General features: G+C 32.5%; 53 protein-coding genes and 2 tRNA genes (2 of these 55 running past the window's edge). 21 read left to right on the top strand and 34 right to left on the bottom strand.

Translation table 11 applies throughout. The features are described 5' to 3' along the window. From ACKTTZ_RS12430 to ACKTTZ_RS12395, 8 genes are all read right to left on the bottom strand, one after another. Nucleotides 1-223 carry the 5' end (the start) of a hypothetical protein gene (locus tag ACKTTZ_RS12430; protein ID WP_407849075.1) on the bottom strand. Its footprint begins 806 nt before the window's first position, so the window shows 223 of its 1,029 coding nt (coding positions 1-223); it begins with the start codon at nucleotides 221-223; the stop codon falls past the left edge of the window. Further along, nucleotides 210-1,904 (bottom strand): hypothetical protein, encoded by a 1,695-nt coding sequence (locus ACKTTZ_RS12425; protein WP_034693519.1) that lies wholly within the window; start codon nucleotides 1,902-1,904, stop codon nucleotides 210-212. Before ACKTTZ_RS12425 ends, ACKTTZ_RS12430 begins: the two co-directional genes overlap by 14 nt. Then, nucleotides 1,894-4,272, bottom strand: a complete 2,379-nt coding sequence (locus ACKTTZ_RS12420) for a hypothetical protein (protein ID WP_407849073.1) — start codon at nucleotides 4,270-4,272, stop codon at nucleotides 1,894-1,896. Before ACKTTZ_RS12420 ends, ACKTTZ_RS12425 begins: the two co-directional genes overlap by 11 nt. Further along, a complete protein-coding gene (locus ACKTTZ_RS12415; protein WP_253316247.1) occupies nucleotides 4,263-5,006 on the bottom strand; it encodes a hypothetical protein in 744 nt (247 codons plus the stop codon). The genes ACKTTZ_RS12420 and ACKTTZ_RS12415 overlap by 10 nt, the downstream gene beginning before the upstream one ends. After that, on the bottom strand, nucleotides 4,979-6,112 hold the full coding sequence (locus ACKTTZ_RS12410; protein ID WP_034693513.1) for an AAA family ATPase: 1,134 nt from the start codon (nucleotides 6,110-6,112) through the stop codon (nucleotides 4,979-4,981). Before ACKTTZ_RS12410 ends, ACKTTZ_RS12415 begins: the two co-directional genes overlap by 28 nt. A gap of 12 nt (nucleotides 6,113-6,124) precedes the next feature. After that, the gene (locus ACKTTZ_RS12405; RefSeq protein ID WP_034693511.1) at nucleotides 6,125-6,706 is read right to left on the bottom strand and encodes a DUF4919 domain-containing protein; all 582 of its coding nucleotides are present in this window, start codon (nucleotides 6,704-6,706) and stop codon (nucleotides 6,125-6,127) included. After that, a complete protein-coding gene (locus ACKTTZ_RS12400) occupies nucleotides 6,693-7,349 on the bottom strand; it encodes a hypothetical protein (protein ID WP_407849070.1) in 657 nt (218 codons plus the stop codon). The genes ACKTTZ_RS12405 and ACKTTZ_RS12400 overlap by 14 nt, the downstream gene beginning before the upstream one ends. Nucleotides 7,350-7,633: 284 nt before the next feature. Then, a complete protein-coding gene (locus ACKTTZ_RS12395; RefSeq protein WP_034693508.1) occupies nucleotides 7,634-8,026 on the bottom strand; it encodes a VOC family protein in 393 nt (130 codons plus the stop codon). Nucleotides 8,027-8,288: 262 nt separating this feature from the next. Here ACKTTZ_RS12395 and deoD point away from each other — a divergent pair, with 262 nt between their 5' ends. Continuing rightward, complete coding sequence (gene deoD, locus ACKTTZ_RS12390) at nucleotides 8,289-8,999, top strand: purine-nucleoside phosphorylase (RefSeq protein ID WP_407849068.1); 711 nt, start codon at nucleotides 8,289-8,291, stop codon at nucleotides 8,997-8,999. Nucleotides 9,000-9,051: 52 nt separating this feature from the next. On the opposite strand, the gene ACKTTZ_RS12385 is transcribed toward deoD, so the two are convergent. From ACKTTZ_RS12385 to ACKTTZ_RS12375, 3 genes are all read right to left on the bottom strand, one after another. Further along, nucleotides 9,052-9,837, bottom strand: coding sequence for a TatD family hydrolase (locus tag ACKTTZ_RS12385; RefSeq protein ID WP_407849066.1), 786 nt, complete (start codon nucleotides 9,835-9,837; stop codon nucleotides 9,052-9,054). 264 nt (nucleotides 9,838-10,101) lie between these two features. After that, entirely contained in the window at nucleotides 10,102-10,752 is a 651-nt protein-coding gene (locus tag ACKTTZ_RS12380; protein ID WP_407849064.1) for a hypothetical protein, read from the bottom strand. Between the two features lie 3 nt (nucleotides 10,753-10,755). Continuing rightward, nucleotides 10,756-11,469 carry a DUF434 domain-containing protein gene (locus ACKTTZ_RS12375; RefSeq protein WP_407849062.1) on the bottom strand — a complete coding sequence of 238 codons (714 nt, stop codon included), beginning with the start codon at nucleotides 11,467-11,469 and terminating at the stop codon, nucleotides 10,756-10,758. Nucleotides 11,470-11,706: 237 nt separating this feature from the next. Between ACKTTZ_RS12375 and ACKTTZ_RS12370 the strand changes: the two genes are divergently transcribed. Next, a complete protein-coding gene (locus tag ACKTTZ_RS12370) occupies nucleotides 11,707-12,546 on the top strand; it encodes a DUF4822 domain-containing protein (RefSeq protein ID WP_407849060.1) in 840 nt (279 codons plus the stop codon). Nucleotides 12,547-12,639: 93 nt separating this feature from the next. On the opposite strand, the gene ACKTTZ_RS12365 is transcribed toward ACKTTZ_RS12370, so the two are convergent. The 10 genes from ACKTTZ_RS12365 to ACKTTZ_RS12320 all read right to left on the bottom strand — a co-directional run bounded on the left by ACKTTZ_RS12365 (nucleotide 12,640) and on the right by ACKTTZ_RS12320 (nucleotide 24,818). Next, nucleotides 12,640-13,689, bottom strand: coding sequence for an MBL fold metallo-hydrolase (locus ACKTTZ_RS12365; protein ID WP_407849058.1), 1,050 nt, complete (start codon nucleotides 13,687-13,689; stop codon nucleotides 12,640-12,642). A gap of 162 nt (nucleotides 13,690-13,851) precedes the next feature. Then, nucleotides 13,852-14,547: a hypothetical protein gene (locus ACKTTZ_RS12360; RefSeq protein ID WP_407849056.1), complete on the bottom strand. Its 696-nt coding sequence runs from the start codon at nucleotides 14,545-14,547 to the stop codon at nucleotides 13,852-13,854. 275 nt (nucleotides 14,548-14,822) lie between these two features. Continuing rightward, nucleotides 14,823-16,574, bottom strand: a complete 1,752-nt coding sequence (locus tag ACKTTZ_RS12355; RefSeq protein WP_051934250.1) for an alkaline phosphatase — start codon at nucleotides 16,572-16,574, stop codon at nucleotides 14,823-14,825. A 235-nt stretch (nucleotides 16,575-16,809) separates the two neighbouring features. Next, a complete protein-coding gene (locus tag ACKTTZ_RS12350; RefSeq protein ID WP_051934249.1) occupies nucleotides 16,810-18,957 on the bottom strand; it encodes a peptidase domain-containing ABC transporter in 2,148 nt (715 codons plus the stop codon). Nucleotides 18,958-19,005: 48 nt separating this feature from the next. Further along, nucleotides 19,006-19,923 (bottom strand): hypothetical protein, encoded by a 918-nt coding sequence (locus tag ACKTTZ_RS12345; RefSeq protein ID WP_034693486.1) that lies wholly within the window; start codon nucleotides 19,921-19,923, stop codon nucleotides 19,006-19,008. A gap of 10 nt (nucleotides 19,924-19,933) precedes the next feature. After that, nucleotides 19,934-21,289, bottom strand: a complete 1,356-nt coding sequence (locus ACKTTZ_RS12340) for a radical SAM/SPASM domain-containing protein (RefSeq protein WP_034693484.1) — start codon at nucleotides 21,287-21,289, stop codon at nucleotides 19,934-19,936. A 56-nt stretch (nucleotides 21,290-21,345) separates the two neighbouring features. Continuing rightward, nucleotides 21,346-21,522 carry an ecotin gene (locus ACKTTZ_RS12335; RefSeq protein WP_253316255.1) on the bottom strand — a complete coding sequence of 59 codons (177 nt, stop codon included), beginning with the start codon at nucleotides 21,520-21,522 and terminating at the stop codon, nucleotides 21,346-21,348. A 115-nt stretch (nucleotides 21,523-21,637) separates the two neighbouring features. Further along, on the bottom strand, nucleotides 21,638-21,838 hold the full coding sequence (locus ACKTTZ_RS12330) for a hypothetical protein (protein WP_034693478.1): 201 nt from the start codon (nucleotides 21,836-21,838) through the stop codon (nucleotides 21,638-21,640). Between the two features lie 329 nt (nucleotides 21,839-22,167). Next, on the bottom strand, nucleotides 22,168-22,371 hold the full coding sequence (locus ACKTTZ_RS12325) for a hypothetical protein (RefSeq protein ID WP_034693474.1): 204 nt from the start codon (nucleotides 22,369-22,371) through the stop codon (nucleotides 22,168-22,170). 320 nt (nucleotides 22,372-22,691) lie between these two features. Continuing rightward, nucleotides 22,692-24,818 (bottom strand): outer membrane beta-barrel family protein, encoded by a 2,127-nt coding sequence (locus ACKTTZ_RS12320; RefSeq protein WP_407849053.1) that lies wholly within the window; start codon nucleotides 24,816-24,818, stop codon nucleotides 22,692-22,694. A 210-nt stretch (nucleotides 24,819-25,028) separates the two neighbouring features. Here ACKTTZ_RS12320 and ACKTTZ_RS12315 point away from each other — a divergent pair, with 210 nt between their 5' ends. From ACKTTZ_RS12315 to ACKTTZ_RS12295, 5 genes are all read left to right on the top strand, one after another. Further along, entirely contained in the window at nucleotides 25,029-26,759 is a 1,731-nt protein-coding gene (locus tag ACKTTZ_RS12315; RefSeq protein WP_034693469.1) for a helix-turn-helix transcriptional regulator, read from the top strand. 148 nt (nucleotides 26,760-26,907) lie between these two features. Beyond that, the gene (locus tag ACKTTZ_RS12310; RefSeq protein ID WP_156106395.1) at nucleotides 26,908-27,078 is read left to right on the top strand and encodes a hypothetical protein; all 171 of its coding nucleotides are present in this window, start codon (nucleotides 26,908-26,910) and stop codon (nucleotides 27,076-27,078) included. 56 nt (nucleotides 27,079-27,134) lie between these two features. After that, nucleotides 27,135-29,360 carry a CocE/NonD family hydrolase gene (locus ACKTTZ_RS12305; RefSeq protein ID WP_407849050.1) on the top strand — a complete coding sequence of 742 codons (2,226 nt, stop codon included), beginning with the start codon at nucleotides 27,135-27,137 and terminating at the stop codon, nucleotides 29,358-29,360. After that, the gene (locus ACKTTZ_RS12300; RefSeq protein WP_407849048.1) at nucleotides 29,360-31,543 is read left to right on the top strand and encodes a lantibiotic dehydratase family protein; all 2,184 of its coding nucleotides are present in this window, start codon (nucleotides 29,360-29,362) and stop codon (nucleotides 31,541-31,543) included. The genes ACKTTZ_RS12305 and ACKTTZ_RS12300 overlap by 1 nt, the downstream gene beginning before the upstream one ends. A 5-nt stretch (nucleotides 31,544-31,548) precedes the next feature. Continuing rightward, nucleotides 31,549-32,400 (top strand): thiopeptide-type bacteriocin biosynthesis protein, encoded by an 852-nt coding sequence (locus tag ACKTTZ_RS12295; protein WP_034693460.1) that lies wholly within the window; start codon nucleotides 31,549-31,551, stop codon nucleotides 32,398-32,400. Between the two features lie 59 nt (nucleotides 32,401-32,459). Here the strand turns inward: ACKTTZ_RS12295 and ACKTTZ_RS12290 are convergent. The 6 genes from ACKTTZ_RS12290 to ACKTTZ_RS12265 form a co-directional block, all read right to left on the bottom strand. Continuing rightward, a tRNA-Ile gene (locus tag ACKTTZ_RS12290) sits at nucleotides 32,460-32,525 on the bottom strand. Between the two features lie 79 nt (nucleotides 32,526-32,604). Then, the gene (locus tag ACKTTZ_RS12285) at nucleotides 32,605-33,054 is read right to left on the bottom strand and encodes a JAB domain-containing protein (RefSeq protein ID WP_407849046.1); all 450 of its coding nucleotides are present in this window, start codon (nucleotides 33,052-33,054) and stop codon (nucleotides 32,605-32,607) included. Between the two features lie 4 nt (nucleotides 33,055-33,058). Further along, nucleotides 33,059-33,433 (bottom strand): hypothetical protein, encoded by a 375-nt coding sequence (locus tag ACKTTZ_RS12280; RefSeq protein ID WP_294307943.1) that lies wholly within the window; start codon nucleotides 33,431-33,433, stop codon nucleotides 33,059-33,061. A 39-nt stretch (nucleotides 33,434-33,472) separates the two neighbouring features. After that, nucleotides 33,473-34,111, bottom strand: a complete 639-nt coding sequence (locus tag ACKTTZ_RS12275; RefSeq protein WP_407849044.1) for a hypothetical protein — start codon at nucleotides 34,109-34,111, stop codon at nucleotides 33,473-33,475. After that, nucleotides 34,112-34,525 (bottom strand): hypothetical protein, encoded by a 414-nt coding sequence (locus ACKTTZ_RS12270; protein WP_407849042.1) that lies wholly within the window; start codon nucleotides 34,523-34,525, stop codon nucleotides 34,112-34,114. Between the two features lie 11 nt (nucleotides 34,526-34,536). Then, a complete protein-coding gene (locus tag ACKTTZ_RS12265; protein WP_407849040.1) occupies nucleotides 34,537-34,968 on the bottom strand; it encodes a hypothetical protein in 432 nt (143 codons plus the stop codon). 183 nt (nucleotides 34,969-35,151) lie between these two features. Between ACKTTZ_RS12265 and ACKTTZ_RS12260 the strand changes: the two genes are divergently transcribed. Continuing rightward, nucleotides 35,152-35,382 carry a helix-turn-helix domain-containing protein gene (locus ACKTTZ_RS12260; protein WP_072958016.1) on the top strand — a complete coding sequence of 77 codons (231 nt, stop codon included), beginning with the start codon at nucleotides 35,152-35,154 and terminating at the stop codon, nucleotides 35,380-35,382. A 399-nt stretch (nucleotides 35,383-35,781) separates the two neighbouring features. Here the strand turns inward: ACKTTZ_RS12260 and ACKTTZ_RS12255 are convergent, their stop codons facing one another. Continuing rightward, a complete protein-coding gene (locus tag ACKTTZ_RS12255; RefSeq protein WP_407849037.1) occupies nucleotides 35,782-36,129 on the bottom strand; it encodes a hypothetical protein in 348 nt (115 codons plus the stop codon). Nucleotides 36,130-36,372: 243 nt separating this feature from the next. Between ACKTTZ_RS12255 and ACKTTZ_RS12250 the strand changes: the two genes are divergently transcribed. The 8 genes from ACKTTZ_RS12250 to ACKTTZ_RS12215 all read left to right on the top strand — a co-directional run bounded on the left by ACKTTZ_RS12250 (nucleotide 36,373) and on the right by ACKTTZ_RS12215 (nucleotide 44,894). Beyond that, entirely contained in the window at nucleotides 36,373-37,734 is a 1,362-nt protein-coding gene (locus ACKTTZ_RS12250; protein WP_407849035.1) for a DUF4365 domain-containing protein, read from the top strand. Continuing rightward, nucleotides 37,734-39,293 (top strand): argonaute/piwi family protein, encoded by a 1,560-nt coding sequence (locus ACKTTZ_RS12245; RefSeq protein WP_407849033.1) that lies wholly within the window; start codon nucleotides 37,734-37,736, stop codon nucleotides 39,291-39,293. Before ACKTTZ_RS12250 ends, ACKTTZ_RS12245 begins: the two co-directional genes overlap by 1 nt. Nucleotides 39,294-39,296: 3 nt before the next feature. Beyond that, nucleotides 39,297-40,016 carry a hypothetical protein gene (locus ACKTTZ_RS12240; RefSeq protein WP_407849032.1) on the top strand — a complete coding sequence of 240 codons (720 nt, stop codon included), beginning with the start codon at nucleotides 39,297-39,299 and terminating at the stop codon, nucleotides 40,014-40,016. Nucleotides 40,017-40,094: 78 nt separating this feature from the next. Further along, nucleotides 40,095-41,033, top strand: a complete 939-nt coding sequence (locus ACKTTZ_RS12235) for a hypothetical protein (RefSeq protein WP_407849030.1) — start codon at nucleotides 40,095-40,097, stop codon at nucleotides 41,031-41,033. Between the two features lies 1 nt (nucleotide 41,034). Further along, nucleotides 41,035-42,141, top strand: coding sequence for a hypothetical protein (locus ACKTTZ_RS12230; RefSeq protein WP_407849028.1), 1,107 nt, complete (start codon nucleotides 41,035-41,037; stop codon nucleotides 42,139-42,141). An 8-nt stretch (nucleotides 42,142-42,149) separates the two neighbouring features. Then, nucleotides 42,150-43,445 carry a hypothetical protein gene (locus tag ACKTTZ_RS12225; protein WP_407849026.1) on the top strand — a complete coding sequence of 432 codons (1,296 nt, stop codon included), beginning with the start codon at nucleotides 42,150-42,152 and terminating at the stop codon, nucleotides 43,443-43,445. 11 nt (nucleotides 43,446-43,456) lie between these two features. Further along, entirely contained in the window at nucleotides 43,457-44,359 is a 903-nt protein-coding gene (locus ACKTTZ_RS12220) for a hypothetical protein (RefSeq protein WP_407849024.1), read from the top strand. A 1-nt stretch (nucleotide 44,360) separates the two neighbouring features. Next, the gene (locus tag ACKTTZ_RS12215; RefSeq protein ID WP_407849022.1) at nucleotides 44,361-44,894 is read left to right on the top strand and encodes a restriction endonuclease; all 534 of its coding nucleotides are present in this window, start codon (nucleotides 44,361-44,363) and stop codon (nucleotides 44,892-44,894) included. 33 nt (nucleotides 44,895-44,927) lie between these two features. Here the strand turns inward: ACKTTZ_RS12215 and ACKTTZ_RS12210 are convergent, their stop codons facing one another. The 6 genes from ACKTTZ_RS12210 to mce form a co-directional block, all read right to left on the bottom strand. Further along, nucleotides 44,928-46,010 carry a DUF3871 family protein gene (locus ACKTTZ_RS12210; protein ID WP_407849020.1) on the bottom strand — a complete coding sequence of 361 codons (1,083 nt, stop codon included), beginning with the start codon at nucleotides 46,008-46,010 and terminating at the stop codon, nucleotides 44,928-44,930. Further along, entirely contained in the window at nucleotides 45,988-46,866 is an 879-nt protein-coding gene (locus ACKTTZ_RS12205; RefSeq protein ID WP_407849018.1) for an ATP-binding protein, read from the bottom strand. The genes ACKTTZ_RS12210 and ACKTTZ_RS12205 overlap by 23 nt, the downstream gene beginning before the upstream one ends. A gap of 182 nt (nucleotides 46,867-47,048) precedes the next feature. Beyond that, the gene (locus ACKTTZ_RS12200; protein ID WP_407849016.1) at nucleotides 47,049-49,526 is read right to left on the bottom strand and encodes a DEAD/DEAH box helicase family protein; all 2,478 of its coding nucleotides are present in this window, start codon (nucleotides 49,524-49,526) and stop codon (nucleotides 47,049-47,051) included. 60 nt (nucleotides 49,527-49,586) lie between these two features. Then, the gene (locus ACKTTZ_RS12195; RefSeq protein WP_407849014.1) at nucleotides 49,587-50,798 is read right to left on the bottom strand and encodes a site-specific integrase; all 1,212 of its coding nucleotides are present in this window, start codon (nucleotides 50,796-50,798) and stop codon (nucleotides 49,587-49,589) included. Between the two features lie 213 nt (nucleotides 50,799-51,011). Beyond that, a tRNA-Ile gene (locus ACKTTZ_RS12190) sits at nucleotides 51,012-51,085 on the bottom strand. Nucleotides 51,086-51,147: 62 nt separating this feature from the next. Beyond that, nucleotides 51,148-51,546, bottom strand: a complete 399-nt coding sequence (gene mce, locus ACKTTZ_RS12185) for a methylmalonyl-CoA epimerase (protein ID WP_062675576.1) — start codon at nucleotides 51,544-51,546, stop codon at nucleotides 51,148-51,150. A 94-nt stretch (nucleotides 51,547-51,640) separates the two neighbouring features. On the opposite strand from mce, the gene rbfA reads away from it, so the two are divergent. From rbfA to ACKTTZ_RS12160, 5 genes are all read left to right on the top strand, one after another. After that, entirely contained in the window at nucleotides 51,641-52,000 is a 360-nt protein-coding gene (gene rbfA, locus ACKTTZ_RS12180; protein WP_209785966.1) for a 30S ribosome-binding factor RbfA, read from the top strand. A 3-nt stretch (nucleotides 52,001-52,003) separates the two neighbouring features. Further along, nucleotides 52,004-53,209, top strand: coding sequence for an ABC transporter permease (locus ACKTTZ_RS12175; RefSeq protein ID WP_407849011.1), 1,206 nt, complete (start codon nucleotides 52,004-52,006; stop codon nucleotides 53,207-53,209). Nucleotides 53,210-53,288: 79 nt separating this feature from the next. Then, nucleotides 53,289-55,082, top strand: a complete 1,794-nt coding sequence (locus ACKTTZ_RS12170) for an endonuclease (RefSeq protein ID WP_253316259.1) — start codon at nucleotides 53,289-53,291, stop codon at nucleotides 55,080-55,082. A gap of 61 nt (nucleotides 55,083-55,143) precedes the next feature. Then, complete coding sequence (locus ACKTTZ_RS12165; RefSeq protein WP_253316260.1) at nucleotides 55,144-55,881, top strand: shikimate dehydrogenase; 738 nt, start codon at nucleotides 55,144-55,146, stop codon at nucleotides 55,879-55,881. A gap of 74 nt (nucleotides 55,882-55,955) precedes the next feature. Then, nucleotides 55,956-57,671, top strand: partial view of a DUF349 domain-containing protein gene (locus tag ACKTTZ_RS12160; protein ID WP_407849008.1) — the 5' portion only. 84 nt of this gene lie beyond the right edge of the window; the window shows 1,716 of its 1,800 coding nt (coding positions 1-1,716); its start codon is at nucleotides 55,956-55,958; the stop codon falls past the right edge of the window.

The raw sequence follows: 57,671 nt of genomic DNA, 5'->3' as shown, positions 1-57,671 counted from the left end.
CTTTTCTTCCTGATGAATTCCTGTTGTTTTGCTCCTTATCTTTTAAAGAAGTGATCACAAGAAGAATGATGAAGGCTACAATTAAGAAAATTCCCAATGTTCCCAGTACGCTCCAGAAACTTTCATGGAATAACTGAGCTACAATTCCGACAACCTTGAACATGGCCAGCAGCACGAATGCTGCTATAAATTTGTCTATAAATTTCTGTCTATTCATCATCATCGGAGTTTAAAATGGTTTTATCTTCTCTAAACAGACGGTAAAGGAGTAACAACACGCAAATTACCAGAACCCATACAAACCAGTTGTATCCAAACATTTTTACCAACGGGTAAAATAAATACACCAGCATGGCTACAAGAATTGCTATTAAAACAAACTTTACCCAGCCGGGTACATTGTCTCCACCAAGGTTTAACGATTTATTTTTAAACAGGAATGAGTACAATCCTACTCCGGCAATCATCAGGATTACCATATACAGAATATCTGAAACGGGAGCTTCTTTTTCTAAAGGAGTTCCTTCTGAACCCACTCCTTTTACTTTAGATTTGTCGATTGAAGCAGAAGAAGGATCTACGATATCCAGTGTACCGTAAAGTTTCCCTAATGAATCAGCCATCAATGCCTTTTTCTTTTTCAGAAGATATTTTACAACATCACCATTCACCGGTTTTCCTTTGGTGTATTGCTTTAGAGAATCTGAAATTTTACGTTTCAGGTTTTCAGTTTTTTGTTCAAGATGTTTTGTAATTTTTTGGGTGTAAATGGTTTTGAGGGAATCTCTGCTTTGTTTTTCATTATTAACAAGCTTTTCGATATCTCTTCCTATTTCACTTACATCTCTTCCACCGCCTTTCTTATAATTTTCTTTGTCTTCTTTCGTTTTTGATTCTATAATTCCTGCATGAATAAGCTCTTTGGATAATCCCTTTCTCTGCTGGTGATACATTGAATCTATTTTAAGATCAATTTCCGAAGTTCCGGACTGGAAAGCAATCATATCTGAAGGTGCTTTTACCGCATTGTTTGCTATCTTTCCTGAAGAAGGAGTGTCTTCTTTCTGTTCAGCATTATTTTTATCTGAAGGTAATGCAATCTTTAAAACGATCGCTGCAATAATAACTGCCCAAAATACTCTGCGAAAATTTCGGGTTCCTGCACTCTCCTTTTTACCTCCTGCACCACCAAATAATCCTTCCAGCCAGGTAAATTTACCAAATCCATCTCCTCTCGAAGTTCCCATAACATCGAGAGAAACGCCCAATTCTACAGCTCTTTCAGGATATTTCTCAATATATTTTAAATATTTCTCTATTTCTTTTTTATTTCCGGCCATTACTTTTTTAAGATCAAATGGCAGGTCGTTCATCCATTCTTCTTCGGTTTGTTTGGGCTGTAATGCTTCCATTACTTTTTCATCATCCATTTCAACCGTGTAGCTTTCAATCTTTTGAGGGATTGAAACTCCGTTCAGTGGTTTTCTGATGGTTTCATTTATGGTTTCCGGCTGTTGAATTAATGAAATCCAGTCGATTTCTTCTGAGAGTTTTACCAATCCGAATTCGGGATGCATAATCAGAAAACGAGAATCAAGCTGTACCCAATCTTCAGGATTTATTTTGGGATAAAAGGTTGTATTTTCAGGGATGAAAAGTCTGTCATCCACCTTTTGAAAGTAGCTATTTCGTCCTATTTCCTGTGGAACATGGTCATCAAAAATAAGAAAACATCCATACAGCACATTGGGGCTGTCTGCCGGAATAGCATAAGATTTAACCTGGTGTAAATTAATTCCAAGGACTTCCATTTCCTGAAGCCATACCACAGGCGAAGAACCTTTGATCAAAAGTCCTTTTTTGGGATAGTTATTTTTCGGGAAAGGTTTTATTCTAAGCTCCATAATCCAAAATCTGTTCTATAAACGGTTTTAAAAACCTGTCGCACATATCATCCATTGTTCTTACTTTCAACAAGGCATGTTCCGGAAGATAATATTCTGACCCTCCGAATTCGGTATAGGTAGCCAATGAAAGAAAACCACCCAGTGTAGAAGGAATAAAGAATTCTTCAATACTTTTGTTACTGCTTCGGAAAGTCAGCATTCCCCGGGAATCGGTAATGATTTCACTTCCGTCAGGGAATGTAAATTTATTTTTATTCTGTTCTGCAAAAATTTTGATATCAAATTTATTTTTGGAAAAGTCCAGTGTATTTTCCGAGGCACTGTATAATTCATTTCCGGAAATAACGAGGTTTTCATACTTGTTGATTCCTATTTTATTGAAATTATTGATCACCTTCAATCCACTTCCCTTCAGTTTAGCAACTTCCGCTTCTGCTTTTATATTATTTTTTTCAAATTCTTTATCCTTTCCGGTAATAGGCTCTACCGAAATGTTCCCATCAATATTTATTTTATAATGAGTAACGTTATCCGGATGATGGAGATAAAAATTCCGTCCAAAATAAATCAATCTGTAAGATTCCGGAATATTCATCCCGGTAAGGTTCTGGTCAGAATATTCTCCGGTATTAAGATTAAGTTTTAAAATAAGTTTCTGCTCAGGATGGTACTGACACAGAATAAAGTGCTGCTGTTTGTTTTTTGCTAAGGCAAACTGTCCTTTTGGTTTTATAGAAATTTTATCAAACAAAACTTCACAGCCATGATATGTTTTATAATAATCGTAGGAATGTCTGTCGTAATAATTATCAGAAAGGTAAGTTTTCAGTAATTGCTTTTTTGAACTCAAGATGAAAAATTCCCCTTCATATAAGAACTTAGCGATCTTATTAACAGGCGTTGGAAATAGAATCGGATAGTTTTGTGGAAGATCCGTTTTCTTTCCGTTGAAGTTCTGGGTGGATTGTTTTTGCTGCGGCGGATTGGCCCACAGCTCCTGCAATGGAAGTTTTATTTTCTGGATATGCTTTCTTGCTCCTTTGTGATGTTTGTAAAAATTAATTTCACCATCTGAAGCGGTTGTTACCAAAAACTTCAATTTATCCCTATTCTGATGTACAACCCGCTGAATTTCCTCATCAGCCATATTATCCTGATGGGTAATGAAGAAAACTTCAATATCTTTTTCTGAATGATGTTCGTTAAAAAACTTCTCCAATGCTTCCGAAACTTCCAGAACCGGACTTACCTGGTTAAGGTTTTCCACCACTTCTTCCACTTTATTCAGCGAAATCGGAATTGCTGCCTGCCCTAAAGCAAGAACTTTACATTCAGAATGGGCTTTGGGATGTTTAATAACAGCTATTGCAGAGGCATAAGCCAATACCTTTGGTGTTCCCCAGTTTCTAAGGGAAGTATCAATCAGGATAATTCTTTCAAAAATATTTTCTTCGGGTGGAATTTCTCTTTGAATATAAAGTGCTTCGTTATTGGCAACACGATTCATAAAGACATCATCTTCATTGGCAAATTCGGAAAGAAGCATCCTGTGAAAATCGCCTTTGTTGGTCATATCAGAAATGCCTCCGATAGGCTGCTCTCCAGGAGAAAGATGACGCATTGGAATTTTCAAACCACTCCAGATTCTCTTGATAAGGCTTCCCACCTGAAAAGTCTTTGGTTCATCAATTAATTCTTTGATAAAATCTTTACCGGAATCTGCAGTTGTCTCTTCTTCTACCACCTCATCATCCAGTTCCGGCTCATGAATCAGTCCTTTCATGGCATCAATGATGGATTGTACCGTAGGAAATTTTTCGTTCAGATTCAAAGCACTTAAATCTTTGTTTAAAGCTGATGAACCTTCATCATGTTTTTCTGCACTGGAAGCAAGTTCATGTGGTCTTTTATAATAAAATCTTAAAAAACCATCGGAAAGACTTGGAGACAATCTGTTGTGTCCGTTTTCAAAAAGAGTCTGCAGCAGTACAATTCTGTTCTGTCTTTGTTTATAAGTTTTGGGAAGTGATTTTATTTTTTCAAGAAATTCAATTTGTTTTTCCACACTGAATTCAAAATCCTCTCCGCTATAAAACTCTGCTGTGCGTCTTAATGGACCTGCAAAATCTGTATAGCCATCCTGCATTGCATATAAAACCATAAGCAATGCTCCGAACGGAGGCCATCCCACGGGCTGAAGATAATTCAAAATCTCCATTACATAAGGTCTGTAAGCAATGGCTCCCACTCCCGGTACCGAGAGGAGATTGTTGTCATGATAACCGGAATCTCTGGGAACATCTTCATCTGTTTTCCATTCCCAAAAGTAATTTTCGTAGGACTGGAAATACGTTTTTAATTCCATTCTCTTGATTTTTCAGTAAGACGGAATGAGCTCACGGACAATGGACGGAAATCGGCATCTTTTATTAAAATACAGTCCCCATTTTCATCCCATAAAAGCCATCCTTCCTGCTCTTTATTATATTTCTGCTGCAACAATGGGCTTACATTTTTAAATTCAAAATCCAGACCGGCTGGCAGTAAATGTCTGTCTTTGGTCCAATAGGTTTTTCCGGGAAAGCTGAGTAAAGGAATTCCTACAAACAGGGCTTTATCTCCCAGCAAAGTCCATTGTATTTTTTCAAGTTTAAATTTTGGCAATGCTACCATACGGTCTTTAATATCAGCAATATTACAGAGTAAAGCGATGGCCGGCTGTTCTTCATTACTTTCTTTTAGTTGTATCTGAACCTGTTCATGAATCCCAAAATAGTTTTGGTTCGAAGGGGGAAGACTAAGCTGCAATGCTTTATCTATAGGAATCCAAAGCAGTGCTGTTCTCATCTTTTTACTGGGAACCAAAGCCTCTTTTCTGAATAAAAGCCCATCACGAAGTTCATATAAAATAAAGTCTGGCAATTGTTGTATTTCTGAGGCTGTCGCCTGTTCTTCGGTAAAACCTTTCAGCCAGATCGTTTCATCCTCTACAGCAATCTGAATATTCTTCCAGTCTCTGATTGAGCCCAGAAAATCTTCATCAGCACGGGGAATTTCCGCCCAGAATTCTTTTAAACGCTTTGAAGAATCTTCTGCCATAAGCTTTCAATTTCTTGCTGGATATACTGCTTCTGTTCCGGATTTCTGATCCAGTCACAACGGGTCTGTAAATATCTCAGTTTATCTTTTATTACATTCTGTTCTTCAAAACTCAATGTTCCTCCATTCCATTTTTCTACAAGAATTTTCACATCTTTCATGACTTCCTCAGGATTGGGAGTTTTGTTTTGCATGGCCTGTGGATGGGAATCCGGATGATCATCTTTCTCAATGGTCCTGTTGATAATTCCTTCCAGAATTTCGATCTGTTCTTCGGTATCCCAGATATGCTTCAACACCCACAAATCAGAAAGTACGGCTTCTTTTCTTCCACAGATCAGGGCGCTTGCGGCAATCAGATTCTGAAGTTTCACCGCTCTACGGTCTGAAATGGCAATCCCTGTATTTCTGAGGCTCATGATTGTGTTCAGATAGACTTCATAAATGGGTTTAAGATCTATGGTTCTACACAGTTTTTGTAATTGTCTGATTTCGTCAGCATGAATTTCCGGAACTTCCGTTTCTTCTTCGTTTTCCAGTTTTCTTCCGGCCAAAAGTACCTGTTGTAAGAGTTCGGGATTGACATAGTCTACGTTAATTCTTACCAGAAAACGGTCAAATAATGCATTCAATGCTTCATCTTCCGGAAGAACGTTACTTGCTCCTACAAACATCAGTGCAGGAAGGTGTTTGGTTTCTTTTCCTCTTTTAAATATTTTTTCGTTGAGTGCCGTCAGAAGGGAATTCAAAATTGCCGAGTTCGCATTGAAAATCTCATCCAGGAAAACCATGGAAGCTTCGGGCATCATTCCTTCTGTATTGGTCAGAAGCTCTCCTTCCTTCAGTTTTCTGATATCAAAAGGTCCGAAAATCTCGTTCGGTTCTGTAAAACGGGTAAGTAAATATTCAAAGTTTTTTCCGTCTTTCACTGTTTTGGCCAATGTTCTGACAATCGCAGATTTTGCTGTACCCGGAGGTCCGTATAAAAATGCATTTTCTCTTGCCAACAGGCATATTCCCAACAGATCTACGACATCATTTTTACCTACAAAAGTATCTTTTACGTAGTTAAGGACTGTATTAAGCTGATTTATATTCTGGTTCATTGATTTTAAAAATTAAAATTTCCACCACTTTTTCTTCGGGTTTTTCTCTTCGTCTTTATTTTCTGCCTGTTCATTTCTTTTACTGAATGAAAAAGCCAGTCTCTGATAAGGCACTTTGATATCGAAATACAGCTGTGTTCCGTCATCCAGTGTAAGGGCATCCATGATTTTATCTCCATCCTTGACCAGACTTTGTGAAACATCCTGTTTATTGAGGTGATGCCTGATCAGATCTCTTTCGTCGGAAATTCTTGTGATCATATAAGGAGAATCTTGGGTTCCGTCTCCTGTTTTTTCAAGGCATTCAAAAATAAGCTGTGCTATGGTCATTTCAATATTCCTTCCTTTTTCATCACCCAGCTCTTTGTAAGCAAAATATTTACAGATATGCGCTCTTGGACTCAGTAAAATATTGACGTTGACATATTGTATAACCTCTTCAAATTTACTTTCATTCAGTAAATCCTGCATGTTTTCAATATCTTCGGAATAGGGATCATATTCCGGATTATTGATCACCAGTTCACGGCATTTCAGGAATGTTTCTTTTGTAGGATCGGTTAAAAATTCAAATACTTTCTCATACGTTTTCATTGTGGTCTTCGGTTGTAGTTTTTAGTTCTCGCCAGAATGCATCTTTGTGCATTCCGAATTCGGCTATTAGTTGTTTATTAATGAACGGAATTTCCGCCAGTTTATAATCTCTTTTTTCAACAATTCTTTCCAGATAGAGTTTTCTGTATGTATTGTCTTTCAGTTCTTCTGTCCAGTTCACGTTCTTCAGATCAAGATCATACCCAATTCCGGAATAATGAAACTGTGTCAGAATATTTTCAAGTAGGACAATCAGTGGATCTTCAGGATCAACTGTATTTAAGGCAACTATTACCTGTGGCAAAAATCTCAGGGATAAATCTGCAGATAAGATAGAAGGAATATCCCGTGTTCCTTTGAATTGGGGAATAAGCTTGTCAATGTTTTTTTCTGTATTTTCTCTAATGAGATAAAGCTGTACACTATGGTAGAACAATTTGGCAGCCCAAACAGCGGTTTCTTTATTGCAGGTTAATCGATCTGACAAAAACTCAAGTCTTTCTTTTTCGAATTCAGTTTCAAAATAATCTCCAGCTTCCGCCTCTTCCTGAGGGGAAATTTGCTGTAAGTTTGAAAAAAGAGTAATACATTCTTCTTTACGAAGCAAAAAGATCGTGTCTAAAAACGGTGACTTGGTTTCCATGATCTAACAAAAATAAAATTATTTCGTTGAGAATAAAATTTTTATGAAGAAGATTCTTGTTAAATATGGATTCTTTGGATTAATTATAAGGTTGGAAGGCGCAAAGGTTTATTAGTATTTTGTTGTTTTTAAGGCATGAGAACATTTCGACTTCGCTCAATGTGAGATTTTCAGCAAAATAAATCTTACAATCTAAACCTTATAGGTTTTAAAACCTATAAGGTTTGAAATTACGTATTCATTACTATAAAGATTGCTTCGTTGCTAAAGCTTCTCGCAATGACTTACTGTGATACAATTTCAATGATATTATTTTCGGGATCAAGGATCACGCTTTCGTAATATCCGTCTCCAGTTGTACGTGGTTCTCCTGCCACTTTATATCCATCTTTTCTCAGTATTTCTGTAAGTTCGTCTACTTTTTGTTTATTGTCTACAGAAAATGCAAGATGAATAATTCCATACTGCTGGGATTCGTAAGAATTTTCACTTTCTTTGATATCCGGTCTGGTCATGATTTCAAGACGGCAGCCATTCTCAAAGCTTAAAAAATAGGATTGAAAATTTTTAACAGGATTATGATATTTTTCATTGGAAACCGCTCCGAAATATCTCTGATAAAATGCTCTGGATTTTTCAAGATCTTTAACCCAAATGGCAATATGTTCGATTTTCATTTTTAAAATTTTAAATGTTTTTCTTCTGCAAAAGTAGCCGGACTACTTTCACGATGCCTGCTCTACGTTATTATTTTGTTGTTCTGTATTTACAAGGTTAGGTTTTGGATTATACAAAGGACTTTATTTTAAATATTATTTAAAGCATTTATTAATAATATCTTATATATTTTATTAAGAAGAGATGGTTTCATTGTTTCCATTTTCGCAATTACAGAAACAAACTAAAAGTTATTATCTTTGTCGCATTCAAAAAAACATTATGAGTATTCACATCAGTGCAAAAAAAGGAGAAATTGCTAAAGTAGTATTGCAGCCGGGGGATCCGCTTCGTGCACAGTATATTGCTGAAAATTATTTAGAAAATGCTAAACTGGTAAGCAAAACCAGAGGTATTTTTTATTATACAGGGCTTTATAAAGGTAAAGAAATCACTGTAGGAGCGAGTGGAATGGGGTTCCCAAGTATCGGAATCTATTCTTTTGAGTTGTTTACAGAATATGAAGTAGATACGATCATCAGAATCGGAACTTGTGGTGCTTACAATACAGATCTTCAACTTTTTGATATTTTAAATATTGATAAAGCGGCCAGCGAAAGTACGTATGCCAAATACGCATGGGGAATTGAAGACGAAATTCTTTCTCACCAGGGGAATATCTTTAACACCATCAATGAAACGGCTAAAGATTTATCTTTAAATGCTAAAGCAATCAATATTCATAGTAGTGATATTTTCTACAGAAAAGATCCTAATACTCCTGAAATTGCTACAAAATACAACTGTCCTGCAGTAGAAATGGAAGCTTTTGGTTTATTTGCCAATGCTCAGCATTTAGGAAAAAATGCAGCAACAATTCTTACCGTAACGGATATTATCCCTACCCATGAGAAAATCTCTGCTGACGCAAGAGAAACAGCTTTGAATCCTATGATGGAACTGGCTTTGGAATCGGCAATAAAGAGTTTGTAAGAAATAAATTAATTATAAAAAAAGAGCTTTACTTTATCAGTAGAGCTCTTTTTTATAGTCTGAAAAAATTTCTGGCCGTTTCTGTAGTCTCATCTGCTACTTCAGAAATGCTGATCTTCTTCAGATAGGCAATGGTTTGTGCTACATAAGGTAAAAATGAAGGTTCATTTCGCCTGTTCTGTATTCTCGGCATATTTTTCGGAAGCATAAATGGAGCGTCCGTCTCAATCATCATCCTGTCAAGAGGTGTATATTTAATAACGTCTTCGAGATGTTTAAATCTTTTTTCATCACTGATAGCTCCTGTAAATCCTAAATAAAATCCTTTATCCAGATAGATTTTTGCTTCGTTTAATGTTCCGGTAAAGCAGTGTACAACGGCTTCAGGTAATCTTGAAAGATAGTCATCTGTGATTTCATTGAATCTTTTAAAAGCTGACCTTTCGTGAAGAAAAAGGGGTTTATTCACTTCAATGGCGAGTTCAAGCTGGGCCTGATAACATTTTTCCTGAATGGGCCTGGGAGAAAAATCACGATCGAAGTCAAGGCCGCACTCTCCTACCGAAATCACATGATCCTGTTTTAATAGTTTTCTGAGTTCACTGATGCTTTGTTCATTAAAAGATTTGGCATCGTGAGGATGAATTCCGGCTGTTGAAAATAGAATTTCGGGATATTCTTCTGCAATTTCCGCAGATTCTTTGCTTCCGCGTACGCTGGTTCCTGTGAGAATCATATGTTCAACACCATGATCCAAAGCCCGGTTGATAATTTCTTCGTGTTCATTATAGAACTGTTTATTGGTCAGATTAATGCCAATATCAATATAAATGTTCATTTGTTTTTTAATTTTTATTCGATGTTAATTTCTAAATATAAAATGGAAACTGACAGAATCCTGTTTGAAAACTTTTGTTCTGATTGATTCATAGCTTCTGTTTTATGTCTGCAAAACTAAAAGCATGGTGCGCAATGTTTTTACGCAGTAAAAAAGTAAAAAACAAAATACTTTACGATTAGAAAATCTGCGTCATCTGCATAATCTGCGAGCGTTTTTATTTTTCCACGGATTACACAGATGGCGCAGATGTTTGTGGATAACTTATTCGTTGATAAATTTTTCGAGAAAACCGATCAGCTTTGTTCCTCCGTGGCTCCAGCGGATTCCATGGCCTTCTTTTTCCCGAACTTCAAAGACAAGTTCATGTTTGTAATGGAAGAAAACATTCCACCAGGTTTTATTGTCAAGAATATCGTTGATTTTTGCCATTACTTTTTCCTGCTTCTGTTGGTTATCCCCTTTTATTTCTCCCCAGAAATCATCATCCATTCTTCCAATATGCTTTTCCCAGGCTCTTTGTGCAATGGTAATTTCATTGTTGAACGGTTCTTTGCAGGCATTGATCAACGTTGCTTTCAAAGGCGGAATAGCACTTTCATCACGGATACTGGCAGAGGTTACTCTTTGTCCCAAAACATTCAGCCAATGTTCAAAAGGAATTTCTTCCAGAAGTTTGGCTTTTACCTCATCAGAATTATCATTTTCAAGAATCTTCATCAGTTTTTCAAAGCTTTCTTGTCTGTTGATCTTTATTTCTTCATTAAAATAGGGAAAATCCCAATCTAAGCTTCCTTCTTTAAATCGGTCAATATTTTTTTCCAGATCTTCCAGATGTTCTTTTGCTAAAAGGGCTTTGTACTGAGCTTTCCATGTTTCGGAAAACAGGGCAATATAGGGTTCAAACAGATTCATATTTTACGCCATTTTGATCAGATTAGCAGGAAGATTTTCTTCTGTAATCAAATATCCGATCAGGTTAAACCATTCTTTACAGTGATCCAGAATCCAGGCATCTGAGGAAATAATAATTGCGGAACTTTCTGCCAGGAATTTATCGGGATTGTATTGCAGATCTGCCTCCCAGTTGAGATGATGCTCTTCTGCAAATTCCAGAATAATCTGTTTGATTCTTCCACTGTTGGAAACCGGTTGATCAAAGATCCATACCAATTGATGAATCTGATTTTTCCGGTAAAAAGAAGCTACCAATTCTATTGCTCTTAAGGTTTGATTCACTCTTTTATAAGTTCCATGGACTCCTGAAAGATCACGGATGCAGCCATCCAATCCTTCAAAAATAAAAGCTTCAGAAAGCAGACTTTCCAGTAAGATAAGAACATTAAACCCATCAAGATATACCGTTTTATCTTTTAAATCTGAAGCATCAACATGCTTCAACTGTCTGTTATGAAGCTGTTGAGTGGATGCAGATGCTCCCCGAAGAGCTTGTATCTGACGGGTTTTCAGTCTATATCGGTTACCCACAAGATCTGAAGCCGCTTTTTCCGGATACTCTCTGCTCAACAGATACTGCATGTCTTCAACAGCTAGTCTCAGTTTGGAGATCTGTTTTTCTGAGCCAAATAAGGTATCATCACCTGTATTTTTTCCACGGTTTCTGTTATTCATACTCAAAAATAGAGTTTTTGGTGGATGTTAGAAACCACCCCGTCAAAAATTCTTTGAATTTTTGACACCCCTCCAAAGGATAGGAATTTCACACCTTTGATTGTTAAATTTGTCAATGATATTATTCTTCTCATTCTAATCTGGGATCTGTTATGTTTTCTACAACAAAAGAGATATTTCGTACAACACATTGATATTTATTAGGAATAAGTTTGCAAAGACTTAAAAAATACCCTTATGAATACACTGAAAAAATTATGTTATCTGTCAGCAGCCGTATTGCTATCGGCATCATTTGTTTCATGTTCAAATGACGACAATGAAATAAGTATTGAGCAGCAGACTCCCTCACAGGTACTGTCTTCTACTCCATGGGAAACTACAGGAGCCAAAGATAAAAATGGAAATAACGTAGCTCTTACCGATGCCAGCGTAGCCGGATATGTTGGTTTTGCTTATTTCAAAGCAGATGGAAAGTTTGCAATTTATAATCTGACTGACGTATTAAGATCTATGGGAACATGGTCTGTAGATGCTCAGGGAAAGACAAGAACTATTGCAGCATTAAACCCTGATGGAACCACTATTTTCACCCGTAACGTTGAAATTCTTATTTTGAACAAAAATGAATTTACGTACAGAATCCGTCCTAACTCCAGTGATCAGTCAGTTTACTATGATATCATCCATACCAAAACCTCTCATGCTGAGCCAACCAATGGACAGCTTACTCTGGCTTCTACGCCATGGGAAACGACTGGCGCTAAGGATAAAAGCGGAAATAATGTTGCATTGAATGATGCCAGTGTAGCCGGATTTGTAGGATATTCTTACTTCAAGGCCAACGGAACTTTTAAAATTTTTGGGTTAAATGATGTCTTGAGATCTGAAGGAACATGGTCTATTTCTCCGGATGGAAAGAAAAGAACCCTTACCACTCCTACTTTTACCCGTGTTGTGGATATTCTCGTCCTGAACGAAACTACCTTTACTTACAGAATTACCCCTGATGCTGCTAACCCAGCCGTATTTTACGATATTATTCATTCCAAGGTCAACCATAAGGAGCCTTTGTAGTGATTATTTTTTTGATAAGAAGGAAAAAACCTGCTCAGTGATGGGCAGGTTTTTATATTTTAAAATTAAAGGAATGTATTACTTGTAATTTATTTACCTGTATTCTTCCCACCATTTTTTCCAGCTTATTGTTCCTAATTGATCCAGCTTTAATTTTTCCCCGATCATTGGAAGACTTATACTGATATTATTTTCTTCCGCATGTTTAGAAGCCAATTCCAAAGGCTCATACCAGGTATGCTGAGCCAGTTTAAATTTAGAATTGTGTACCGGAATAAAGTTTTGGGCTTTCAGTTCTTTTATTTCTGTCATCAACTGATCTGGTAATGTATGAATGTAAGGCCACTTTTCATTATACTGTCCGGTTTCCATTACCGCTAAATCAAATGGTCCGTATTTTTCCCCAATTTCTGTAAAATGATTTCCATAGCCGCTGTCCCCACCCAAAAACAGATTTTTAGTCGGAGTTTTTAAAACAAAAGAAGTCCAGAGTGATATATTACGGTTCAGTAATCTTCCGGAAAAGTGTCTTGCCGGAGTGAGTGTGACTCTGAAACCTTCTGCAATATCTATACTTTCCCACCAGTTTTTTTCAATAATTGTATCAAAACTCCATCCCCAGTATTCGAAATGTTGTCCTGTTCCCAGACCACAAATAACTTTACCGACCTTATCTTTTAATTCCTGAACAGTTTTATAATCAAGATGATCCCAATGGTCATGGGAAATAAGCAGAAAATCTATATCCGGCATATGTTCGGGTTTGTAATAATCTGCTCCCTGAAAAGCTTTTATAGAACCGGGCATTGGGGAAGCATTTCCACTGAAAACAGGATCTATAAGAAATTTCTTTCTATCCACCTGTATGAAATAGGAGCTGTGCCCAAACCACACCAACACATTTTCATCCGGCTGAAGATTCTTAAGGTCAGTTACTACAAACGGGAGAACTGTTTTTGGTGATGTATTTTCTACTTTGCACAAGCTTTGAAGAAGTAATTTAGTCATGCTTTCTCCTTCTAACAGTGCCGGGGTTGTTAATATATTCTGAAATCGTCCGTTGAGATAATTGGGCAGTGTACTGAAATATTCTTTTCTTTTTTCATCGGGAAACTGTCCGAGCTGTTTTTTTAAACTTTTCATTCATTTAATTTTAAATCCAGCCATAGTTTCTAGAGAAATACACTCTATTTCATTGACCGGCAAACCTTAATATAAAATAAATATAAGCATAAGATTTTGAGATGTAAAAATAAAATGAAAAGGATATGAAATTTACATTCTTCATTAATCAATGAGAAATTCTTAAAAAAGCCATTTAACCAATGCGATCATGATGGTTCCCAATACTAAACAGAATAGGATCATTATTGCAAAAACCTTCCCAAATTCTGCCCAAAACTTTTTATGATCGAAAGTAAAATCAACAGGGTTAATATAATAGACATCATACACCAAAGGATTTATGCGCAAATCTGGTCGAAAATGCACAATTCCCTGGATATATCTTCTTCGTAAAGATTTCAAATTTCCAATATAAGTAGTGTAACCTGCATCCATTCCATTGAAGTCAACTTCTGCTACCGAGCCATTGTCATTTACTTTCAATATATAAGTTTTGTGCCTTGGGCTGATACTCACATCATATTCATCAGAAAAGGAATATTTTTTCAGGTTGTCGTACAAAATTTTATCTATCGTTCCATCGGCTCTCTCATAGTGAACTCCTTTATCATCAACCTCTATCTTTCTGACTATTCTTTTTCTGATTCTCCGTTGGTAAAGAAAAAAACGATATAAACCGAAAGCAAGTGCCGGATAATATAGTATGGCTACGATAACAAATATGACCAGTTTATCACTCATCACAACAGGCAATCCTACTATGATCAGAAACGCTACCAACAATAAAAGTATCCCAAAAGTCCTGGTCAACAAGGTCATGAACCACCATGTTTTAGAAACTAATGGCAAAAAATCTTTTCTTACTTCCTCTTGCATCTGTTCAAGATACGAAAAAATTAAGTAAACTCTGGTAAAGATGGAAGCTGGAAGCAGGAGGCTGGAAGCAACTGTTAGTCTGATAATTTCTGGCAGTTATCGTAAAATCCATGAAATTTTCCATAAAAAAATAATAAAGTTGAAGAGTAGCTTTTGTTATGATCTCCATAACTTCTCTCCTCCTGCTTCCAGCTTCCAAACTATAATACAAAAGAGCCACCGTAGTACACCGTGACTCTTTTTACTAAATTGAAAATAAGATATGATTATTGAAACTATGAAATGGTATAGGTTTTTTCTGTACTTACATTATAGGTATCAGAAATAACATTATCTACAAATCTCCATTCTGCGACTGAACTTCCTGAGGTAAATTTCACATGCAGATATCCTCTTTTATAAAGATTGGCATAATCCAGATCGTCAATCAGTAATGAAAATGCCTGTGCCAGCTCTATCGCTTTTGTCGGATCTGAAGTGATTCCCAGATATCCTTCAAGACCAGGAGAAGAAACGGAACTGCAAGCAAGCTCTGTCCCGATGAATTTACCTTGTGCATCGTTCAGTTTTCCTAACCACGCATTGTGAGTATCTCCTGCTAATACCACTACATTTTTTCCTGCAAGAAGGGAATAAAGCTGTTCTCTTTCCATGAAATATCCATCCCATGCGTCCAGATTGTAGGGTAAAGTAGTTGTAATTCTTGCAATTTCCTGCGGAGTCAGTGTTGGGTCCTGCTGCTGGTGTCTTGTTTTAAGAATAATCAGTTGAGTGATGGTATTCTGAAGGGCCTGCATGGTTGCCGGCTGTGCGCTTCCATGTTGTTTAATTTCTGCCAGAATTTGATTCAACAGCATCAGAAGTTCTGCAGGAACCATCATTTTAGTCATTAAAATCTGCTGTCCAAGCACTTTCCATTTTGCTGTATCGCTATTGATCTGAGAGCCTAGCCACGCCATCTGCTCATTTCCGATCAGTTTTCTGTTCGTACTTAAAAAATCTGTTTTAAACTGTACCTGATTAAAATTCCCAGTGCTATCAAGGTAATCGGAATATTCCATTTGCTTATCTCTGGCAATCACCCTTGTATCCATCATATAAAGTGAAACGATATTTCCGAAGTTGAAACTTCTGTAAATTCTCATATCTTTCCCCGTTTTAAGAGGTATATATTCGCTATATGCCTGGAAAGCTGCCATTTTTCTTGCCTGAAAATCTCCTTCGTTAGGCTGATGGTTTTCTGCTCCGGATTTATAGGTATCATTAGCAAATTCATGATCATCCCAAACACAGATGAACGGTTTTTTCTGATGAAGAAGCTGAAGATTCTTATCTCCTCTGTACTGCCTGTATCTTTCTCTGTAATCGCTGAGGTTAAGAATTTCCTTCGCTGGCTGATGTGCTCTTCCTAACTGGTTGGTGTAAGGATTCGTTCCATATTGTCCCGGAGCATATTCATAAATATAGTCCCCAAGATGTACTACAACATCAGCTTCAGATTTTGCAATCGCACCGTATACATTGAAAAGTCCGGCAGGAAAGTTGGAACAAGACACCACTGCCATTTTTACTTCACCTACAGCATCTGACTTTGAAGGTAAAGTAAGAGTCTCTCCTGTTACACTGACTTCCTTAGTTTTAACGTTATAGAATCTATAGTAATATTTTGTGTTGGAAGAGATATTCTGAACGTCTACTGCTATAGTAAAATCATTAACAACTGTGGCATTCGCCTGCCCTCTTCTTACCACTTCTGAAAAGTTACTGTTTTTACTGATTTCCCATGTAATCTCGGCATCAGTTCCTTTTGAATATCGGGTCCAGATAATAATTCCTGTTGCGCTGGGATCAAAACTCGCTACCCCGGATTCGAAACCTCCGTTTTGAAGATTATCGGGAGCATTTCCATTTTCAGTAAAATCATCACTGCAACTTTCAATAAGAGGAGCAAGAAAAATTCCTCCGGCTGCCAATAGTGAATTTTTAAGAAATCTTCTTCTGTTGAATTGGTGGTTGTTTTCCATCATTACTTTTTTTGCAAAGCAACAGTATCTGGAGAAGAAGGTTGTTAACTGAATTTTAAATGTATTTTATGATTTTTTAAACAAATGTTTAATGTTATGCATAAGAAATTAAATTATGCAAATATTGCTGTAATGGGCATACACAAAAGGAAACCTTCCGGCTTCCTTTTTTCAACAAGTTCTATAGAAGAGAATTTGTTTTCATCAAATATATTATTTAAGGTCTCTAAGTTTTCTTTTATTCTCCTAATTCCAGCTGGTTTCTGACCAAATTAAAATATTCTCCTTTTTTGGATACTAATTCCTGGTGGTTACCCTGCTCTACAACTTCTCCCTTTTTTAAAACAATTATATTGTCTGCACTTTTCACTGTGGATAAACGGTGTGCAATGATAACAACAGTTCTTCCTTTAAAAAACTCCTGCAAATTATCATGTATAATTTTTTCATTTTCTGCATCCAGTGCAGAAGTAGCTTCATCAAAGAAAATAAAATCCGGATTTTTATATACCGCTCTTGCAATTAGAATACGTTGTTTCTGTCCACCGCTTAAATCATCTCCTGCGGCTCCTATTTTGGTGTCAAATCCTAAAGGAAGACTTTGAATCATTTCGTATATATTGGCTAATTTACAAGCACTGATCAATAATTTTTCATCTGCGTCTTCCTGCATAGCAATATTGTCTCTTATGGTTCCGCTGAATATGTATGAGTCCTGAAGAACAACTCCACAATTGCTTCTCCACCAATCATGATTGATCTGAAACAGCTCTTCTTGTCCGATGTTCAGATCTCCTTCTGAAGAGGGATAAAATCCCAGAAGAAGTTTGGATAATGTAGTTTTCCCACTTCCGCTTTCTCCAACTATGGCAAGAACTTTCCCGTTAGGAATTTTAAAATTGATGTTTTTTAAAACATAGGGTTGATGTCCCCCCGGATACTTGAACCATAGATTATTTAAACTAATATCTTTTCTCAGCAGAGCCTGATCTCCGTCTTTTAAATTTAGGTTTTCATCGGTTTGCTGTAAAATTTCCTGAACTCTTTTATACACTAAACTTGAATCCTGAAATGAGCGAAAAAAAGCGACCAGGTTTTCTATGGGTGCGGAAGCAATACCTATTATATATCCTATACTAAGCATCTCACCAACTGTCATTTTCCCAAGTGATACCCAATACACGCAAAAAAAGGTAGTTGAAAATATAAATAACTGTTTAATAATGCTGGTAACATTGGTTTGATAAATATCCAGGATAAGACTTTTTACTTTGGTCTTATATATTTTTTTCTGAAGCTCTTCCCACTTTGATATTCTTGAAATATGAGCATTACTAATTTTAACGGAAACCATCCCGGTAATCATCTCAACAAGATGATTTTTGCTTTCTGAATTTAATTTAAAGGCATAATAATCTATAATCCTTCTTTTGTTATGAAACAAGTAAATCCATACGGTGGAAAAAACGGCAATTCCCAAAAAACCCAATGCTATATACTGGTTATATATTAAAAGCCTTATTATTAGTACAATCAGTAAAAAAACTGATAAAATATTCGATAACAATTGTCTGGTTAATAACTGTTCTATTTTTGACTGTTCTTCTATTTTCTGTAATAGATCTGTATATAATCTGTTTTCGAAAAAAGAGACCGGAAGTCTGACTGTTTTCTGCAGCAAGTCATTCAGCATTTTAATACTCACCTGTGAGCTAAAGTGTACTCCTACAAAATTCTGAAGGATATTGATGAGTATCTGTCCTCCATACAAAAGCATCTGAAATCCGAAAATTCCCATGATCACTTTTCCTTCTTTCGACTTCATTCCTTCATCAAACATCTTCTGAATCAGCTGAGGAAAGATGTAGGAAATTACGGAACTTATGGTAATTAAAAAAATCAGCAGTCCAATTTTGAAATTTTGCTTTTCTAAAACTGAACGAATATAGCTTTTGAAAATTTTTAAATCCTGTTGTTCAAAAGGAGGTTTAAACTCAACAAACTCTTCTTTCGGGATTAATTGTAATCCAATCCCTTCGTTATCTGTAGACGAAATCCAAAGCTTTACAAACTGCTCTTTTTTAAGCTTTAGTCTGCCATATTTGGGATCTGAGATATAATAAAAATTATTTTTGATTTTATAGAGTACAACAAAATGCTCCTGCTCCCAATGTAAAATGCAGGGTAAATGCACATCCTGATTCAGTGTAGACAAAGAAACCTTAAAGGGAGTTGTATGAAAATACAACTTTTTGCCAGCATCATTAATATCAGCCAGAGTAACCCCGGATCGGGTAACTTCAGTAAGATTTCTCAGATATACCAGATCACAATCTTTACCATAATATTTTAGAATAATCTTAAGGCAAACCGGACCGCAATCCATCTGTTCTATTTGGGAATAAAAGGGAAATTTGTTGAACACAATAATAAGTTAAATTGTTATGCCTAGTGTTTTTAGCTTTTTAGTAAATTCTTCGTCATTAACTAATTGCTGGTTATTGGATATTTTATCTAAATAATTTTCTATTATAATTTTCACTAATTTCTGAGGAGAACTTTTAATATGAGAAAAATTCTCATTCAGATAATCTAAAAAATCTTCATCTTCAATTTTATCAATACAGCGCATGGTTATCAGTAAATTTTCCTGATCGCCTGAAAGTTCATTTTGTCTTAGCAGAGTATTAAAGATCTGCTGAAATATCAGCCTTGTTTTTTTCTCATCCTGCAAAGATTTAAGAATGGCAATGTAAGAGTTGTTAATGATATGTTTTAACATCCCCTGCTTATCAATAAGGGGAAGATCTTCAGCCAGATTTTTGCAGCTCTCATTTTCATGTTGGTTAAACATAAAAAAAGCCAATATCTTCAGGACTTCTGTCTTGTACCGTTCTTCATTTTGAGTACGTGCAAAAATTCTGATTTTATTAAGTGATTGTTCTCCAATAATTATGGCAAAATAAGGAAACGTATTACTCTGAAATAAAGCACTTTCAATAGCCTTGTCAATATTTTTCTCTGCCAGTACAAAATCATTTTCCACGTAATTTTTATACGCAAGCAAAGCATAGTCTAAGCTTATCATCCCCTGATGAATAGGCTCTATGAAATAGTTATTCATACTTTGCATTTTTGAATAAAGGTAATTTCCTAAGGTGGTATTCCCTGTACGGAAAGCAGAAAGTGATTTTTCAGACAGGTTCATATAGTAAAACAATCCTGCCTGGATATCTTCCGGAATATCTTTTCTAAATTCCTCAATCAGATTTTCGAAAATATGTCTTGGCTTTTTCACCTCATATTCCCTGAATTCTACGGTCTTTATTTTGTCTAAAATTATTGTTTCCATACATAAACTATTAAGAAAGCACAGCTTGTTCATTAATATATCTCTGAAGAAGAATTCTGTCGTCAATATTAAATTTGAAGGAAGGACACGCCGGGATATTATCATACCAGTTTTTCGGACATGCTCCACCACAGAGAGGAAGGAATTTACAGCTTTTGCACCATGAGTTGTTGTCCGGTATTTCATTAAACCAGTTTCTCATGACAACATTTTTGCTGTCTACATCTTTATCTTTCACAATGTTTCCAGCATAAAATTCAGAGTTGTCATATTTTGGAGTATACGGAATTTCCCAACATGTGGAGACATTTCCGAAAGCGTCAAATACTTCTGAGGTCTGGCTTACTACCATACAAGGTTTAGTAACTCTTTCAGGAATAATCTGTGTTTTAAATTTTGCTTTTGATTGCAGAAGCTTCATATAAACTTCTATTTCAAGCTCAGCAAATTCTTCTTTTGACACACCTTTAATAGTAGCTTTGTTATCACCCCAGTCGTGGATAGGAGCAAGGTAGAAACTTACGTGCTGAAGGATTCCTTCTGCTTCCAGATAATCAATAAAATCTATCACATTGTAGCTGTTCTCTTTATCTACATTACATCTAATATTGAAACTTGCTTCTTTTTGGTATAATTCGGAATTAACAATTTCTTTGATATTTTTAATGATAATATCAAAACTGTTAGAACCATTTTTCAGATATCTTCTCTTATCATGGAATTCCTGAGTTCCATCAATTGTGATCTGATATTCTGTAACCCTGTAATTTTTTACCAGTTTTTCAAAAAGAGAATATTTAAGGCTTAAAGCATTTGTAATAATTCTTGAAGAATATTTTAAATTTTTCTCTTCGCAAAGGTTAATTAGCCGAGTAGATAAATTAGAAATAGCCGAAAGACCTGTTAACGGCTCTCCTCCATACCATGTAATACTCAGGTGTTCCAGGTCGTTTGACAAACTTTCCATTTTAGTAATGATTCTGTCATATGTAAGATCTAAAACTTCTTTTGACATACTTTTGTTAGTATGCAGCTGACCGCAATAGTGACATCCCAGCTGGCAGTTTCCTGAGGGCTGAATCACATAAGAAAGTGTTTTCAGATCCTGATGATCAACAGACATGATGTTGTCTGAAAGAATTTCTCTTAATTCATCTTCAAACTCAGGTACATAAAACTCATTTTTTATCAGGTTGATAAAAATTTCTTCGGGAATTTGAGTGGTTTCAAGATTACATATTTTTTCATATAACCCTTTTTTCACTTCAATGGATGTTCCGGAACGTGTAGAAAAAAGAATGACATGATCATCTAAAATTTCCTCGTTTTCTATGGTATGGATATATCTTGATAATTTGTATTTCATAATTATTTTATTTTAATATTAAATAGAGTAGCACGAATGCTACTCTACTTTTTACTTTAGTTGTAACTCCAACATTCGTTACCACTGCAAGTTTGTGTACCTCCGAATCCCCAGCAGTCATTCTGACTTGTACAGGTTGCTGCTAGTTCTAAAGGCAACTTACCTCCTTTGATTGTCTTTACTGAACTTTCGCTTAATCCTTGTAGCTTATTTTCAGTGATTTTTTTAGACAATTCAAACAATTTTTTGTTTTTCATCACAATAAATCTTAGGTTAATTTTTTCTCTTGTAAAGTTTTAATTCCACACAAGACCCTGCAGAACATGATTTTAAGGAATCAGAGTTCTATTAGTTATAACTCCAGCAGCTGTTACCACTGCAAGTAGCTGTACCTCCAAATCCCCAGCAGCTGTTCTGGCTTGTGCAGTCTGCAGCTAGTTCTAGAGGCAGTTTACCTCCTTTGATTGTCTTTACTGAATTCTCGTTCATTCCCTGTAACTTGTTTTCAGTAATTTTTTTAGACAATTCAAACAATTTTTTGTTTTTCATGACAATAAATTTTCATGGTTAGCATTTCCCTGAACAGTTTTAATTCCACACAAGGCTATACAGAACACAAATTTCTTTATGAAAAGATCCAGCAATTAGGATCTGTCTGCAGATCCGGCCTGCACCCACTACAGGTACATTGGCTACAATGGTAAGCGAATAAGCCGCCGGTAATAAATACCAGGCCTTCTTTCTGCAGCTTTTTCATTTTGACATTTGTGATTTTTTTAGAAATCGTTTCAAGCTTTTTGTTTTTCATAGAAATAAGTTTTTTATGTTTATTACGAATCTTAGCTCTATAAAAATTACTCAAGTTCGAAAGAAGATCATCAATCGAGGAAAGCCCAGCAACTATTTAATGCACATGGACTGGTTCCGTATCCCCAGCATGCATTCGCACCAAAACATGCACAGTCTGATATTATTTCTTTTTGTATACCGCCTTTAATAATTTCTACTGATTCTCTTTTCATCATGATGATTTTGTTTTCAGTAATTTTTTTTGATATTTGATACAATTTTTTGTTTTTCATCACAATAAATTTTAAAGGTTAACAGTTTTGCTGAAAAGTTTTGATTCCAGAATCAGGTTTTCATAATAAAGTCTTTATGAAAAGCTCCAACAATTGGGAGCATTCGTTGAGCAGATTTCGCAATAAGAATTACAATCGGGATGTCTAATGCAATCATCTACAGTAAAGTCTTTCCCTGCGTAGATAGTGAGAACTTCATGTTTTTGTAGTTTTTTGAGCTTACCCTGAGTTATCTTTTTGGATAACTCTTCAAGTTTTTTGTTTTTCATGGTTATTAGTTTTATCCTTTAGCGTATTAGTTTTTCAGTAAAGAAACAGGATTATAATCGGGGATTTTCGTTTTGAGTTCTACCCTTGTCTATATCGCCGGTATTCACCTTTTTTACCTTGTTGTTTCCAAATGTTTTGGATATGCTGAGTGATATGGATCTTAAATTAGATTGTGAAAGGGTTTCAATATATCCGTCATTATTATATAGTGTATTACGGGAGTTTGAAAGATTCAACATATCTTTTACAGAAAGCTTGAATTTAAAATCTTTATAACTCTTTGAAACCTCAAGCTGATTATTGATAAAATAACCGTTTTTCTTATTAACTAATGTATATGGAGAGGTATAACCAAAGTTATAGCTTATGTTCCAGCCTTTATTCCAAAGATTATTTCCACTAATTGTAACGGAAGAGTTATTATACCAAGAACTAGGATGAACATCATAGATATCTGCATTATTGATATAATACATTCCTGTTGAAAGATTAAACATCCATTTGTTTTCAAACAATGGTTTATTATAGTTCAATCCCACATAAAGACGCTTTACATTACCTTCAAAGTTTTTGGGCCTTGTAATAGAAACATTATCTACAACCTCTGTATAAGGAAGAATAGGATTTTTCACAATTCCGAAATTACTTACAAACACCCAAGTTCTTTTTATGCTGTAGCTCGCATTAAATAAATACATCTTTGCCACATTAAGGTCAGGATTTCCGGTTTCCCACCAGGTTTCATTATTCTTATAAATAAATGGGTTCAAATCATCCACATAAGGTCTCCATAATGCAGTTCTGTATCCCAAAGAAACTCTGTTGTTCTTATTGATCATATAAGAAAGGTTGATACTGGGTACAATATTGTTGTAACTTCTGGAGAAGTTCTCGCTAACTGTATTTTGTTTTGCGTTGATGTTTGTGTTTTCATAACGTACCCCTAAGTTGACGTCCAGAACAGAAAAGATTTTTTTCTTAACATTAGTATATAACGCGTTGATATTTTCATGATACATGAAATTATTAGAAAATAATGTATTCAATGTACCATCTGCGTTGTAATAAGCATAGGGGTTATCTGTAGAAAGCCAGTTAAGCTTCCCTCCTGCTTCAAAACTAAGTTTTAATTTTTCAAAAGTCTTGGAATAATCTACTCTTACCGTATAATTGTCCTTCTGGTAATCATTATATATTAAATTAGTATACGGATTTGTCAAATTGAAAAACTCTGTCGTATTATCTCTGTGATGAGTATAATAATCAAAGTTGATATCTAGTCTTTTGGCTTTTTTATCATCATTAAAGCTGTAATAAATATTTCCTCCGAAAAGATTCAGCTTATCATTTTGTGTATTTACCGTTCTGTTTTCAAAAATTCCTCCTGTAGTATCATAATAAATATTCCTGTTTTCAAGGGAAGATTCAGGTGTTTTGTGATAATATTCCAGAATCCCTCCTATGCTGCTTTTCTCATTAAGCTCGTAATCAAAACCTGTATTTCCTCCAAAATTGGTTTCTTTAATCAGCGTACTTCCTATAATCTGATTTCTACTGAATTTCGAGCTATAATTATCAATACTATTTCTTTGCAGGTCATTATTATTTTCAACAAACAACATGGTATTATTTGAAAATCTGTTTTTATGATAATTTAAAGCAATATTTGCCTGCTGACTGTTTTTTCTGTTTTGTTTATCTGTAATAGTAAAACTTCCTTTCAGACCATCTGTTTCCAGTTTCTTCAGCTTCAGATTAATAATCATTGCATCCTCCAGATCATATTTTGAGGAGGGATTGGTAATCAGCTCTATCTTTACCAGATTAGAAGCCGGCATAGCATTAAGATATTGTATTAAATCTTTTCCTTTCAGAATTGATTTTCTGTCATTGATGTAAACAGAGGCGTTCGTTCCCAAAAGAGTTATTTTATTATCATCTACTTTTAGCAATGGTGTTTGAGAAAGAACTTCGGATATGTGGTTTCCTACAACTAAATCGCTATTTTCAACATTAAAAACAAAACGGTCATCCTTTTGTTCAAAAAAAGGTTTTTTACCATTCACTTTTATTTCTGCAATTTGTTTTTCTATAACTGTTTTAATAGAATCTTTCTTCTCTTGAGAGAAACCCAACAACGGAAACAGAACACTTACACATATTAATATTTTCCTCATTTACTTTCAATATTTCTGATGCAAACATCATGATTATACCTAAGGCCTACAAGATTATTAATCCGAGATTGATCAATATCGGTATATCCTTTTCCAAAAATTTACAAATTCACGATTCAAAGAGACCAACACATAACTGATAAACAAACACTTATACTTCCATGATGAAAATTCGATGATAATTCATAAATTTGCAGGGTATTTAGAAATATGAAGAAGTTTCATTTAATTATTTTAACTGTTTTTCCTGTTTTTTTCTTTTCTCAAAGCATAAAGGGACTAAACATTCCAGACTCGTTAAAGAATAAAAGTTATAAGTATATTAATGATGCTTACAATAAAGTATTCCAGGTTGACAATGATAAAGCTGAGCTTTTAGCCAATTACATTCTATTAAAAGGAAAGAAAGAAAATAACAGGGACATCCTGTTTGATGGATATTATAATATAGCCCGGGTAAAAAATCTGAAGAATGAAAACGGACATCCATTTGCAGATTCACTCATCTCTGCATCAAAAAACGTTAATAACTTCGATTACCCAGCAAAATCTTATATATTAAAAGGTATTTTATTCAACAATGAAGGGAAATACAAAGAAGCTTTAGATGAATATACTAGAGCTATTAATCACAACAGGGCTGAAAATAAAGAACAGTTTTTTTATATAAACAAGCTTATTGCCATCCTAAAAACAGCTACAGAAGAATATCAGGAAGCCCTCCCTCTTTTTTTGAAATACTATGGTTATGAAAAAGATAAAATAAGAACCAACAATGTAGATGCGAAAAACTATATTGCTTCTATTTTTTCTTTAGCTAATATTTATACTAAATGTAAGGATTATAAAAAAGGTATTGAATTTGCAGATTTGGGGCTTGCAGAATGCAAGAAATACAATAATTATTCTTATTACAGCTATCTCCTTATGATAAAAGGGATTAACCTCTTTTATCTAAAAGATTATTCGCTTTCTTATAAAATCCTGCTAGAAGTACAAAAAGGATTGATAAATAATAAAGATTATAGCAATCTCGGAGTTTTATATTACTATCTGGGAAAAATAAAACATGCAACCCGAAGTGAAAACGAAGCTATAGAATTCTTTAAAAAAGCAGATTCCATTTCTTTTACTTTCAACAGTTTTGAACCTATAAAAAGAGATGGATATGAAATTCTGATAGATTTTTATAAAAAGAAAGGCGATTTAAAAAACCAACTAAAATACATTGACAATCTAATACATAGCGACAGTATAATAGCTGAAAACCGCAAAAATCTTTCAAAAGAAATTCTGAAAAAATATGACACGCCTTTGCTTATGAAAGAAAAGGTAAGTGTAATTGAAAAACTGAACCATCAGAATGCCTGGCTGATAGCGTGTTTGCTTCTGATTACTTTGGTTTTCATATTCGTCATCAGGAAAAACAGGAAGAAAATAAAAGAATACGAAAAGCAGGCAAAAGTATTATCAGAAAAACCTTTGATTACCCCTGTGTTGGAAAAAGAGCAAAAGAATGAAACTCCCATTACAGATAATCCTTCCACGATCATTGAAAGAAAGGAAAAAGCTACGAAAAGTGACCTTTCTTCTAATCCAAAATTTAAAATACTCATTGATAAAATAGAACAGTTTGAAAAGACTAATAGTTTTCTCAATAAAAATATTACTTTAGATTCTCTGTCAAAAGAATTTGATACCAACAGAGATTATCTCTCCAAGCTAGTCAATGAACTAAAGGGTAAAAACTTTTCCCAATATCTGAATGAGCTTAGGATCAACTATATTGTGGAAGAATTAAAATCTAATGAAAAAATAAGAAAGCATACTATTGCTGCTATTGCTGATGACATTGGTTACAACAATGCTGAATCTTTCACGAATGCCTTCAAAAAAATAACAGGAACACTTCCTTCTTATTATATAAAAGCACTCAATTAAAACAAAATCACAAATTACTTAAAATCAAATAATTAAGATTAAATATTATCGAAATTTATCAATTCCGGTATATATAAATTCTTCATTTACAGGAATAGAATTTCCTTTGTACTTCAATTTATTTAAAAATCTTAAAATTACTTTAGTCGTGAAAAAAATTAAAAAAACAGAAAAAAAATTATCCTTAAACAAAGTTCAAATGTCTAAGATAAAAGGAGGGATTAGCTCTGGAGGAGGTAATCAAATACTTTTGAATGATGGTAATGATACTGTATTAGACAAAACATTAGATACTCTAGATGTGACAGTAAAAAATTAATAACAATTTCAACATTTTATCAGTAATTTTGAGAAAAATTACTGATTTTCTATTTTATGAAGTACCTGTTAGCCCTATCTTTTCTTCTTACATTCAATATTAGTTTTTCTCAGAAAATAAGTATTAAGCATTTTAATGAATACAATATTGAAAAACTGCAGCCTTTGATTTTTTATTTAAATTCTGAAATACAAAAGAATTATAAAGAAAAAGACAAAGCAGTAAAGTATGATAATCTTTTCCGAGTAAGTATGGCAGCACAAAACTATGATATTGCTTTAAGTCAGCTAGATTCAGTACGCAGTGTTTACAGAAAAAGTAATCCCATTATTTCATACGCTATGGGAACACAGTATGAAATTTACATAAATGCTCAAAAAAATAAAAATTCATACAAAAATTTTCAGGAAAAATATAAAGAAGAATTCCTGAAAAAATACGAAAGTCTGCCTATAAAAACACAGATAATACTTCCACGTTATTTCAATGGTGATATTGAGAAAACAAAAAAGGAAATTCTGGCAACACTTAAAAATGATTTTGAGAATAAGGACAGCGTAGATCTGAAAAAAGCTTTACTGCTGTGCAGAAGTTATAACTCATATATAACACTTCCTACATTTGATATCGCTAAAAATTATTTAAAAGAATTCGACTCCAGGAACTTCGAGGTAAAAGACAGTTTATTAATCAATAATGAAATAAGTATAAGAGTTGTTTTAAATAAAAAAATAACTAATCCAGAATCTACTATCCTGGTCAATTCCATCTATCCTGATCCGGAAGATGTCAATGATCAAAAAGTACAGGCAAGCTATGGTTATCATTCTGTTTACATATATCCCAGAGGAAAATATACGAGCAACGCTGCCATAGAACCTTTTGAACATGAACAGGAAGATATTAATAAGGCCATTGACTGGATTATAAAACAGCCATGGAGCAATGGCAAAGTAGGAATGATCGGAGGCAGTTATCTGGGATTCAGCCAATGGGCAGCCGCTAAAAATATTCATCCAGCTCTAAAAACTATTATTCCACAGGCCTCTGTAGGAATTGGCGTTGTAGATTTCCCAATGAACAATAACATCTTTTCATCCTATTCTCTTCGTTGGATCAACTACGTTACCAACAATAAAATGCTTGATGCAGGTTTTAAAGATGAAGATCAATGGAATTCTGTTTTTAAAAAATGGTATGAAGGTGGTGAGGCATTTAACAAGCTAGATTCTATTGCTGGTAAAAAAAATATCATATTTCAGCGCTGGTTAAAGCATCCGGCATTTGACAGCTATTGGCAGAAAATGATTCCTTACAAAAAGGAATATTCTAATATAAACATCCCGGTATTAACCATTACAGGATATTATGATTCTGATCAGCTGGGAGCATTATATTATTTAAGAAACCATTCTAAATATAACAAAAACGCCGATCACTATGTCATTATTGGCCCGTATGATCATTCAGGAGCTCAAGGTTATATTAAAAGTAATTTAAAAGGGTATGCTATTGATCCTTCAGCCAATATTGATCTCGGAAACGTGACAATGGAATGGTTTGATTATATTCTGAAGGGCAAATTAAAACCAGCTTTCTTAAAAGATAAAATTAATTATCAGGTAATGGGAACCAATGAATGGAAAAGTACTTCTAACATTGATGATTTTGATAAAAATAAATTAAAATACTATATCACAAGCCAACATCAGCTTTCTCTGGCAAAAGATACTGATAAAGACTTCACACCACTTACGGTAGATTTAAAAGACCGTACCAATGCAGATGAACTCTTTAAGCAAAAAGATAACGTGCTGGATAGTAAAATTTACAGTCCAAACGCTGTTATATTTTCATCAGAGCCATTTGAAAAACCGGTGGAATTTACAGGAAATTTTGTGGGTAATCTGAAATTATCTGTCAATAAAAAAGATGTTGATGTATATATGAAACTCTATGAAAAGACCAAAGAGGGGAAATATTTTCTGTTATCCACCTATTATGGAAGAGCAAGCTATGCTAAAAGTTCAGAGAAAAGAAAATTGTTGCGTGAAAACAAAGAAACGGATATAACTGCTGTCAACAACGAATTTGTAAGCAAAAAAATAGCAAAAGGCAGTACACTGGTCTTGGCCTTGGGAGTTATAAAAAATCCACTTATGCAGATCAACTATGGAACTGGAAAAGATGTGAGCGAAGAAACCATCAAGGATGCTGCAGTTCCTCTGGAAATAAAATTTTACAACAACAGCTTTATAGAAATCCCTATTTCCCTTAATTAATGCCACGTTTTCCATTTCAGTTTTTTGACACATTTGTTGTCAGATCACCACTTTTTTCATACAAAGATTTAAAAAATAATTGGGGCGATAAAAGCACCTTTGATAAAAATTTTAGTAATCCTATTTTCAGAGAAGCCATTTATTTAGCTTCTCTTTCTTTGTATCAGGAGATAGAAAAATCTAAAGACAGTGGTCTAATAGACTATCAAACCTTAAACAAAAGAACAAAAAAATCATTATTAAAATATTACAACCGCTCAAGTACCCGCTGTACTCCATTTGGTTTATTTTCAGGAGTAAGTACAGGAAAATTTGAAAAAGAGACTCTATTTCCGATATTCTCAGAGCAAACAAAAGTAAGAGATACAAAGCTGGATATGCATTTTTTAGTGGCACTATCAGAGCAGATTCTTTTAATTCCATCCGTTAAAAATAGTATCTCTTTTTTTCCTAACAACAGTATTCATAAGGTTGGAAATAAAATTCGCTTTGTAGAATATGAAAATACAGGAGGAAAAAGAGATTACATAATTTCTTCTGCTCTATTTTCCAAAGAGTTAGAACTTATACTACAATTTTCAGAAACAGGTAAAACAATTGACCAGCTTGCCACCTCTCTCGTTCATGAAGATATATCTTTTGAAGAAGCACGGGAATTTATTGATGAGCTTATCGGAAATCAGGTTTTAATAAGTGAAATTAATCCAACAGTTTCGGGAGGAGATTTTCTGGAACGATTAATTTACATGCTAAACAAAATTGGCAGACATCAGGAAAAAGATATTTTAAAGACTATTAAAAACAAGATCAGTGAACTTGATTTCCATTTTGAAAATACAGCAGAACCATATTCTGAAATTGAGGAATTCATCAAAAAGCTGAATGTACAATATGAAAAAAAATATCTTTTTCAGACAGATCTTTATTTTGAAGATGAAACAAATTTATCCTATCAATGGAAAAAGGAACTGAAGAAAGGAATATCCTTTCTGAATAAAATTGCTGTTCCTTACAAAAAATCTGCTTTAGAAAAATTCAAAAAAGCTTTTCATGAAAGATTTGACAACGAAGAAGTTCCTTTATCTTATGCTTTAGATCCGGAAATAGGAATTGGTTATTTACAAGATATCCCGGCCAAAGGAGTTCATCCTTATATTGAAGATTTAATCCTACCGTATTCTAATCAGAAAAAAGAAATTCAGGTAAATCTTAATCCAATACAAATTATTCTCAACCAGAAATTACAAAAAGCTTATTGGAATAAAGATCATATAATACATTTAACTGATGATGATTTTAATGGTTTTGAGGAACAATGGAATCAACTACCAGATACATTGTCCGTTATGTCTGAAATTATTTCAGAAAATCAGCAGGAAAAATTATTTTTAAAATCTGTAGGTGGAAATGCTGGAAAGTTATTGGGTAGATTCTGCTCAGAAAAATCATCTATAAAAGATTTAGTAAAAACTATTGCTGAAAAAGAACAGGAACTTAATCCGGACAAAATTTTAGCAGAAATTGTACACTTACCCGAATCCAGAATTGGAAATGTGATCAGAAGGCCTTCGCTAAGAGAATATGAAATCCCTTATCTGGCGAGCTCTGTATTAGAAAAAGACAATCAAATTCTTGTGGAAGACTTGTACCTGTCCATAAAGAATAGCCGGTTATTTCTAAGGTCAAAGAAGCACAATAAAGAAATTATTCCTCATCTTACGAATGCCCATAATTATTTAAACAACTCTTTACCTGTTTACCATTTTTTATGCGATTATAATAATCAGAATGTAAAACCTAATTTATCGTTTAGCTGGGGTGGTTTATCCCAAATCTATGACTTCCTGCCAAGAGTTGAATATCAAAATATCATTCTGTCTAAAGCACAGTGGAAAATTGATCCTGAACAAATTCATTATTTTAATTCCATTCTTCAATCTGGTAAAAGAGATCTTCTGTTTCAAAACATTGAAGAGTGGAGAAAACTAAAACAAATTCCACAATGGATACAGTGGGTAAAAGGAGATAATACACTGGCGGTCAATCTGAAAAATTACGATTTAATGCAAATGTTTTTATCATCCGTAAAAAATGAGAAAACAATTTTTATTGAGGAGTTCCTGTACAATGATCAGTCAGATTATATTCATCAATTCGTTTTCTCTCTTTATAAAGATCTATAAATAAGATGATAACCAGAAAATTTCATCCGGGAAGTGAATGGCTTTATTTGAAAGTTTACACCGGGATCAAAACTTCAGATAGTATTTTACAGGAAGTTATAGAGCCACTAGTTGAACAATTACAAACTCAAAACCTTATTTATCAGTGGTTTTTTATACGATATAACGATCCTAAACCCCACCTGAGGATAAGATTAAACCTTAAAAATATAACTGACCATAGCATTATCTTGGGAATGATCAATTCCTTATTTAAGGACTATCTGGAATCAGGAGAAGTCTCTTCTATCATTATGGATACCTACTCAAGAGAACTTGAGCGTTATGGTGAAAACACGATAGAATACGCGGAAAACCTCTTTTTTAAAAGCAGCCAATTGATTTTAAACTTCCTGGAATACAGTGATGAAGAAAAGATCATTACTTCTTTATTTTATATAGATCAAATTTTATCAGCATTCAACCTATCTCTTGAACATAAAATAGAGTTTGCAAAGGATTCTGAAAGTGTATTCAAATCAGAATTTAATGCAGATAAGAACTTAAATGATCAGTTAAAGAAAAAGTATAATGAGTTTTATCCTCATTACTTTGAATTTATTACCTCTGAGGAATATGAAGAAATCAGAGATTTAATAAAAAGTAATATCACTGAACTTACATTAAAGCCTGAAGAACTTTCAAAATTGGAAAGCAATAATGTATTAAAAATAAAACCAAAAGATTTCTTCAAAAGTATTTTTCATATGCACATTAACCGATTGTTTATTTCCCATCAAAGATTATTTGAGATGGTAGTTTATGATCACTTATTCCGTCTTTATAAAACAAACAGAGCTCATTCTCTAAAAAAATAAATTTGAATTTTATGAAAAATAAAAAAACCGCTCACATTTCGTAAGCGGTTGATTTTCTGTGGTCCCACCTGGGCTCGAACCAGGGACACTGGGATTATAAATCCCTGTCTCTAACCAACTGAGCTAAATATGTTTACAAAAATATCATCAATATCTACTATTTGTAAGTATGCCTAAAATTATGCCTTTTATGCTCTATTTGAACTACAATAATACTTCATCTGTAAAACTCATATAGCTTTCCTTTGTAATAATGATACTGTCAAGAAGAGCAATATCTAAGAGTTTACAAGCTGTCTTTAGCTTGTTCATAATTGATAAGTCTGCATTACTTGGATTAAGATTACCACTTGGATGATTATGAACAAAGATAATCCCTGTAGCTAAACATTTCAAAGCTACTGATAAAATCAATCTAATATCAACTAAAGTTCCTGTAAGCCCACCTTTAGATAAACTATAAACTCCAATTACTGTATTTGAAGAATCCATAAATAATATTTTTGTTTCTTCCTGCATTTGTATTGTTTCTTCATTCCAAAACTTTCTTATAATTTGAACAGCATCAAAGCTTGTCGTAATCTTTGAATTTACAATTTTGTTAGGTTTGTAAGATACCTGGATTTCAGAAACTTCTGATATAATATTATTCATTTCTTTAGTTTAAATTGTTTTGTAATAGTTTATTCTGATACATCAATACAGAGAATTTCTTATCTTTTCTCAGAATCAACATCATATATTCTGGTAACTCAATATCCTGCATCTCTTCTAATTTCTGTTTTAAAAAATCTAAAATGTCACCTGGATATAGGAACTCTACTCTCATCAATACATCAGCATTAAAATACAGAAGAATGTGTTTTATTCTTAACTCTAAAACTTCATGTATTTGACCAAAATATTCATAGGGTTCTAATGATAATCCATTCTCAATAAATTCATAAGGCGGAATAGAAATTAAATCAAATTCGTATTCTGTATATTCACTGTCAAGTTTAAAAATTAAGTAATCATAAATATTGTTTTTCATTAATGTAAGGGTATAAAAAAACCACCTCTTAGGTGGCTGTTAATCAATTTTAGGAATTGGAATCATAGGTATAGCTATATTCTGCATTTCCTCTTCTATTTCTTTTAGTTTTTCTGGATATATTTTTCTCTCATAAAATAGCATTTTAAATACATCATCAAATTCAATAAGGTTCTTATAATATCTCCTGTCAATACAAACTCCAAACTCTCCAATTGGCGAGTTCCCAAAATGAGGATGAACTACCTCATCATCATTAACACTATAATCCAAATGGTCATAATAGAAAATAGTCAGTTTGTTGTAACCAATATCAAAGTACTTCATTAACCAATCTTTTAGGAGCGCATCATTATTACTACAAGTATTGTATTCTTCAAGTGCAACTTTACAAACTGTATCTAATTCCTGAATTTTAATACCATATTCAACTTCTTCGTAGAAGTTCGTAAAATACCTATATCTCTTAGTACAATACTCAGCTTCTTGTAAACAGTCATAAGGCAAACCATTAGCTTTCCATCGCTGACATTGCTCACAAAGAATCTCAGAATAATTTTTAACTTCCTTGTATAAATCGTTGTATTCATACAGCCAATAAGCAATCTTTTGTAATGTAAAAGGATTGTCGTTAAGCTGTTTTAGATTATTTAGAGAATTTATAATATTTAGTTTCATTCAGTTACATTTGCTTTTACTGTTTAATAATTCAACTTCATATTCATAACCACTATCAGAAGTAAATGTGGCTGTTCCATCTGAAATATTTGGCGCTTTAAAATGAGATCCATCTAACCATCCACCATTTGACCATTGTAGCTTAACTAATTTGCCACCATTGACAAAAACTGGTAAAAAATATTTAGATTCAGTCTCGGTTTCTGGATTATAGTAATGAATTTCTGCACAGTAAGTTCCATCTTCGTAATCATTATCCGGGATAGAGCTAATTCCTATAAGCCCTCCAAAAATAAGTACATAGCTGTAAAGATTAATTAACTTTCTTTTGTTTTCACTTACTTCAAGTATTCTCAGCCATATAACAATCAGCGTTATAGTTAAACCTATTAGTAGTTTCAATAAGATAATCATGAAGCTATATTTTATCTAAAAAGTTTTGCCCCAAATTCCGTTAAATAGATTTCACTTGAATCTTGTGTAACAACCCTAACTCCAACCACATGTCCATTTTTCTCGTCATAAATAATTGAAAATGCTCCCAACTCTGAATTTGGTCTCTTTTTTAATGTGTGTTGTACAGCATCTGTTGTATAAGCAACATTAAACAAATTAGCATTGTCGTAAAAGGTATTCTTAAACTTTATATAATATTGTTTTTGAATACTTAAATCTTTATCATTCGTGTAGAGAACACCATCAGAAGGGAAAAATCCAAAATAATAGTTTTCTTTAGCAACACCCCTATCTGGCTTAATTCTATACTGTGTATCAATCGTAATATCTTGTTGTGAATAGCAGAATTGAAATGATAAAATTGAAAATAAGATTAGAAATAGAATATAAATACGTTTCATAATATGTAGTTATTAAAGTTTTTCAAATATAGTAAATGTATCATTTATGATAACCATATAATTATCATTTATGACCACTTTTGGCTATTAATATTAATAAACAAATAGAGTTAGAGTTTATCACATTTCCTTACGGTTTTCAGTAGTTAAAGTGTATTCTAATTATTGTTTAATTCAGCCAAAGTGGATAAAAAAGAGTATCAAGTTGCAATAGGAAAGCGTATAAAACAGCTTAGAGAAAAGAAAAACATTTCTCAAGTTGAATTGGCTGCTTTATGCAACTTTGAAAAGTCTAATATGTCCAGGTTAGAAGCTGGGAATACAAACCCCACTGCATATACATTGCACATTATTGCTCAAAAGTTAGAAATTGAGACCTTTGAGATTCTTAAGTTCAAAACTTTACCTGAATAAGTTTTGGCTATTTATAACTATCTCTACATAACACCTGGATAAGGGAAATAGTTGTTATTCTGATAATGTTGAGTAAGAAAGCATATAAGTAAATCTTTTATCTCCAAGTAACTTGTAAACGGTTTAAAACGGTATGCAAGCTGTTGCATTCACCTGAAACTAAATAACATTTTATATTTCCAGGTAAAACTCAAATAACAAACGAATAATTGTGAATGCCTTCGCTTTTCACCTGGATTCCAAATATTTATTTCCAGGTGAAGTATTAAATTCTCCTGCACATTTTTTCCTTACACTATATTATATAAAAGGAAATTTTGTGCAGCTAAAAATAAAATGTCCAGATTTTACCTGAACCTATATAAGATTCTACAGTAAAATTTGGACATTTTAGGAAATTTAATCAGCCATTGATAAGCTACCTGGAGCTGAATATACTTTGGAAGTAGTTAGTTCTTCTGCTCTGTAAACATACCTGTGAGATAGCGTAATGATTTCTCCTGTGTCTTGAATAGTGTATTCATAAGATTCACATTCTTCCTTTACAATTGAACCAGGAAATTCTGAGCCAATTAAAGATTTACAGGTTTCTTCATCGAATGTAGAGGTAATTGTAGCTTTCTTAGAGGTGGCATAATACATTCCTGTAGTTTTGCTTAATACCATTTCAATACCTCCTGAAACTTCAAGTACAAAGAACTCCTTGTTCTCTGCTACTCTTCTTTTGTAATTGATAATTCTTACCATTGTTTTTGATTTTGAGTTAGAAATAACACCACATGAATTGAAATTTCCAGCACAAACAAACCCAGCTTTCAACTTGAATTTATAATTGTTCCTGCAAAATTTTTGTTTTCTTATAAAGGTGCGGGGAATCTTCTTTTCCTGAAGATGGGTGGGGGCTGTTTAGCAAGGGAGTTTATGAATGAATATTTTTTTTAAAAAAAAATTTTTATGGAAAATTCTGTAAATTAGCAATAAACATAACTAATGGCTAAAATAATCAGCCCTCAACATATAACAGGGGAAAAGGGAGTTGTCAAATTTGCTTCCTTTTGTGTCAATCATTCTCCGTACTTAATTTTTAGAGAAGAATCAAAAAATGATTTTGGTATTGATGGTGAAGTAGAATTAAGCTCAATTAATAATGATAATAAAATTGAAGCAACAGGACAAATTTTAAAGATTCAGTTGAAATCAACAGTTAATGGTGGAAGCTATATAACAGAAGACAAGCCAGATTCTTTTAAATTTATAGCAAGCTCTAATGACATTGAATATTGGAATAAGCACTTACTGCCTGTAATTTTGGTTGTATATATTGAAAAAGAAGATAAGTTATTTGCTAAAACAATAGATAAGACTTTAGCATCAAGTAAGACTAATGTTAAAATTACCTTTGATAAGAAAACAAATCTATTAATTGAAAAACAATCAAATTTCAATGAAACTATTAATCAGAATTTTGTTGATAGAATTCAATTTGGAGTAAAAGAAAAAATATTTACAAATATCTTCACAATAGACTTCCCAAAGTTTATTTATAAATATGACTGCAAGTTTAAAAACAATAAAGCTATTTATGAGATTTTAAATGACGAAGGAATTGATTTTCCTAAATTTACTATCAAATCAAATTTTCTTTACACTTTCACAGATTTAAAAATAATATCACCAACTATTCTCGATAAAATTCTTAAAAATAGAAAGGCAATTGAAACTAATCTTCCTTTAAAATTTATTCAATCAAAGAAAGATCATAGAAATATCATTATAGAAATTATTAACTCCCATCTTAAAAACTTTTTTTACAAAAAGAGGATTAGCTATTATAAAGAGCACAACAGATTTTATTTCTCGCTAATAAATAAAAAACCTTTAAAAACTAAAGTTAAGTCTGAGAATAAATCAACAGAAGTTTATGAGCAAATTTCATATTCAAGTAAAGGTAAGCGTTATCAAAGAAGTGTTGTAAGCAAGTACTATTACTTTGACACCTTCTTTTTCAAACATATTGGTTTTCAAATAAAGTATGAATGGTTTGATAATTTTTTAGTGTTAATAATAGAACCTAAATATCATTATTCGCAGGATGGTAAAATACCACTGGACAATCCAAAAAGAATTACAAGACTCAATAATCAAATTAAAGTTTCGGAGAGAAATGCACATTATAATAACCACATTACTTCACTCACAAATTATTTAGGTGGTAATTATTGGAAATCCACTGATGGTTTTGAAGAAATCGGATTTAAAAGGAAATTTTTTGATGTAAATTTTGGAATTAGAGAACTGAACCCTAAAAAGGTTTTTGATGAAGAAACGCAACAATTATCATTATTTGACTGATGGAGATACAATACTTAAAAGAACCACTAATTGAATTTGCAGAAGATTTTTTATGTGAAGACCCCAAAAAAGGTATTGAAGCTATGGGATTTTATTCTATAAGTAATAAATCACATAAATCGCAAATACAATATTCTGTAATTGGAACTAAAAAACAAATTAGTGATTATAAAAATTGGATTGAAAAATTTAGTAATCCAATAGAATCTACTATTAATTATAAGTTAAGCTCTTTGAAGGTTAATACTGATGATAGCGATGATGAAAGCTTAGAAATTGAATCCTTTTTCGGAGAAGAAGATTTTGAAGGAAATTATATTGAAGATTTAGACAGTGGTGATATTATAAATAAGAAAGCAAATCCCGATTTTCCTGGCTTTAATTCTGATTCATGTTTTCAATGTGAGTTTCTAAATGATGGTGATGACTATGTTATTAATTCAAAAAATATTACAGAAATTTTAGACTCTGATAAAAAGCAGATTCAAAAACTTATCGAAATTTCCGAATTATATACTAAATGCTACCTGGAACTAATAGAAAATTCTACAGGAAGACCTGATATAATTATAGTATTAATTGGTAAAGATGTTTTCAAGAAAATTGGAGCATTTACATTAGGGAATGTCTTCCATAATCTAAGAAGAAAAGTAAAGGCTGACATATTAGCTACAGATAAAAACATACCTATTCAGATAATATTAGAGGAAACAATTGATGGCACTAAAAAAAGTTTACAAGACTTATCAATGATTGCATGGAACTATTGTGTAGCTCAATACTATAAAACTGCAAATTGTACACCATGGACAATAAAGGATATAGATGCAGACACTTGCTATTTAGGTATAAGTTTTCACAAAATTAATGAAAATGGAAACAATCATTTGAGGTCAAGTATAGCTCAAGCATTTAATAAAGATGGTAAGGGATTAGTTTTTACTGGTAAACAATTTGAATGGAGAAGTGAAAAAACAAGAGTTAGCACTCCACACCTTAAATATGATTATGCAAAAGAGCTAATCATAAACGTTCTAAATCAATACAAACTCATAAATAAGCATACCCCAAAGAGAGTTGTAATACATAAAACCTCAGATTTTTGGGATGCTTACATTAATTCTGAGTATAATGAACTCGATGGTATTATAGATGGAATAAAAGAAGTGCTTGGAGATAATGTTGAATATGATTTGGTTACTATTAAAAGTTCACAATTAAGACTTTTAAGAAATAGTGACTATCCTGTATTACGTGGTACGCTTTTAAAAGTTACTAATGAAAAGGCTTATCTATATACTAATGGATTTATTCCATATTATGACACCTATCCAGGTGCTTATGTTCCTATGCCATTATCTATCGAAAACATTGGAGAAACACCAATAGTGGATATTTGCAAAGAGATTTTGGCATTAACGAAGATGAATTTCAACAATTGCAGCTATTGTGATGGATTACCAATTACCATCCAATTCTCGAGAAAAGTTGGTGAAATAATCCAGTATTTCCCTAAAGACATTGAAAATCCACCAAACAAATATTTTTTTTACATGTAGATTATGAAAAGATTTATTACATATTTTGATTTATTAGGATATCGAAACTTCCTAACCAATAACAACTCAGAACTGCACCAAAGAGTGATAATTCAAATGTATACTCAAATTGATAGTGCTTTAAATGAAACAGGAAAATTTAAACAACTATCAAATGGAGTTTTTGTAAACGACTTAACTAATAAAACAGTTTCTTTTGCAAATTATTCAGATACCATAATACTTTGGACTGAAGGTGATTCACAGGTAGAATTTGATTCAATTTTAAACGCTACTTATGAATGTAATTGGAGAATGAATGGTCTTCATTTCCCTGTAAGAGGCGTTTTATTATATGATGAACTATTTGATATGAATTATTCTGGTCCAGAAGGGGGATATCATATTAATACTTTTTATGGTAAAGGGCTAATTAATGCTCATGACAGAGCAGAGTCTCAACAATGGGCTGGAATGTTCTTAGATAAATCTGTTTTTGATAAAGTTACTATAGACGATAATATTCTCCATAAATGTATAGAGTATTCTGTTCCTTTTAAAACTCATAAATCAAAAGAATTAGCTTTTAGATTAGGGCAAAATGTTAGTGAAGAATCATTTAAAAATGTTAGTAAAAATATAGAGGAAAATTTCAGAAGACATAACAAATGGGAAGACATTCCTTCTCTGAAAGAAAAGTTAAAAAATACGGTTGACTTTCTTGAATTTTTAATAAACAAATGAAATAACAATCATATACAATTAAGATAAATAATAACCATTAATAAAGAAAACTAAAATAACAACAAAGAAAAATTAATCATGGGAGAATGGTCAAAGAAAATAGGAGAAAAAGGAGAGTATATTGTCAAATTTGTTTTTGAAGAAATACTAAACTTTAACTCATTAGTAGAAAACGAATCAATAAATTGCATTAAAGGAAACAAACATAAAGAGGCAAGTGCGAAATCGGATAAAACAACACATGGTATTGACGGTTTGGTTTCTTATCAAAGTCCTTTGGAAGATAATTGCTTAGATATAGGAATAATTTCATCAAAATATGTTGGTGAAGAATATCCTAAATATCCATCTACATTATTTAAATCTCACATTAAAGACTTGGCTTATACTGTAGAATGCTTCAATAATTCTAAATTAAAAAATAACATTAATCAGAACTTTAGTGATGTTAAAAAAACAGAATTAATAGGAGTCCTTTCTTGGCTATCAAACACCAGTGATGTAGATTTTGACTTAGTTTCCAAAGTTGACAATATATTAATTGATAGTCAATTAATATTTGATAAAATCATCATTTTAGATAATCGTAAAGTTAATTTCTTATATGAAAGTATATATAAAACTAAACAAAAATTTGATACAAAAAATGTAGATTTTGTATATCATAATACCGGATTGAACAACGTCAGTCTTCAAAGAAAATCCTATGGTAAAACTTTTCCTTTAAATTACTTATATTCTGACTTAATTTTACTTAGAGTGGAGAATAAAGAAAATGTAGAACTTCACATATTTGTAGATGATAATTTTCAAGAGGAACAATTAGTACAAGTTTTAAATTTTGCAAAATCTTTTGACCACCTAAATTCTGTAAGTAAATTAATCATAAATTACAGAAATTATGACCATACCATTCATGAAAATTTGGTAAAGGATAAACTCGTAAAGTTTTCAAATTATAAGTTAGATTACAATTTAGAGATAAATAATTTCCCTGCAGACTTTAGAAATAAGTAAAATGAAAAACGATATATTACCACAAGGAGATTTGTTAAGACAGTTACTTGTAAAATCAAGTATAACTACTTCAAGTATTAACCAATTAATGAGAGAAAAAGGGGTGTTTCTTGGACATAACGAAAAAAATAACTCAGTACCTCTTTTGATGAAAAGTATTATTAGTCCAAGAGACTTTAATGTTTTGTATGAAACTCAAAAAACTAAAGAAGAAACCATAAAATATAGAACTTCTTCCATAAAATGCAGTTCTGACTTTTCTTTTTCTGATGTTTTAGCAGGAGAAATTGATTTACATGCATTAATTAATGATAAGTATACTTATAAACCAGGTTATCAAGTAAAAGGAAACCCTTCTTTTTATTTCGAAGATAAGGATACTGCTATTTTTGATTTTGAATTAGAAAGAGAAAATTTACTAAGTGATTTTTACAGCAATACAACGTTGCATAAAGGTTCAATTACTTTGAAAAAAAATTCAGAAAATGATATTCAAATTTCTATTCAACAGAATTCTACATCAAAAGAAACTTTAGAAGTAAATAATATTGTAATGTCTGTATTAAAGGACAGGCTACAAAAGAACTCTATTATAAAATCTAATGATGATATAGTAACCGTCAAATACAATCATTTTAGTAATACATCAAGGATACAATTCTTCTACTCATTTATCAGCAACTTTAGTATTTATCTTGATTTTATGTCAATCACAGATATAGACCTTTATTTGGATGAAAATGTAAAGAGTCATGCTGATATAAAGGTATTTCTGGATGAGTTAGATAATTTAAAATTGAATGGCAAAGAATTGCAAAATCATGTATTATTGACAAAAATAGAATATTTTCCAAAGCTAATTTTTGGTGCTATTAAGTTAAAATATAGTGTAAATTATAATGGAGTCGAAGGTTTTGCAATAATTAATTTGGGCTTTCCAGATTATGTGAGAAATAAAGAACAAACTTCAGAATTTCAAATATCTATTGATCTAATATTAAACAAAAACAATAGAAATTTTACAACTGAAAATAACACGAGGAAGAAACTTTTAGAAATATTCGAAAGTAAGAAAGTTGAAAGTTATGAATTATTTAAAATAAAGTAACTAAGTACATGAGAGACTTTTCAATAGATAAGAGTGCTGATAAGATAAAAATCAGTGAAACTAAAGAGAATTTTAAGGAAGTTTTAAGTTGCTATTATAACGGGAATTATAGGGCAGCAGTTGTATTATTATATTCTGTTGTTATTTCAGATGTTTTATTTAAATTAAAAAACTTAGAAGAAATATATAATGACACAAAAGCTATCAACATTCTAAACACAATAAAAAAATTACAAGCTGATAACCCAACCTCTTCACAATGGGAAGATGATTTGATTCAAAAAGTTCAAGAGCAAACAAATTTGATAGATTTAAGTGAAAAGAATTTTATTCAAAACTTAAAAAGTTTGAGACATTTATGTGCACATCCTGTTTTATCACAAAATTATAATTTATTTAATCCTAATAAAGAAACAGTAAAAGCACATATAAGGAATATGTTAGAATGCGTACTTTTAAAACCTTCTTTTTTCTCTCGAGTTATTTTTGATGATTTCATTCAAGATATAGCTATTAATAAGGATATATTCATTAATGACAAATCTTTATCAAAATATCTTAAAATAAAGTATATCGAGAATTTTAATGACGTAACATTATCTTCAGTATTCAAGAGTTTATGGAGAATTTCATTCAATGTAAATGACGAAGAAGCGAATATTAATAGAACTGTAAATACAAAATCTTTAATAACCTTTCTTATACATAAACATGATATTTTATTGAGTTTTATGGAAAAAGAAAGTTCTTATTTTAGTGTCATTAATGTTGATTATTTCCGTTATGTTGTAGACGTTTTCAATAATTTCCCCAAGACATTTGAAGTTTTAAATCAAAATTTAAAAATATTAGTTACAGATACAATAAGGAAAGATTATCGAAAAAGATTTGTTTCATTCTTTGATAAAGATTTGGCAACACATATTCAATATATTTTTAGTGAGAAATACGCTACTGATTATCCTGACGAATATCCTTTACAAAACATTAGTATACAAAATATACGATACTTGTCAACGAATATAAAAAATCAAACTGGTACTAATATAGAATTTATTATAAAAATTTATGGTTATAGTTCTTCATTTCAAAATGCAAAAGAGAGATATACTGAATTAATTTCACCAATAATTGACGATTTTAGTGAAACTGAAATGAAAGAATATTTAACAGTATCTAATAACAATCATAATATTTATAACAATTATAGTATATATTGGGGTAATGCAAAGCAAATAATTGAAAATAAAGCATTTAATATCGAAACTACTGATTATACAAATATTTTTCAGACAATAAACTAATAAATTCAAAAATGAAGATCTATATAGCATCTATTTTAAAATCCTTAAATCCAATTAGAAAGGCCTTAGATTTAATAAATAATCCTGAATTTGATTTATTACAATTAGATTATTTTAATATTGAAGAAGGTGTAATTCCAAGTTTGATTGATACCATAAAAAAATCAGATATCATTATTGCTGATATTTCAAATGAGTCGCCTAATATTTACTATGAAATTGGAATAGCTCATGGTTTAGGAAAACCAGTAATCCTCGTTAGTCAAACAAATAATTTTAATAGATATTCTATGATTAGTAATAGATATTATATTTATAATATTGATGATTTAGGAATTGAAAAATTAGCCTTTAATTTGAGCCAAATTTTATTTGATAAAAAAGAAATTGAAAGTTTAAAGCCTAAATCAATAAAATCTCACTTGTTTGATTACAACGAAAATGATTCAAATATAAATTTTAATTCTATTACTACTAAAAAAGGATATGATAAATATATTGAATTAGAAAAATGGATATTTTACTTATTGCAAGACATACCAGGATTTGAAATTCAAAAAAGTGATTCAAGATCAACTAAAGAATATGATTTTATACTGTGGAACAACAATGAGGATGACGATTTAAAAAATTTAGGTAATCCTATACCTGGTGAGATAAAAGCGACAAAAACTATACAAAGCTCTTTAATTCATTCTCTTGTTAGTAAAGCCAGTTTACAAGGTTTTAGATCTTTTATACTTATAACTTTAGCAGAACTTTCAGACAGCAATAGAAATCTAATTCGTGATCTAAAAGTACATAACGGAATTAATTTAATTGTTATTACTGGCAGCGATTTAAGTAATGTAAAAAGCTCTAAAGATTTACTTAAAACACTTATAACAGCTTTTAGAAAAACATATATTTACTAACATGTTTGACCTAACGACTTATCGAGGTTTGCTTGCTGCTGTAGATGCTGCTCAAACCAATAATGAAAAAGGTGATGCATTTGAATCACTGTGTACATACCTATTTACTCAATTACAAGGTGTTAGTGTAGAAGGAAAAGATTCCTTAATGACTTCAGAAGAACTTGATATAGTATTATGGAATGCTCAGACTGAAGAAGTCCTGAAATGTTTTGAATACACTATTATCATTGAGTGTAAGAATTGGACAAATCCTGTTGGTGCACCTGCATTAGATAATTTTATCTCGAAATTGAGAAGAAGAAATATGAAAACAGGAATTTTTATTGCTGCAAATGGTGTAACTGGCGATTTTCTTAACTCTAATAATGGTTCTGGAGCAATAGATATTATTAGAACTGCATTAGCTGAAGGAATAAGAGTAATTGTAATAAATCGTGATGATTTAAACAATATAAACTGCCTTGATGATTTTAGATCCCTCATAAAAAAAAGATATTGTGGGCTTTTTATAAGCAAGATATTTAATAATTAATAAAATCCACCCTACCAAAATAGGGTGGAAAAATTAACTCAAAAACCAATGATAATCAGAATTAACATTGAGACTTTGTAAAATACCTTTGGTAAAGTCAAAAGCATTCAAATTTCTATCTAAAAACGTATCTATATAACTGCTCTTATTGGCTTGTGTAAAGAGATTATAGAGATTCCATAGATTTATATCTCCGTAATTATCTCTACGAAAACTTTCATCTTCATAATAATCTTTTGTAATGGTATTAATATGACCATCGGTAAATTGGAGTAATGGTATCTTTAATTTCTCTTTCTTAGGCAGGTGTTGATACAATCTGGTTCTACCCAATAATTGAGCAAATTGATGTTCAGTTAATGAGTAATCTGCAAACTGTTTCATTTCTGATAAATGTTTCTCTGCATTATAATTGTTAAGTACCTGGAAAAGTTTAGATTGTAGTTCTTCATAAGAGCTAACCTTCAAATCATCAACAAATCCATCACTCCAAACACAAAGATTACAGCACACTTTATTCTGAAAACCAACAAAAAATTTAAACTTTTCAAAAGTCTTTTTATTATACAGATTTTCCTGATTATAGGCTCTAACTCCGCCAATTGTTAATGACAGTTCATTACCGTTAATAATATCTGTAATTGCAGGTATTTTAACAATAAAAGCCATCCTTTCATAATAAATAGTTTTCTCATGGTCTAACAAATCCTTTACATTTTTATAAATAGCACCTGGAGTCCTACCTTTAATTTGATGAGAAACCCTTATTTCTGGTTCAGTGATAGAATGGTTAGGAAATATATTAGCAATGCAGTTTTGAGATATTTCTATGAACTCCTGATGACTAATAGTCTTTTCGTTATCCTTGCTGAATACAGGTATAATGCATTCATTTTTCAAATGTTGTAAATGAACTTCCTGTGTATTGGCTTCTATAAAAGGTTTATGAGCATATTCAATTTGAGTTTGTAAAGAGTCTGAGTGGATTCGCACATTACCTGGAGCTGAAATATATGTATAATCTCCAGGTAACATTTCAATTATTGTATCGCTGACTGGTCTTAAATCAAAAGCCTGCTCTAAAGTGGCAGGCTTAATGTGTCTTAGTGTGTCCATTTGTTGAATAATTTTTAGGATTGGATAATTGTATTAAGAAACTCTTTTTCTCTTCATAATGAGGTTTAAGGTTCTCTTGATATTCGGGATATTGCTTATACAAAGCCAGTAATTCAGCAATATTATTACAGTACTGAATTTGTTGAATTATCTGCTGTTCATTAAGAATATTTTGGTTTCCAGGTACACCACTATTACACCAATCTAAAATTAGCTTCCCTGTCAATTCACTTATCTGAAATTCAGGTTTCCCCATGAATAAGCCAGTTCTGTCTTTACTTGATACTGCAAAATGTTTTATATCAATATCAAACACCAAAGTAAATTCGTAATCCAATCCATCTCTTTGAACTGATTTCAGACCTACTTTTTCAGGAATGTATTTACCATCTTTTTGATTGAGTACATAGTCCTGTTTAGTTCTCATAGTGGCAATGACATGAGCATTGGCTTGAAGAATTTTATCTACAAAGGCTTTTTGTCTCGGTATAACCTTTGCCCAGTTTGTAAAGCTGTTTCCCGCTAATTTAGAATGAAAATCTAATAGTTCATCCCATTCATGAGATATTGAATCTATAATAATGACTTCCATTCCTGCTTTTTCACAAACTTCAATAGCTTTAATATAATTCTCAGGTGTGAATGGTGGTGACATTGTCAAAACATTATAATTACCCAAATGAGCATATAAATCAGCACTTCCATTCTCAGTGTCAATAACAGCTACTTTTGACAAGTCACCATTAGTCAGTCCTTGTGCTATGAGTAAGGAAGAATATGTTTTCCCTGTTCCACTTGCACCTTGCAGAGCCATTTTGATTTTGGCTCTCTTTCTTTCGCTTTGTCTTAATTGCATAATATTTTTTGTTTAATGGTTAATATTTAAAATTTAATATCTTCAATTATTTAGCATATATCCTTTTCCAGGTGTCTGTCAAAAAAGAAAAAACCAACCTCAAGGTTTTGAGATTGGTTTTGAAAAATGTCCAAATTTTACTGTCAAATCATATATACTGAAAAGTAGAAAATAGACATTGTTTAATATTTTCCATGATATGGATCATTTGTAAATTCATCCACTACATCTTTTTTATCCCATTCAATGTTGCCTGATTGTAAAAACCAAGGATCATCTATTGAATAAATTAAATTAATGTACTCCTCTTTTTTAGGAAATTCTATTAATTCAAATTTTAATGCTTTTATAGGCTTACTATTTGATTTAGTAGAAACTCTTGTGATTGATATTTCTTTGAAAAATAAATCTTTCAAAAGCTTATAGACAGGTATTAAGTCTTTGGCTTTTTGTAAGAAACTAAATGCCTGTATGTTTTCATCAAATTTTTTTATAGTTTCAATTATTATCTGTAGCTCAATTTGATGTTCAGTCTTGAAATTTATATCCTTGTCAATAGGGAGATGTTCAATATTTTTTTTACTCAAGATAACATACTCTTTCAATAAAATATCTTTGTAAGTAAAAAGTCTTTTATAACTTGAAATTAGATTCTTTTCCTCTTCTTTTAAATTTTCAGGAATAATATCAATTTCATTAGAATATAACATTGCCAACCTTAGATAAGTTTCTTTAGAGATATCAACATCATTAGCGACCTTCTTTTTCCATGTATTATTTTCTTTTATATACTCAAATCCGTTTGTGGAGTAAACCATCTTTTTAATATCAAGATTGAAAGGTCTTTTATATCTTTGAATAAAAGAAATTATTTGCTTTTCAAAATAGGAATTTCTGTATTGACCTATAAGATTATATTCATCTTTATTTAATGATTTGAAATAGATATTATTAGAAAATAAAGATGAACGAAATTTTGTTAAACAATCTTTATCTGAGTTCATATTAAAGAAAGCACTTGCAGAAAAAACAGATTTATAGTATTTATCAAAACTACTCTGAACATAACCTTCTGTTATGAATAATGATGAAGCCTTAATAATACTTTTTAATCTACAATTTACAAACTGATTGTTCCAAGCTGCCCAATAGATATAATCTGAAAGGTTTTTGCCAAAAATTTCATAATAATTTCTATAAAATTTCTCTCCGTTAGTTAGTTTGTATTTTTCATAATCAGGAAATATAGGTACTATATTCAATTGGTTCGTTGTAACAAATTGTTCGCCACTTTCTTGATTTTCTCTTAAATTGGTATAGAACGATCTTAATAATGAATCTTGAGAATTTATATCATAGTATGCAGCTTGATTATTTTCATTATCAAATGGTAAATAGTTTAAACTTGTTGCTTTAATATAATTTTCAGGAAGTTGAGGTACTTTAATTAATTTTTCTGGAGATGGCATAATTATATAAATGTTAGCCTTTGCTCTTGGTCTTGCAACAGCTTGAATTATGTTAAAAATTCCATCCGTAAAAATTCCTAACTTTCCTTTGTTCTTGATATTTAAATATGCTGATTTAGGTGGCATGATTATAAAGTAGGCACAATTATTATCTTCAATACTAATTCCTGTTTTAAAAACAGTTCCAATATTGCAGGCTGTTTTATCAAATGGTTGATTATTTTTACTTATGCATAAATTAAAGTTTTCAAATGTGTCGTCTAATTTTTTTCCTAATGGTGACTTATAAATATCTTCGGCTAATTTTTGAGAATACGATAGAATGTGTATTTTATCATATTTCTTTCCCTCATCAATAAAAAGAGATTCAAAAATTTGTGAATTAGCTTTATAATGGTAACTATCATAGACACATAAATGCAAATCACTTAATTTTTCTTCTTCAATCTGATGTCTTGCTGATTCCAGGATTTTTATATTTTTATCAGTCAATTCTGCAAGGTATTTAATGACCACTTTTGATGCTTCATTAAAGGTTGCACTTAAAATGATATTTTTATGAATAACAGAGTGCCATTTAAACAAATTAAAAATTAAAGATTCTTTGAAATTATGTATTGATTCATGAATTTCATCTAAAATCAATATGACTTTCTTTCCATTTTCATTGGCATATTCAATTAAAGATTCATAATATTCTCTCTTTAGATCAGATTGTTTAAGAACAATTTCACCTGGGTTTCCCAGAAGACTATTAATAGTAATAAGTTGTATCGGTTTCTCGTGTAATGATTTAAAATTTCTCTTACTTACTAAACCATTTTCAAAATCCTGATAATTAAATATGATATTATCTAAGCCACTCTCTTCCTTAATCTTATTTTCATATTGTTCAATAAGGGATTTAAATGGTGTCGCAATAACTACTATGTAGTTTTTATCTTTGTAATATTGCTCAACAAATTTAATTACGGCAGTTGTTTTACCTTGACCAACACTGGCATTAATAACAGTTGTATCACTTTTGTAAAGGTCAATATTATCTAATAAAGAATCCGTAATATATCCGTTATGAGGTTCGATTATTGTTTTTCCATTACCTTCAACATTAAAACCATCAAAATCAGATGCGTTAATCTCTTTAAAGTTTATTGGAGTATTATTAAATGGTTCAACTCGAATTTGTTGCATTTTATTAGTATTGATATTAACTGTGCTGTAAAATTAATACAACACAGTTAAAAAATGAAGTTATTTTAGCTTTTGATTTAGCTTTTGAATATGCTCACTCACTTTCTTATTTACAACTTTAGCATAATGTTCCTGAGTAATGGTAATTTTAGAATGCCCTAAAAGTTCACTAACAATTTCCATAGGTACATCATTATATAATAAAACTGTAGTTGCAAAAGTTTTTCTTGCAATGTGATGAGTGAGATTTTTCTTAATTCCTACTATTTCTGCAATTTCCTTTAAATAAGAGTTGAATTTCTGGTTACTTATTCCAGGTAATATTCCAACTTCATTCCCAATTTTCTGATATTTCTCTATTATGTTAGCACTTTTAGACAGAAGAGGTATAGAGATTTCCTTTTGAGTTTTCTCTCTTATCATCTTAATCCAATAGTTTCCATCAAACCCCTTGACAATATGCTTTGCTTCCAGGTTTGACATTTCATTATACGCCAAACCCGTGTAGCAACAGAAAATAAACATATCAGCTACTTGCTGTAATCTGAATTGTGAAAATTGATGCTTTTCAAGTGATTCAAGTTCCTCTGTAGTAAGATAAACAACCTCTTTCTTTATCAATTTAACTCTATAAAGAATAAAGGGGTCTTTATCTATTATTCCTTCTGAAATTGCTATTCTAATCATTCTTCTGAATCTTTGTATTGTTTTGTTAACAGTTGCAAGAGCTAAGTTTTTTTCAGATTTTAGATAAAACTCATAATCTTGAACAAACTTCAAATTCATATCCTTGAACTGATAATCATTCTTATAGTATTGGTGCTTTAAATAGTCTTTCAGTAATTGTTTTGCCTGTTTAAACTTCCAAAGAGTACCAATTGTATAGTCTTTACCAACCAGCTTTTCTAACTTATCATTATGTTCGTTAAAAACATGAAGTACTGTTTTGTTCTTTTTGGGAATTTCCCCCTTATATTGTAGAAAAACATCTTCTACATCAAAGGTCTCCTCATTAACCTGTAGAAATAAAAAAGCCTGATTAATTTCATTCTTAATCAGGCTTAATTGGGAATTGATAAAAGTATTTTCATCATTGGGTGGTTTAGCTTTCTGCTGCTTACTATTCCAACAATTAGGATTTATAAACAATCCTGTAGAAAATGCTTTTCTATCTCCTTGAAAGGTTAATCTACAGATTATAGGTACTAATCCTTGTTTATTAATTCTGGTTGCAGAAATTAAAAATAGGATTTTTAAAATATTTATATTCATTAGCTATCGTAAATAATTAAAAATGTGTGATTTAATATGCAACCTAAAATTTAAAAGTTGCAACCCAATTGTATGCCTTTTTAGACATTAAATCAATATGAAAAAGAATGAAGTAATTAGAATTACAGAATCAAATAGAATAGTAAACTGTTGAAAACAGCTTTAATAAACAAAAAAAGCACCTACATTTATGTAAGTGCTTGATTTTTATTGTGGTCCCACCTGGGCTCGAACCAGGGACCACCTGATTATGAGTCAGGTGCTCTAACCAACTGAGCTATAGGACCTCAAAACTTGGTTAAATTTTGTGTTTGCAAAAATAGTAAAATTTCTTTCACTACAAAATTTTTTATTGCTTTTCTTGGCAAAGTTCTACCAGCACACCGTTTGTAGACTTGGGATGAAGGAATACAACTAATTTGTTATCAGCACCTTCTTTCGGTTCTTCGGAGATAAATTGAAATCCTTCTTTTTTCAGTCTTTTCACTTCTTCCACGATATTTTCAACGCCAAATGCCAGATGATGGATGCCTTCTCCCTTTTTATCGATAAATTTAGAGATCGGACTTTCAGGATTACTCGCTTCTAATAGCTCAATTTTACTTTCCCCTGTCTCATAGAAAGAAGTTACCACACCTTCTCTTTCCACTGTTTCTTTTTTATAAGATTCTTTTCCTAATAATTTGGCGAAAAGTTCATCAGAAACGCCCAAAGACTTTACCGCAATACCAATATGTTCTAGCTTCATAAATACTATATAGATATAATTAAATCGTAAATTTGATACTACAGTCGAATTTCAAAGTATCAATTCAAACAAAAGTACTAAATTTGCAGAAATTATGGAAAGTAACAGACAAAGAAAAGTAGCACAGATCATTCAGGAAGACTTCGCAGAGCTTTTCCGCAAACAGGCTGCAGAGAGTAAACAGAGCATATTGGTATCTGTTTCAGATGTAAAAGTAACTGCTGACTTAGGAATTGCTAAGATTTATTTAAGCATTTTCCCACAGGAATTCCGTACCGCTGTAATGAAGGAGATTGAAGAAAACAAAACTCAATACAGAAACTTCATTGGCCAGAAAATGGCAAAACAGGTACGTATTATTCCACAACTTAACTTTTACTTAGATACTGCTCTTGATGATGTTGAAAAACTGGAAAGAGAATTAAGAGGCGAAGGCGACAATCCTGTTTTATAGATCTTGAAGAATATTGCATTTTACATAGCATCCAGATACCTTTTGGCTAAAAAAGGGAGCACTGCTGTTACGTTTATTACGTGGCTGGCTGTAGGCGCTATGACGGTTGCTGTGGCTGCAATGTTCGTGATTATTTCTGTCTTTTCGGGCCTTGAAAACCTAAATAAAGACCTTATTTCTAATCTCCATGCAGATCTTACTTTAAAAAGCGCTTCCGGAAAGACTATTAAAAACCTGGATAGCGTCAATAAAGTGTTGATAAACAATAAAGAAATCAGCAGTTTCTCCCGTGTTATTGAAGAGAAAGTATATATCAGCTTCAATGGAAAGGGTGATATTGCTTATTTAAGAGGTGTTGACTCTGCTTATGTCAAGGTAAACCCCATTAATAAAGAGGTATTCTATGGAACTTATCCAAGTTTCAGATATTCTAATGAGGTATTAATGGAAAACAGTCTGGACAACAGACTTTCTATTCCTGTCGATTCTTCTAATCATTATGCAACGGTATTCATGCCAAAGCCAGGAACAGGGATCATCAATAAGGAGGAAGATATTTATAATAAAAAAGATATTTTAGTAACGGGTGTTTTCCCGGGAAAAGACCAGCTGGACAATTATATCGTTTCTCCTATTGAACTTACAGAAGAATTACTTACTCTTCCTAAAAAGTCCGCTTACCAGATTGTTATTAAACTGAAAAATCCGGAAAATGCAGATGCTGTAAAACAAAGCCTGCTTTCTTCTCTCGGAAAAAACATTGAGATCAAAACCAAGGAAGAGGAAAATGCCGCTTTCTGGAAAATGATTAACACTGAAAAGCTTTTTATTTACCTGATCTTTGCATTGGTCATCTTTATTACGACCTTTAATCTTGCGGGAGCTATTATTATTCTTCAGCTTGATAAAAAAGAACAGGCAAAATCATTGATATCACTCGGCTTTCCTTTAAGCCATTTAAGAATGACCTATTTCTACACCGGGCTCCTGATTGTTATTTCCGGTGTGATTACCGGATTAATTCTTGGAACTGCACTTTGCTACTTCCAGCTTTACACAGAATTCTTCAGAGCCAATGAGGTTCTGCCATTCCCGGTAAAAATTGTAGGTAAAAATTATCTTATCGTAGCCCTTACGGCTTCCTTATTTGGAATTACTATTTCATGGTTCTTTTCAAAAATCAGTAAAGAATATATTACTAAAGGCTAACATTTCAACTTTATATATTACATACAATTAATATACTTCGGTTTCATTTTTTCGTACCTTTACGCCCCAATTTTAAAAAATGAAACAAATTTTATCTTTTTTTCTTTTAAGCGTGACATTTATAAGCGCTTTGGCACAGGCTCCGGCAGGATATTATACAAATGCTAACGGACTAACAGGTGCAGCTCTTAAAACAGCTCTTCAAACCATTATCAGTGATGGACACATAGACCACGGTTATGGCGGTTTATGGACAGGCTATGCTACAACTGACCGTGATTATTTCTATGAAAATGACGGAACTATTCTGGATATTTATTCTGAAAATCCAAATGGACCGGATCAGTATAATTTTACCCTTGGAACCAGCCAGTGCGGATCTGCCGGATATTCTAATGAAGGAGACTGCTACAACAGAGAGCACGTGATTCCTCAGAGTTTATTCAACAGTGCTTCTCCTATGGTTGCTGATATTCATTTTATCCGAGCTACCGATGGAAAAGTAAACGGAATGAGATCCAACTACCCTTTCGGAATCGTTGGCAACACTTCTTTTACATCTAAAAACGGATCTAAACTAGGTACATCTGTATCAGCAGGATATGGAGGTACGGTATTTGAACCTATTGATGCTTTCAAAGGAGACATCGCGAGAATGATTCTTTATTTTGTGACAAGATATGAGGATAAACTTCCTAATTTCACTACTGGTGACATGCTTGGTAACACAGCATTCCCGGGACTACAGCCTTGGGCACTTAATCAATATTTAGCATGGAATGCAATGGACCCTGTGTCTGCTGAAGAAATTGCAAGAAACAATGCTTCTTATGCTTATCAGGGAAACAGAAACCCTTTCATTGATCACCCTGAATATGTTACTCAGATCTGGGGAGCTCCGGTTGTTGATAACCAAGCCCCTACAGCTGCAACTAACCTTGTTGCCAGCAACCCAACTTCAAACTCTATTGCTTTAAGCTGGACAGCTGCTACGGATAATGTGGGAGTAACTTCGTATGGGATTTATGCCAACGGAACCTTAAAAGCGACCGTTTCAGGTACAACAACATCTACTATAGTTTCCGGATTATCACCTTTGACTCAATACACATTCTACATCATTGCTAAAGATGCTTTCGCAAACTCTTCTCCACAAAGTACAACAGCTACAGAAACAACTCTTGATGTACCTGCCGGAGGAGGAAGCTGTGGAACTGAAAATTTCGAAATGATCAGCGGTGCTCCAAATACTTATCTGACAGCAACCTGGACCAACAACGGAATTTCATGGACTGCTACTGACTCAAGAGTTGACCAAACCATCAATAATAAAGCCATTACCATAAAAAATGGAACTTTAACAAGTTCAACTTTTTCAGGTGGAATTCAAAGCTTAACTTTAACAACTCAATTGAAATTCTCCGGGAGCGCAGGATATTTCAATGTTCTTGTAAACGATGTGAATGTAGGAACTATTCCTTACAGCAATGTTGTTACTACAACTACCATCAGTAATATAAATGTAAGTGGAAATACAGTGATTAAACTGACAAATTCTTCTACTTCCAACAGAGTGGCTCTGGATGATCTTAGCTGGACATGTTTCGGAACTACGTTAGCTACTGCTGAAAACCAAAAAGACAAATCAGCATTTACCATCTACCCTAATCCTGTAAGAAATAATGAATTATTTGTAAAAGGAGAAAACCTTAGCAAAATTTCAAAAGCTGAGATCTATGATCTTTCAGGTAAATTAATTGAAACCATTGCAAATCCTTTCAGACATTCAAACAAAATCAACCTTAAAGGTATGGTAAAAGGAAATTATATCCTTAAAACAGATAATTTCTCTACTAAATTTATCGTAGATTAATTATTAAAAAATATTTCAAACCAAGGCCGGATTTATCCGGTCTTTTTTTTATTTTTGATGTATGGATTCCAATAAAAAATTAGGATTGATAGGACGAAATATTTCTTATTCTTTTTCTAAAAAATTCTTCGAAAACAAGTTCCAAAAGCTCATGCTGAAGAATTTCTCCTACGATATTTTTGATCTGAATGAAATCAATGAAGTAGAAAATCTTTTTGCTTCTCCGGACCTGTTAGGATTCAATGTGACCATCCCTTATAAAGAAAAAATAATCGATTATCTCGATGAACTAAGTGATGAAGCTGAGAAAATAGGTGCCGTAAACTGTGTTCTTATTCAGAATGGCAAAAAAACCGGCTACAATACAGATGCGTTCGGTTTTGAAAAGACGCTTCTTTTACACAAAAAACCCTCACAGGATAAAGCATTGATCTTAGGAAACGGAGGGGCAGCAAAAGCAGTCAAATATGCATTGGACAAACACAATATTCCTTCTATAACTATTTCAAGGAGTACAGAAATCAATTATGAAAATCTTGATCAGGAAACTGTTGCAGAACATAAAATTATTATCCAATGTACACCGGTAGGTACTTTCCCGAATGTGAAAGATTGTCTGAACTTTCCTTTTGACGGGCTTTCTTCAGATCATCTGGTTATTGATCTGATTTACAACCCAAACTACACCCAATTCATCATCAATGCCTCAGAAAAAGGAGCAAAAACAGTGAATGGGTACTATATGCTTGAACAGCAAGCAGAAAAAGCTTGGGAAATTTGGAATTTTCAAAAAAAATAACATAAATTAGTACTTTAATTGGCCTTAAAGCTATATTTAAAGGATATTAACGCCACTCACATAAAAGATTTGCTATGACTACAGAAAACAATCTTTCTGAAAACGAAGAAAAGAAAAATCCTAACGAAGTATCTCAGGACCCATCAGAAAACACAGTTTCTCATGATGCAAACCAACACGAAGATGATGCAGAGCACCTGGATGACCATGAAGAAGAAATTTCCCTTGCCGATGCTTTAAAGGAAATGGAAAAAATCATCAACACTCCCAATGCCGGTGAGAACTTCAAAAGATTCAACCAGCTGAAAGAGAAAGCAAGTCATTACATCCATGATGAAGTGGAGGATAAAAAGCATGAATATGTAGAAGCCGGAAATCCAGCTGAAAATTTCAGCTACGAACACCCTTCTCAGACTAAGTATTCTGCGTTGGTTAATATTTTCAAGGAAAAACATGATACCTTCCAGAAAGGACAGGAAGAAGAGCAAAAGAAAAACCTTGATCACCGTCAAAGCATTATCGAAAGACTTAAAAATCTATACACCAACTCTGAACCAGGTGTCAATCTTTTCAAATCTATTCGTGAGATTAAAGAAGACTGGTCAAAAGCAGGACAGGTGGCAAAGTCTGAATTCAAAATTCTCAACAATAATTATTTCCATCACCTGAATCAGTTTTATCAGATGCTGGATCTTAATAAAGAATTTTTGGAGCAGGAATACAGCCACAATCTGGAAAAGAGAGAACACATTATTGCCCGTGCTAAAGAGCTGGAAAACGAACCCGTTATCCAGAAGGCTCTAAACGAACTTCAGTATCTTCATAAACTTTGGAAAGAAGAAGCTGAGCCTGTAGCAGAGGAATTCCGTGAAAAAACATGGGAAGAGTTCAAAGAAATTTCGAACAAAATTCACGAAAGAAAATCTGAACTTTCTGCTTCTATTGAAAAAGAACAGAGTGAAAATCTTGAAAAGAAAAATCAGATTATTGCTGAAATCAAGAAACTGTCTGAACCTTCAGAAACGCCTAACCACAACTATTGGCAGAATGCTATCAAAAGAGTGGAAGATCTGCGTTCTGACTTTTTAAAGACAGGAAGTGTTCCTAGAAAACTTTCCAACCAAAACTGGAATGATTTCAAAACAACACTAAGAGGTTTCAATACAACGAAAAATAACTATTATAAATCGTTGAAAGGTTCTCAACAGGCGAATCTTGAAGAAAAATTAAAACTGATCCAGACTGCACAGGATAATATGAACAATGAGGAATGGGATATTTCGGTTCCATTATTCAAAAAACTGCAGGAAGACTGGAAAAAAGTAGGCCACGTTCCAAAGAGCATGACCAATAAAATCTGGGATGAATTCCGTGATGCATGTAATGCGTTCTTCAACAACTACAGAGAGAAAAGCAATACTTCTACCGATAACTGGAAAGAAAATTATAAAAACAAAAAAGCACTTCTTGATGAGCTGAAAGAAGTTTCCAACGAAGAAGGCAGCATCGAAAAAATTGAGCAGATCAAAACTTCATGGAATAATATCGGGAAAGTTCCGAGAGATAAAATTTCAATCAACTCTGAATTCAACAAAACCTTAAGAGAGAAATTGAAAATAAACAAGATCAATGAACTTGAACTGAAAGAAGAAGGTCTGTCTGAAAACCAACTTACTGATAAAGCTAGAAAGATCAAAAACCAAATCTCTGACCTTGAAGCAGAAATTGTAAAACTGGAAAACAACCTTTCTTTCTTCAACAAACCATCAAGAGAAAATCCTCTTTTAAAA

The organism is Chryseobacterium sp. KCF3-3 (genome assembly GCF_045865955.1).
Lineage (GTDB): Bacteria > Bacteroidota > Bacteroidia > Flavobacteriales > Weeksellaceae > Chryseobacterium.
The sequence above is the reverse complement of the archived record's forward strand: the minus strand, read 5'-3'. Positions and strand labels throughout refer to the sequence as shown.

Bases quoted from the DNA above. Each gene is read 5' to 3' on its own strand.
- ACKTTZ_RS12345 (WP_034693486.1), bottom strand. From the start codon at position 19,923: ATGGAAACAATAATTTTAGACAAAATAAAGACCGTAGAATTCAGGGAA.
- ACKTTZ_RS12365 (WP_407849058.1), bottom strand. From the start codon at position 13,689: ATGAAAAGTTTAAAAAAACAGCTCGGACAGTTTCCCGATGAAAAAAGA.
- ACKTTZ_RS12325 (WP_034693474.1), bottom strand. From the start codon at position 22,371: ATGAAAAACAAAAAATTGTATCAAATATCAAAAAAAATTACTGAAAAC.
- ACKTTZ_RS12425 (WP_034693519.1), bottom strand. From the start codon at position 1,904: ATGGAGCTTAGAATAAAACCTTTCCCGAAAAATAACTATCCCAAAAAA.
- ACKTTZ_RS12385 (WP_407849066.1), bottom strand. From the start codon at position 9,837: ATGAACATTTATATTGATATTGGCATTAATCTGACCAATAAACAGTTC.
- ACKTTZ_RS12380 (WP_407849064.1), bottom strand. From the start codon at position 10,752: ATGAATCTGTTTGAACCCTATATTGCCCTGTTTTCCGAAACATGGAAA.
- ACKTTZ_RS12300 (WP_407849048.1), top strand. From the start codon at position 29,360: ATGCCACGTTTTCCATTTCAGTTTTTTGACACATTTGTTGTCAGATCA.
- ACKTTZ_RS12395 (WP_034693508.1), bottom strand. From the start codon at position 8,026: ATGAAAATCGAACATATTGCCATTTGGGTTAAAGATCTTGAAAAATCC.
- ACKTTZ_RS12410 (WP_034693513.1), bottom strand. From the start codon at position 6,112: ATGAACCAGAATATAAATCAGCTTAATACAGTCCTTAACTACGTAAAA.
- ACKTTZ_RS12350 (WP_051934249.1), bottom strand. From the start codon at position 18,957: ATGGATTGCGGTCCGGTTTGCCTTAAGATTATTCTAAAATATTATGGT.
- rbfA (WP_209785966.1), top strand. From the start codon at position 51,641: ATGGAAAGTAACAGACAAAGAAAAGTAGCACAGATCATTCAGGAAGAC.
- ACKTTZ_RS12305 (WP_407849050.1), top strand. From the start codon at position 27,135: ATGAAGTACCTGTTAGCCCTATCTTTTCTTCTTACATTCAATATTAGT.
- ACKTTZ_RS12360 (WP_407849056.1), bottom strand. From the start codon at position 14,547: ATGCAAGAGGAAGTAAGAAAAGATTTTTTGCCATTAGTTTCTAAAACA.
- ACKTTZ_RS12210 (WP_407849020.1), bottom strand. From the start codon at position 46,010: ATGGACACACTAAGACACATTAAGCCTGCCACTTTAGAGCAGGCTTTT.
- ACKTTZ_RS12165 (WP_253316260.1), top strand. From the start codon at position 55,144: ATGGATTCCAATAAAAAATTAGGATTGATAGGACGAAATATTTCTTAT.
- ACKTTZ_RS12340 (WP_034693484.1), bottom strand. From the start codon at position 21,289: ATGAAATACAAATTATCAAGATATATCCATACCATAGAAAACGAGGAA.
- ACKTTZ_RS12265 (WP_407849040.1), bottom strand. From the start codon at position 34,968: ATGAAACGTATTTATATTCTATTTCTAATCTTATTTTCAATTTTATCA.
- ACKTTZ_RS12415 (WP_253316247.1), bottom strand. From the start codon at position 5,006: ATGGCAGAAGATTCTTCAAAGCGTTTAAAAGAATTCTGGGCGGAAATT.
- ACKTTZ_RS12275 (WP_407849044.1), bottom strand. From the start codon at position 34,111: ATGAAACTAAATATTATAAATTCTCTAAATAATCTAAAACAGCTTAAC.
- ACKTTZ_RS12405 (WP_034693511.1), bottom strand. From the start codon at position 6,706: ATGAAAACGTATGAGAAAGTATTTGAATTTTTAACCGATCCTACAAAA.
- ACKTTZ_RS12315 (WP_034693469.1), top strand. From the start codon at position 25,029: ATGAAGAAGTTTCATTTAATTATTTTAACTGTTTTTCCTGTTTTTTTC.
- ACKTTZ_RS12420 (WP_407849073.1), bottom strand. From the start codon at position 4,272: ATGGAATTAAAAACGTATTTCCAGTCCTACGAAAATTACTTTTGGGAA.
- ACKTTZ_RS12215 (WP_407849022.1), top strand. From the start codon at position 44,361: ATGTTTGACCTAACGACTTATCGAGGTTTGCTTGCTGCTGTAGATGCT.
- ACKTTZ_RS12370 (WP_407849060.1), top strand. From the start codon at position 11,707: ATGAATACACTGAAAAAATTATGTTATCTGTCAGCAGCCGTATTGCTA.
- ACKTTZ_RS12200 (WP_407849016.1), bottom strand. From the start codon at position 49,526: ATGCAACAAATTCGAGTTGAACCATTTAATAATACTCCAATAAACTTT.
- mce (WP_062675576.1), bottom strand. From the start codon at position 51,546: ATGAAGCTAGAACATATTGGTATTGCGGTAAAGTCTTTGGGCGTTTCT.
- ACKTTZ_RS12400 (WP_407849070.1), bottom strand. From the start codon at position 7,349: ATGGAAACCAAGTCACCGTTTTTAGACACGATCTTTTTGCTTCGTAAA.
- deoD (WP_407849068.1), top strand. From the start codon at position 8,289: ATGAGTATTCACATCAGTGCAAAAAAAGGAGAAATTGCTAAAGTAGTA.
- ACKTTZ_RS12320 (WP_407849053.1), bottom strand. From the start codon at position 24,818: ATGAGGAAAATATTAATATGTGTAAGTGTTCTGTTTCCGTTGTTGGGT.
- ACKTTZ_RS12295 (WP_034693460.1), top strand. From the start codon at position 31,549: ATGATAACCAGAAAATTTCATCCGGGAAGTGAATGGCTTTATTTGAAA.
- ACKTTZ_RS12285 (WP_407849046.1), bottom strand. From the start codon at position 33,054: ATGAATAATATTATATCAGAAGTTTCTGAAATCCAGGTATCTTACAAA.
- ACKTTZ_RS12280 (WP_294307943.1), bottom strand. From the start codon at position 33,433: ATGAAAAACAATATTTATGATTACTTAATTTTTAAACTTGACAGTGAA.
- ACKTTZ_RS12220 (WP_407849024.1), top strand. From the start codon at position 43,457: ATGAAGATCTATATAGCATCTATTTTAAAATCCTTAAATCCAATTAGA.
- ACKTTZ_RS12195 (WP_407849014.1), bottom strand. From the start codon at position 50,798: ATGAATATAAATATTTTAAAAATCCTATTTTTAATTTCTGCAACCAGA.
- ACKTTZ_RS12240 (WP_407849032.1), top strand. From the start codon at position 39,297: ATGAAAAGATTTATTACATATTTTGATTTATTAGGATATCGAAACTTC.
- ACKTTZ_RS12245 (WP_407849033.1), top strand. From the start codon at position 37,734: ATGGAGATACAATACTTAAAAGAACCACTAATTGAATTTGCAGAAGAT.
- ACKTTZ_RS12330 (WP_034693478.1), bottom strand. From the start codon at position 21,838: ATGAAAAACAAAAAATTGTTTGAATTGTCTAAAAAAATTACTGAAAAC.
- ACKTTZ_RS12375 (WP_407849062.1), bottom strand. From the start codon at position 11,469: ATGAATAACAGAAACCGTGGAAAAAATACAGGTGATGATACCTTATTT.
- ACKTTZ_RS12235 (WP_407849030.1), top strand. From the start codon at position 40,095: ATGGGAGAATGGTCAAAGAAAATAGGAGAAAAAGGAGAGTATATTGTC.
- ACKTTZ_RS12170 (WP_253316259.1), top strand. From the start codon at position 53,289: ATGAAACAAATTTTATCTTTTTTTCTTTTAAGCGTGACATTTATAAGC.
- ACKTTZ_RS12230 (WP_407849028.1), top strand. From the start codon at position 41,035: ATGAAAAACGATATATTACCACAAGGAGATTTGTTAAGACAGTTACTT.
- ACKTTZ_RS12355 (WP_051934250.1), bottom strand. From the start codon at position 16,574: ATGATGGAAAACAACCACCAATTCAACAGAAGAAGATTTCTTAAAAAT.
- ACKTTZ_RS12250 (WP_407849035.1), top strand. From the start codon at position 36,373: ATGGCTAAAATAATCAGCCCTCAACATATAACAGGGGAAAAGGGAGTT.
- ACKTTZ_RS12205 (WP_407849018.1), bottom strand. From the start codon at position 46,866: ATGCAATTAAGACAAAGCGAAAGAAAGAGAGCCAAAATCAAAATGGCT.
- ACKTTZ_RS12225 (WP_407849026.1), top strand. From the start codon at position 42,150: ATGAGAGACTTTTCAATAGATAAGAGTGCTGATAAGATAAAAATCAGT.
- ACKTTZ_RS12270 (WP_407849042.1), bottom strand. From the start codon at position 34,525: ATGATTATCTTATTGAAACTACTAATAGGTTTAACTATAACGCTGATT.
- ACKTTZ_RS12255 (WP_407849037.1), bottom strand. From the start codon at position 36,129: ATGGTAAGAATTATCAATTACAAAAGAAGAGTAGCAGAGAACAAGGAG.